The organism is Acidobacterium sp. S8, from assembly GCF_009765985.1.
Lineage (GTDB): Bacteria > Acidobacteriota > Terriglobia > Terriglobales > Acidobacteriaceae > Alloacidobacterium.
The window spans coordinates 1-45262 of record NZ_LMUM01000020.1; the positions used below are offsets into that span (position 1 = coordinate 1).

General features: G+C 54.6%; 29 protein-coding genes. 14 read left to right on the forward strand and 15 right to left on the reverse strand.

Translation table 11 applies throughout. The features are described 5' to 3' along the window. The 4 genes from GSQ86_RS06910 to GSQ86_RS06925 all read right to left on the reverse strand — a co-directional run. Positions 1 to 1405, reverse strand: a 1405-nt coding sequence (locus GSQ86_RS06910) for a VCBS repeat-containing protein (protein WP_216841041.1), incomplete at its 3' end; no start/stop codon positions are given. Between the two features lie 230 nt (positions 1406 to 1635). Continuing rightward, a complete protein-coding gene (locus GSQ86_RS06915) occupies positions 1636 to 2499 on the reverse strand; it encodes an RnfABCDGE type electron transport complex subunit D (RefSeq protein ID WP_158749232.1) in 864 nt (287 codons plus the stop codon). Beyond that, the gene (locus tag GSQ86_RS06920) at positions 2496 to 4295 is read right to left on the reverse strand and encodes a CRTAC1 family protein (protein WP_158749233.1); all 1800 of its coding nucleotides are present in this window, start codon (positions 4293 to 4295) and stop codon (positions 2496 to 2498) included. The genes GSQ86_RS06915 and GSQ86_RS06920 overlap by 4 nt, the downstream gene beginning before the upstream one ends. Further along, positions 4292 to 7795, reverse strand: coding sequence for an FG-GAP-like repeat-containing protein (locus GSQ86_RS06925; RefSeq protein WP_158749234.1), 3504 nt, complete (start codon positions 7793 to 7795; stop codon positions 4292 to 4294). The genes GSQ86_RS06920 and GSQ86_RS06925 overlap by 4 nt, the downstream gene beginning before the upstream one ends. 331 nt (positions 7796 to 8126) lie before the next feature. On the opposite strand from GSQ86_RS06925, the gene GSQ86_RS06930 reads away from it, so the two are divergent. From GSQ86_RS06930 to GSQ86_RS06960, 7 genes are all read left to right on the forward strand, one after another. Further along, entirely contained in the window at positions 8127 to 9596 is a 1470-nt protein-coding gene (locus GSQ86_RS06930; protein ID WP_254062207.1) for an alginate export family protein, read from the forward strand. A gap of 278 nt (positions 9597 to 9874) precedes the next feature. Further along, positions 9875 to 10486, forward strand: coding sequence for an ABC transporter permease (locus GSQ86_RS06935; protein WP_216841042.1), 612 nt, complete (start codon positions 9875 to 9877; stop codon positions 10484 to 10486). 2 nt (positions 10487 to 10488) lie between these two features. Then, on the forward strand, positions 10489 to 11277 hold the full coding sequence (locus tag GSQ86_RS06940) for an ABC transporter ATP-binding protein (RefSeq protein WP_216841043.1): 789 nt from the start codon (positions 10489 to 10491) through the stop codon (positions 11275 to 11277). 44 nt (positions 11278 to 11321) lie between these two features. Beyond that, the gene (locus tag GSQ86_RS06945; RefSeq protein WP_216841044.1) at positions 11322 to 12056 is read left to right on the forward strand and encodes an ABC transporter permease; all 735 of its coding nucleotides are present in this window, start codon (positions 11322 to 11324) and stop codon (positions 12054 to 12056) included. Continuing rightward, on the forward strand, positions 12046 to 13104 hold the full coding sequence (locus tag GSQ86_RS06950) for an ABC transporter substrate-binding protein (RefSeq protein ID WP_158749237.1): 1059 nt from the start codon (positions 12046 to 12048) through the stop codon (positions 13102 to 13104). The genes GSQ86_RS06945 and GSQ86_RS06950 overlap by 11 nt, the downstream gene beginning before the upstream one ends. 26 nt (positions 13105 to 13130) lie before the next feature. Further along, positions 13131 to 13436, forward strand: coding sequence for a heavy-metal-associated domain-containing protein (locus GSQ86_RS06955; protein WP_158749238.1), 306 nt, complete (start codon positions 13131 to 13133; stop codon positions 13434 to 13436). A 44-nt stretch (positions 13437 to 13480) separates the two neighbouring features. After that, positions 13481 to 14245, forward strand: coding sequence for a DUF169 domain-containing protein (locus GSQ86_RS06960; RefSeq protein WP_158749239.1), 765 nt, complete (start codon positions 13481 to 13483; stop codon positions 14243 to 14245). A 22-nt stretch (positions 14246 to 14267) separates the two neighbouring features. Here GSQ86_RS06960 and GSQ86_RS06965 read toward each other — a convergent pair whose 3' ends face one another. Next, the gene (locus GSQ86_RS06965; protein WP_158749240.1) at positions 14268 to 16532 is read right to left on the reverse strand and encodes an alpha-galactosidase; all 2265 of its coding nucleotides are present in this window, start codon (positions 16530 to 16532) and stop codon (positions 14268 to 14270) included. Positions 16533 to 16550: 18 nt separating this feature from the next. Then, on the reverse strand, positions 16551 to 18959 hold the full coding sequence (locus GSQ86_RS06970) for a glycoside hydrolase N-terminal domain-containing protein (RefSeq protein ID WP_254062208.1): 2409 nt from the start codon (positions 18957 to 18959) through the stop codon (positions 16551 to 16553). Between the two features lie 90 nt (positions 18960 to 19049). Here GSQ86_RS06970 and GSQ86_RS06975 point away from each other — a divergent pair, with 90 nt between their 5' ends. Then, complete coding sequence (locus GSQ86_RS06975; RefSeq protein ID WP_174239946.1) at positions 19050 to 20144, forward strand: LacI family DNA-binding transcriptional regulator; 1095 nt, start codon at positions 19050 to 19052, stop codon at positions 20142 to 20144. Positions 20145 to 20167: 23 nt separating this feature from the next. Here GSQ86_RS06975 and GSQ86_RS06980 read toward each other — a convergent pair whose 3' ends face one another. The 3 genes from GSQ86_RS06980 to GSQ86_RS06990 all read right to left on the reverse strand — a co-directional run bounded on the left by GSQ86_RS06980 (position 20168) and on the right by GSQ86_RS06990 (position 27130). Beyond that, positions 20168 to 22168 (reverse strand): glycoside hydrolase family 97 protein, encoded by a 2001-nt coding sequence (locus GSQ86_RS06980; protein ID WP_158749241.1) that lies wholly within the window; start codon positions 22166 to 22168, stop codon positions 20168 to 20170. A 129-nt stretch (positions 22169 to 22297) separates the two neighbouring features. Further along, positions 22298 to 23725, reverse strand: a complete 1428-nt coding sequence (locus tag GSQ86_RS06985; RefSeq protein ID WP_158749242.1) for a sugar porter family MFS transporter — start codon at positions 23723 to 23725, stop codon at positions 22298 to 22300. Beyond that, a complete protein-coding gene (locus tag GSQ86_RS06990; RefSeq protein ID WP_158749243.1) occupies positions 23726 to 27130 on the reverse strand; it encodes a DUF5107 domain-containing protein in 3405 nt (1134 codons plus the stop codon). Between the two features lie 426 nt (positions 27131 to 27556). On the opposite strand from GSQ86_RS06990, the gene GSQ86_RS06995 reads away from it, so the two are divergent. Next, positions 27557 to 31147: a TonB-dependent receptor gene (locus GSQ86_RS06995; protein WP_158749244.1), complete on the forward strand. Its 3591-nt coding sequence runs from the start codon at positions 27557 to 27559 to the stop codon at positions 31145 to 31147. Positions 31148 to 31240: 93 nt separating this feature from the next. Here GSQ86_RS06995 and GSQ86_RS07000 read toward each other — a convergent pair whose 3' ends face one another. Then, positions 31241 to 31957 carry an SGNH/GDSL hydrolase family protein gene (locus GSQ86_RS07000; RefSeq protein ID WP_158749245.1) on the reverse strand — a complete coding sequence of 239 codons (717 nt, stop codon included), beginning with the start codon at positions 31955 to 31957 and terminating at the stop codon, positions 31241 to 31243. Between the two features lie 216 nt (positions 31958 to 32173). On the opposite strand from GSQ86_RS07000, the gene GSQ86_RS07005 reads away from it, so the two are divergent. Both GSQ86_RS07005 and GSQ86_RS07010 read left to right on the forward strand, forming a co-directional pair. Continuing rightward, positions 32174 to 32452, forward strand: coding sequence for a hypothetical protein (locus GSQ86_RS07005; RefSeq protein ID WP_158749246.1), 279 nt, complete (start codon positions 32174 to 32176; stop codon positions 32450 to 32452). A gap of 138 nt (positions 32453 to 32590) precedes the next feature. Then, positions 32591 to 34711 carry a hypothetical protein gene (locus tag GSQ86_RS07010; protein WP_158749247.1) on the forward strand — a complete coding sequence of 707 codons (2121 nt, stop codon included), beginning with the start codon at positions 32591 to 32593 and terminating at the stop codon, positions 34709 to 34711. Here GSQ86_RS07010 and GSQ86_RS07015 read toward each other — a convergent pair. Next, positions 34708 to 36603, reverse strand: coding sequence for a PAS domain-containing sensor histidine kinase (locus GSQ86_RS07015; RefSeq protein ID WP_158749248.1), 1896 nt, complete (start codon positions 36601 to 36603; stop codon positions 34708 to 34710). The genes GSQ86_RS07010 and GSQ86_RS07015 overlap by 4 nt on opposite strands. Before the next feature lie 57 nt (positions 36604 to 36660). Next, positions 36661 to 37677, reverse strand: a complete 1017-nt coding sequence (locus tag GSQ86_RS07020) for a YpdA family putative bacillithiol disulfide reductase (RefSeq protein ID WP_158749249.1) — start codon at positions 37675 to 37677, stop codon at positions 36661 to 36663. Between the two features lie 105 nt (positions 37678 to 37782). On the opposite strand from GSQ86_RS07020, the gene GSQ86_RS07025 reads away from it, so the two are divergent. Beyond that, positions 37783 to 39306, forward strand: coding sequence for a fumarate hydratase (locus GSQ86_RS07025; protein WP_158749250.1), 1524 nt, complete (start codon positions 37783 to 37785; stop codon positions 39304 to 39306). 73 nt (positions 39307 to 39379) lie between these two features. Here the strand turns inward: GSQ86_RS07025 and GSQ86_RS07030 are convergent, their stop codons facing one another. After that, the gene (locus GSQ86_RS07030) at positions 39380 to 40126 is read right to left on the reverse strand and encodes a hypothetical protein (RefSeq protein WP_158749251.1); all 747 of its coding nucleotides are present in this window, start codon (positions 40124 to 40126) and stop codon (positions 39380 to 39382) included. Positions 40127 to 40398: 272 nt separating this feature from the next. Here GSQ86_RS07030 and GSQ86_RS07035 point away from each other — a divergent pair, with 272 nt between their 5' ends. Beyond that, positions 40399 to 40968 (forward strand): cytochrome c, encoded by a 570-nt coding sequence (locus GSQ86_RS07035; protein ID WP_158749252.1) that lies wholly within the window; start codon positions 40399 to 40401, stop codon positions 40966 to 40968. Between the two features lie 9 nt (positions 40969 to 40977). Here the strand turns inward: GSQ86_RS07035 and GSQ86_RS07040 are convergent, their stop codons facing one another. Beyond that, a complete protein-coding gene (locus GSQ86_RS07040) occupies positions 40978 to 42207 on the reverse strand; it encodes a DUF481 domain-containing protein (RefSeq protein WP_158749253.1) in 1230 nt (409 codons plus the stop codon). A gap of 155 nt (positions 42208 to 42362) precedes the next feature. Next, on the reverse strand, positions 42363 to 43568 hold the full coding sequence (locus GSQ86_RS07045) for a DUF481 domain-containing protein (RefSeq protein WP_158749254.1): 1206 nt from the start codon (positions 43566 to 43568) through the stop codon (positions 42363 to 42365). 221 nt (positions 43569 to 43789) lie between these two features. Between GSQ86_RS07045 and mqnC the strand changes: the two genes are divergently transcribed. Next, positions 43790 to 44836: a cyclic dehypoxanthinyl futalosine synthase gene (gene mqnC, locus GSQ86_RS07050; RefSeq protein ID WP_158749255.1), complete on the forward strand. Its 1047-nt coding sequence runs from the start codon at positions 43790 to 43792 to the stop codon at positions 44834 to 44836. Positions 44837 to 45262 lie beyond the last annotated feature (426 nt).

Consider the following 45262-nt stretch of genomic DNA (forward strand, 5'->3'; position numbering starts at 1 on the left):
AACCATCTTTCACCATGCCGAACATCTTCACTCCTTTGTTAGTCTTCAAAATAATTCTAGTTCCGATGCCATCGCGATTCGACTTTGTACCGATCACTTTCACGCGCAATACGTCGTTCTGATTTCCATTGTCATTCCGCAGCAATTTGGCGGAACCATTATTAGTGGTAATGACGAGATCAGGATCTCCATCGTTATCGAAATCGAGATAGGCTGCGCCGCGCCCAACAATAGGTTGCCGCAGAGCTGAACCCACATGTTCCGTGGCATCCTCAAATTTTCCATCGCCCTTATTATGGAAGAGCAGCGGGGATTCAGCGTAATGAACAGTCGGCGTGACAACGCTGACGTCGTCGGCAACGTGACCGTTGGCGGCGAATATGTCAGGCAAGCCATCGAGGTCGTAGTCAAAAAAGAACGCGCTGAAGGTCAGCGAATTTGCGGATGGCGCGCCGATACCGGCGGCCATTGCCTTGTCGGTGAACAAACCAGATCCGTCATTGTGGAAAAGTCCCAGGCTCTCCTGGGTAAAGTTGCCGACAACGAGGCTCTGTCTACCCGATGCGTCATAGTCGGCAGCATCGGCACCCATGCCCGCGCGCGCCTTTCCGGCATCGCTAAAGGCGACCCCGGCGGCGAATGCCTGATCAGTAAAGGTGCCATCGTGATTGTTGCGATAAAGCTTATTCGGCTGCGTGTCGTTGGCAACGAAAAGATCAAGCCAACCGTCGTTATCGTAGTCGATCAACGTCACACCGAGAGATTTGCTGGACGCGTCATACAATCCCGCCTTCTTCGTTACATCCTCAAAGGTTCCATTGCCTTTGTTGTGATAAAGCGTTCCGCTCTGACCTTTGTATAACTCTGGAGTGCAGTAGGACTTGTTCTTGCCATCCAGCGTACAGTACTGATCCGAGGCCACTGACCATTCGACATAGTGCGAGACAAACAGGTCGAGCTTGCCATCATTGTCATAGTCGAACCATACTGCGCCAGTGGCAAAGCCCGGTGAGCCTACGCCGGCTTTCGACGTAACGTCGGCAAACTCTCCGTGACCGAGATTACGAAAAAGATGACCTCCATCGAGCGCCGTAATGTAGATATCCTCGAAGCCGTCGTTGTCATAATCTGCAGCGGCACAGCCAAGGCCATACATCTCTGAAGCCAGTCCCGCCTGACGGGTTACATCGGTAAAAGTACCGTCTTTATTGTTGTGATAGAGCGCAGGATATGATTTGCCGGTTTCGTGACCGGGCCAATCCATGGAATTGACGAACAAGATGTCCTGCCAGCCGTCGTTGTCGTAATCGAGAACGCAAACGCCACTGCCCATGGTTTCCGGCAAATACTTCTTGCCAAAAGCGCCGCTATGATGACGAAAATGAATACCTGCCTGTGTTGTCACGTCGGTGAAGCGAATGGGCCCGGAAGGCCGTGGCGGAGTAGCTTCTATTCTGGCCTCTGATGCGGTTTTTCCGCTCGCAACAGAACGACTCTCGGTAGGCTGCTCCTGTTTTGATGGAGCAGGCGATGGCTTCCTGCAACCAGAAACGAGACAAAACACAGACAATGACAACAGGCCGACAATCCGCAGTCGCAACAACATGAATGAATTCCTTTTTTAATCTCTGAGTTCTATGACGCGTTCAGCGGGACGCTCGAGGCAGTTGCGTGACGGGAATTTCGCCAGATGTCGATAAGCATGGCGACGGGCCCGACGATGAACAACGCATACAACGGGGCGTAGATGTTTTGATCGAGGCGTAGGAGGAATTCGACGACAGCAACGAGAAATGCGACGATGCATTGCCCGGTCTTCGAGCGCACCGTGGTCTTGGGATCAGTAATCATGAAGAAGATAAAGAGCTGGTATTCGGGGCCGGTGATCGGCGAAATTTCCGATTGCCAGGGGTCGCCCGTGATCCAGGCGCGTAGAAATGCCAGCACTATGAATGAAGCTATATAGACGGCGCAGATGTGGAAACGGCGAAGACGCCAGATGATCGCCGAGCCAAGCAACCAGATCACTACCATCGTCCCGAGATTATTGCCCCACTGAATGCTGAGGCTCGCAACTGCCTCCGATGCCAGGAAAAGCATGACGCAGATGCCGAAATTCGACGGGTTCCAGATATGGCGGCCTTTCACGCGCAGCACATATTTTGAAGTGATGGCCAGCAGACTGCACAGCGCATATGGCCAGAACGCGGGTGAGCGCAACAGGATGCCAACGCTGATTCCTGTGATGTAGGCGCTGGCGAGATGCGGCCATTTATGCAAGAAGATGCGCCCAAGAATCAATTCCGCAAGCATGCTGGTACCGATGGCCAGCAGCGTTTTCTGATAGCTTTCAAGAATTCCAAATGTGAGATGCCCTATCAATAGAATGAGCGTGATGAAAACTGGCGGAACGAACCGGTTGTCAAGGCTCAAGATACTCTTCCAGCGCGCAGGTTTGTCTGCGGCGGATGCGGGCGTCGTCATAGCTGGCTGGCTCATGCTGGCTCCTCAATCTTATAGAGCTTGCCTGGCATAAGGCCATTCAGTGTCTGTACTTTTCCTGATGGCCAGCGGATGACTACTCTTTCTATCTGTGGATTTTTTCCAAGACCGAAATGAATGCGACGATCGTTTTCGGCTGCAAAACCGCATCCACCGCAAATCTGCTGAACCTGCTCCTGGCCATTCCAGAACAAAGCCACCTGCGCGCCGATAGCACTGCGATTGCTCTTTGTTCCGGTCAGTGCAAACTCAATCCATTTATTATCGGCAGCCACTGTATTTTTGTAGACCAGCAGCGGACCTCGCTGATTTGCCACCACAACATCAAGCACGCCACGGTTCCACAGATCAGCAAAGGCTACGGCGCGCCCGTCATGCGTATCTGTGACTCCGACCGATTGGGCCACATCAACAAACTTGCCGGCACCGTCGTTTAACCAGACGCGTTTTGGCTGATAGCCGGAAAGACTGCGTCCCTCCATTGCCGGCCAATTCTTGGCGTCTCCAATGATGGATGAATTTCCCCCGGCGACTTTTGAGAAGTCGTACCAGTAGCTTTTCCCGCGCTGGAGCGAGACATTCCCGTTTGTTAAAAAAAGATCGAGCGTGCCGTCGTTATTCAGATCGCCAAACTGCGCGCCAAAACTCCAACCACCCAGCTCGACACCCATATCGCGCGCGAGATTTTCAAATTGAATGCCGTTGCCGGATGTTCCTTCTTTAGGAACCCACAGATTGTTCCCCTGAATCAGCACGCCATCTTCAGAAATATTTGAGATGTAAACCGAATACCGGCCCTGATTGAAGATGTCGCCAAAGGCAACGTCCATGCCGCTCTTGGGAGCGAAGCCCACACCGGTCTGTTCTCCCGCTTCGCGAAAACGATGGCCATCGTTGAGATATAACTCCGAGACGCCGTAATCATTAGCGATAAAGAGATCGGGATGACCCGTTCCGCGCAGATCGGCAGCGCCGGAGGCCAAAGCCCAGCGTCTGCTGTTGATGCCAACTTTTGCGCTGACTTCTTCAAACTTCCCGTTGCCTAGATTATGGAAGAGATACTTTCGACCGCCGTTCTTAGCGTATTCGAAGCTCTCAGGCATCATACGTGTCGATTTCAGATGCCATAGATCTACATCCTCGGGGTAATAGCCGCCAACAAAGAGATCGAGCAGACCATCGCCGTCGTAATCGAACCAGAGCGCTGTATTTGCATTGATCCAGGATGGCAAGCCTGCCTGCTCGCTCACCCGTGTAAACCCATGCCCGTGGTCGTTATGAAAAAGTTCCGGACGACCCCACTTCAACAGGAACAGGTCTTCATAGCCGTCGTTGTCGTAGTCACCCCATACTGCCCCCATGGAAACGCCGGTACCGGGCTGATTTACATCGGCAACACCCATTTCTTCGCCAACATCTTTGAAAGTGCCGTCGTGCATGTTGCGATAAAGATGGTTTTTGCTACCCTCCCGGCTGTTTGTTGCGTAGATATCGGGCCAGCCGTCTCTGTCGAAATCGACAATCGATACAGATGCACCCATCGATGCAACTTCTGGCATGATATGTGCGAGTTTGGAATCGAGAGTTGGCCCCTCGTGGACAAAGTTGATCCCGGCAGCATGCGAAACTTCCTCAAGATAGAAGCCGTGGCGGGAAAGTGAAGCCGCTGTATCAGCGGCAGCTGTTGCAGATGATTTGTGAGCAGACGAAAGGCGCTTCACCACGATTGGCGTCAGCAAAAGCCCCGCAAAAAAAACAATTAATATGATCCGTGCTATAGGAACGCGCTTCATTTTCCGGCGTTACTCCTCAATGCGTTGTTGAATATTCCCGGCGTCACATAGCGCGTTTGATATGTCTGCCAGTCTTCCGAATGATGCCTGTACTCCCAGTCGTTGCCGAGCGTGCCAGGCGGCGTGTCGTATTCCGTTCGAGCATGGTAAGGATACGGCAGCACAGTCTGCGAGTAGGTAGAGTTGTAGTCGCCATCCTTGATCCAGCCATCTCCGGCAATCACATAGTCGCGCACCCATCCCGCGGGCGGCGACGGGGACGCGGCAAAGCGCAATGACATTTCATCACCCGCATTCATGATGACGTATCGGTCGTCAATGCCCCTCAATAGCGGACGCACATCACCATAACGCGTGTAGTATCCAGCGAGATCGCGCCATATCTGCGTGGTGCTCATCAGCTGGTTATAGTCAGGAATCTCTGGCGATGAAGCATTTGCCTGATGAATTACCGAATAGCCACGATAATGCAGATCGGCTATTGCGGGATCGAGGCGCGTGATTTTCAGCGGCGCATCCGGCATCCCCTTAGCCCATTCCATCTGATCCCAGTAAATTTCGAGATTCGTGCGTAACCGCAATTTGTGCGGAGCGCCCGGAATGAAAACATTCGTCAGGTCAATGAGACATATTTTATTGCGGCCTGCGGGAAAACCGAGATTCGGCTTCACCGTTTTCCAGCCGCCGTGTCCATCTTCAATTTCGAGACTTAGCGGATGCGGCGCGGGATGGTTGCCCTGACTCATCGCAACATTGATCGACGAATCCGATGGATGCAGCCAGCCACGCGCAATCAACCACAGAGGGCCGTTTGCTGGGAGATCTTTACCAAGGTCGATCTCAACATAATGATCGCGCGTAACACCCTGATACTGCCCGCGGCCAAAATTGTCCAGGTATCTGCCGTCAAGCTTGCGAAGAATATCGGTCACGTCCTGGCCGTTGTCGTCTGAGGCGTGGGCAATCGGTTGCGGCGCTGCGACCGTCGTAATTGCCAGTTTTACCGGGGGCGAGGCGTTGCGTTCATCGGTAAATATCTCAGTACCCGCTGGATGATCGACCGTCATTAATCCGAGATAGTCGTAATAATAAGTTTCCCAAAGCTCCCCGGTGATACGGAGATCATAGAAACCATCGCGCGGTACAAGCTGATCGCGACCGATCTTGTACCACTCCTGCGTTGCGACGATACGCGCTGGGCCAAGCGAATTAATGCGCAGTCCAATCGCCGATCCCCACGGCACTGTATCTTTCACGAATTGCATCTGTTTGCCGTTATAAGCAAAAAGAAACGGGCACGAGCCTTTCAGCCGTTGCTCGGTAATTACTTCCTGATCGGCTTTCAGTGCAAACTCGGCACGAACAGAACCGTTTGGCCAGACAATGCGTGCAACATCGACGCCATTTTGTAAGCCGAGGCCAAAATGCAATTCCGGTCCCGTGATCGGCTGTTTCTGGACCATCAAGCCAGAGCGAATCTCGATGTCCCCGCCTATACCGAAAGAGTTGATACGCTGATCGCCCGTGGTTTGCCGTGCACGAGGACGGATGGTCTGCCAGTGGTAATCCTTCGTTCCTCGATTCACTGCTTCGACCGCCTGACCGTCGGCTGATATCTCGAGCAGATCGAGCCGCCCATTACCTTCCAAGTCAGCAGTGTCAAAGACTAGTGCAGCGTCAGTATTCGTTTTCAGCGTGAATTTTCCTTGCTCGTTCTGCAACCAGATAGACGGGGGTTGCGGAGACGTTACTGAAGCGAGCAAGAGGTCAAAGGCTCCGTTGTTATCAAGATCTGCCACGCGCAATCGGAAATCATCTCCAGAATGCGCCGCCGCGGCGGGCACACTGGTAATCGGCGTGGAACTCCAACTGCTGCCGTTCTCCGATTCGGAGAGCGCAGTAACCGCGCCATCATCATGAACAAGCAGCAACGCCAGAACGCCGTTTCGATTAACATCGGCTACAGCAACAGCCCGTATCTTCGACAATCCAGCAGGCACGGCTTGCTGGTGGAATTTTCCCAAACGATCATTGATAAAAACATGAAGCTGGCCCGAACCGTCTATCAACGCAGCGTCAGGGTTGCCATCACCATTCAGGTCAGCCCATACAAGCTGCTGTAAGCCGGAGATACCAGTAAACACATGAATCGGCTGAAAAGTGCCGTCGCCATTGTTGCGCAGCACTAGCGGTTCGCCACTCCTTGCGCCAACCACGATGTCGAGATCCCCATCAGCTTCAATATCAACCGCCCATGCGCCTGTATATGACCCCTCGATAATCGGACGAGGCAGCTTCGTTTGCGCGATTACATCAGTGAAGGAGTCCGGCCTATCCTGCCTTAAAAACCGCAGCCCGCCTGCCCCTGCCAGCACGAGATCGGTCTTGAAATCGTAATTAAGGTCCACAGGCAAAATTCCTTCTGGCGAAGGTGCGACATTCGCCGCTCCACCTGGAAATGGAAACGAAGCGCCTGTCGAAAGATGTACCTCGTGCGCGTTCGCATCGGCTACTGCGGGAGGACCGTTGCCGTTAAGCGAAAGTGCCCCTACCCAGTTCCACTTCCCTTTTGGAAGATTTGCCAGCGGCTGAGTCGTAAACGTCATAGCATCGTCGGCGGGAGCAGGCTGAAACACTGGTGAAGCTAGCCTTAAAAAGTGCGTGAATGGTACCGCCTCTTCTCCAGGCGATGGCTTAATCTCCGACAGATTTGCGCGAAACTCCGGCACCTGCATCAGCACATTTCGTAAAAATATGGACCGCGTAGCCGCCGCTCTTGGCTCCGTTCCCGTAGCTGCCGCCTGTAATGCGTCCAACTGCTGCTTTACGTCCGACGGCCACGCATTCGATTGCGCCGCGATTTTCTCGACGGCAGAATGCAATACGGCCGCATCGCCACGTTTAGCCGCTACCCTGCTCAGTTCGAGCAGAGCGGCAAGATTGTTCGGCTCCGCGGCAAGAATCTGCTGCATCAAATTTTGGAAATCGGAGTCGCTGTTGGCATCGCCCTGACGTTCCACCTCCGAAGCAAGTTGATAGAGGGCGCGCAGATTTTTCGGATTTAACTGCACGGCCTGTCGCAGATCGGCAATCGCTTTCGCTGAATTTCCGCGGTCGCCCTCCAGCAATCCCAGCAGGTAATAAATGCGGTCGTCGTTTGGAGCGAGCTCACGAGCCTTTTCAAGACGCTGAAAAGCAGCATCAAAGTTGCGCTGCCGCAGTGCAAGGATGCCCCAGTTGCCCCATGCAGCGGGCTCACCGGAAACCGTTTGCGTGGCTTTCCCAAGGTACTCCTCAGCGCGAACGTCATCGCCTACCTGCAAAGCGGCCAATCCCACATAAAAAGTAGAAACAAAATCGGCGTATGTCTTGGATGATGGGTCCGGCAAATGGCTACCGGAGCGGCAGCCTGCGGAAAGCAAAGATAAAAGAGCAAGGCCGCTGACAAACAGGCGAATGCTCGCCTTAGACATATTCCCACGATGTGTGCTGGTTGCCATGCAATCTCTCATTATCGCAATCGAACCAGTCTTCCGGTACTGCAAGATCACTATTGCTCCCTACAACAAGCCTGCGCCATCGCAAGTCGCAGCACCCTCTTCGAGAAAGCCGATGGTACGCTGCCCTGGACCTGGAATCTAATCAACCCGTTATACGCTACTGTCAGACCACATTAATAGATTGAGATATAGCCTGTAATCCTCCGAAAAGTGGGTAGCTACATCAATCTTTCGGTTGAGGGCTTCTTTTGTCGACACTGCTAAGGTTATCGTGCATCGGTCCGGAAGCTAGTGGACGACAGAATGTATATACCCTGTTCGGAGATTCGATTTGCGCTCTTTTGTTTATATTTTAGGGTTGTTATCTCCTATTGCCATATTCGCCCAGACGCAGCAAGCTGTTCCAACGCAGCATTCTGTCAACGCCTTTGTCTATGAAAGGGCTCGTGGCATGGGCTGGCAGTGGTACGAGGCCGAGCCTTATCGAAACACCTATCCATATGGCGAATCTCTGCTGCGTTTCGGACTGTCACAGGCGACTCTTCATTGGGACTGGAGATTGGAGATCACGCAGCCTACAATTGTGGCTGCTCCGAACGATGCTGTAAGCCCCGTGACCGCCCAAGGTCAGCTTGGGTTTGGCGGCACATATTACGCATCGAACGGCAACAATTCCTATCCCGCCGCGGCTTTTCTCAAGCAGGCCTTCGCACGTTACAACTTTACGGGAGATGATAAAAATCTCCGCCTCGGCCGCTTTGAATTTTTCGAGGGCCTGGAAACGAAGCCCAAGAACTCTACCCTTACCTGGCTCCAAACGAATCGGGTCTCGCAACGCCTGATTAGCAATTTCGGATTCACCAACGCGCAACGTAGCTTTGACGGAGTCGACGCGCATTATGGCCAGGGCTCATGGGATATCACTGCAATGGCGGCCCGCTCCGATCAAGGCGTCTTCAACATGAACGGCAATCCTGAATTGAACGTCGATGTTCAGTACCTGGCCTACAGCAAATCCGACTGGAAAGACCATTTCATTTGGCGCGCATTTGCCATTGGGTATCACGATGGCCGCACTGGCATCGCGAAAACGGACAATCGCCCGCTACCGGTTCGACAGGCAGATCATGAGAATATCCGCATCGGAACATATGGCGCGGACTTTCTCACCACGATTCCCGTCCATGGCGGCCAATTCGATTTCATCGGCTGGGGCGTTTTGCAGAACGGCAAATGGGGACCTCAGGATCATCGTGCAGGCGCCGCTATGGTAGAGGGCGGCTACCAGCTTCTCCATACCCCCAGCGCGCCGTGGGTACGCGGTGGATGGTTCCGAAGCAGTGGAGACAATAATCCCAGCGACAATAAGCACGGCACGTTCTTCGAGATTTTGCCTACGCCTCGATCATTCGCACGTTTCCCGATCTACAATCTGATGAATCTCCAGGACAAGTTCGTGCAGGTCATCGACCGTCCGCGACCTTCATGGGAACTGCGCAGCGATCTCCACTGGGTAAGTCTCACCTCCAACAAAGATCTCTGGTATCAGGGAGGCGGCGCATTCGACAACAAGGTTTTTGGATATACAGGCCGCCCGAGCAATGGCGCTTCCTCTTTGACCTCTATTGCAGACATTAGTTCAGACTGGCATGCCACAAAGAATCTGGATATCAATAGTTATTACGGATATAGCTGGGGGAAAACCGTAGTGGGTGCAATTTATCCGGAGAACCGCCGGGCTCAGCTCGGTTATCTCGAGCTCGTGTATCACTGGAATACGCCGCTTTCCTCGCGCCATTGAGGGGTGGCAAGTTCACGCCTCAATCAAACATTCGATTGGGGCATAACCCAACCGGAATAATTAAAGTTTCATCGGAATGAGAGATCGCTTCACACAAAATGAGCTCTGCAGAAAGAAATAATCGGCGAGTAAATTCCTTAGGAATTCGGCTTCGCCCACTCGTGTTTATCGCGGCGTTGCTCGTTATCTGGGAAATTGCAGCAAGACACCAATCTGCTCATCTGCTGCCTGGACCATGGGAAACACTCGGTGGCATTGTTGATTTGGTGCGACATGGATTGCTCATAAAATATGTCGTCGCATCGCTCTTTCGAGTGACGTGGGGCTTCCTTCTGGCTGCGGCTCTGGCCATACCGTTAGGGCTGATGATTGGCTACTATCGGAGAGCAGAGATGGCCTTCAATCCGATCATCCAGATTCTCCGTCCCATCTCGCCCCTGGCCTGGATTCCTATTGCCATATTGTGGTTCGGCGTCGGCGATCTTGCGGCCGTCTTTCTGATTTTTCTCGGATCGTTTCTGCCACTACTCTTAACTGCCATCAGCGCAGCTCAGAGCGTTCCCGCAGTTTACGTCAACGCAGGACGCAATTTTGGCCTGAGGCCGACACGGCTCCTCTCTCGGATCTTTTATCCGGCGGTTCTTCCTCAGTTGATTGTTGGACTTCGTATCACGCTCGGAATTGCTTGGCTTGTAGTTGTTGCAGCGGAGATGATCGCAGTCAATTCCGGGCTTGGTTTCCTCATCGTCGATGCACGCAATGCAGGCAATCGATACGATCTGGTCGCCGCGGGCATGGTCATCATCGGAGTTATTGGTTTACTGCTCGACATGGGCATGCGCTCCATCGAGAAGGTGCGATCGCTGCGCTGGGGCTATTCGGAGGATTAGAAGTGTCGGCAAAAGATATGGTAATTGTGGCTCAAGCACTCAAGACTAAGCTGTCGATCGAGAATCTTGGCGTCACATTTGAACGTGATGGCAAGAACATGCCCGTTTTAGAAAACATTAACCTGGAAGTTAGCGATGGCGAGTTCGTTTGTCTACTCGGCCCATCTGGGTGCGGCAAGACAACTCTGCTGAACGCGATGGCAGGCTTTCTCTCGCCGAGCAGCGGAGAAATTCGTGTTGACGGTGAAGCCGTGCGTGGTCCCGACCCGCGTCGCATTTTTGTCTTCCAGGAACGTGGCGTTTTCCCGTGGCTTACGGTCGAGGGCAACATTGCCTTCGGCTTGTTCAAACTGTCTCGCACAGAGAAAGAGCAGCGCATCGCGCACTACGTAAAACTTGTTGGTCTTGAGGGGTTCGAGAAAACCTATCCGACAGAACTTTCAGGAGGCATGAAACAACGTCTGGAAGTTGCCCGCGCTCTCGCTGTAAATCCGGACATGCTCTTTCTCGACGAACCCTTTGGCGCACTCGATTCGATCACCCGACTGGTAATGCGCAGCGAGCTATTACGCATCTGGGAAGCAGAGCGTAAGACCATTGTCTTCGTAACTCACGATATCGATGAAGCGGTCCAGCTGGCTGATCGCGTCGTAGTCATGAGCACGCGCCCGGCTACGATTCAGCAGATAGTAGAAATAGATATTCCTCATCCGCGAGATATTAGTTCTGCCCGCTACCTGGAGTTGCGTGATGGCATCTTCAAGCAGATCGGTTTGGCACATAGAATATGAATTCCCTCGCACAACCCGCCAAGTGGGAAAAAATCTTCTGGCCTATGCTGGCAACAGGAGCGTTGCTGGCGCTCTGGCATTTTTCTGTCATCTGGACCGCAACGAAAGTATTTCCCTCGCCGCGCGAAGTTGAAAAAGGCATGGAGGAGTTGCTGCGCCATCATGTTCTCTGGAACGATATCTACGATTCTTTGCGTCGCGTGGCAATTGGCTTTGGTCTAGCGGCGATTCTCGGAATTCCGCTTGGCCTCATCCTGGGTTGGTACCCGGCGGCGAATCAGGTAGTTAATCCAGTCATGCAGATCTTGCGTCCCATCAGCCCTATTGCCTGGATTCCTATCGCCATTATTTTTTTTGGCATAGGAAACGCTGCCCCAATTTTTCTTATCTTCCTCGGCGCATTCTTTCCAATTGTGGTTTCCTGCATCAACGGTGTCTCAAACGTACCCTCAGTTTTCCGTCGCGCCGGGCGCAACTTCGGATTAAGTTCCCCGCAGTTTTTGGCAAAGGTTGTCTTCCCGGCAGCGCTCCCGCAAATCCTTGTCGGTCTGCGCATCGCGCTTGGCATAGCGTGGCTGGTGGTTGTGGCTGCCGAAATGATCGCCGTCGATTCCGGTTTAGGCTATCTGGTCATTGATTCGCGCAATTCCGGCAAGCGCTATGATCTTGTCGTTGCGGCGATGCTGCTCATTGGCGTGATCGGGCTTGTGCTGGACATAGGATTTCGCAGGCTTGAACAACTCAGGTCTGTTCGCTGGGGGTTCCGCCATGAGTCCTAAAAGCAGAGTTCTTCTCGGCATCGTTGGCTGGCTGATGCTCATCACCGGCTTGCATGCATATCTGAACGTCAATTGGGGCGCACTGCTCAATGATTTCCGCCCAGTCGAAAAGCGGAAGATTATCGTCGCCTATATTCCTGTCACGTGCCAGTTAACGTGCCCGGTTACGGATTACATTTCGAAATTCTCAGAAAATGGAGAATTATTTTTACCGCGCATGTTCCAAGGCTTTCCAGAAATCAAGGAAGCGCTGATCTCAAATAAAATACAGGCAGCATTCGTCGTTGCCCCGCTAGCCATCGCACTGGTATCACAAGGTGTTCCCATCAAAGTGGTCTATCTCGGCCATCGGTATGGCAGCGCCTTGGTAGTACGTAAAAACGGGCCCGTAAAAAACTTTACCGACCTGAAGGGTCGGACGGTAGCCATCCCCAGCCGATTCTCTGACGAGCGCCTTATCTTATTTCGCGCTATGAAAGTGTGGGGAATGAAGCCAGGAGACATCAAGATGGTGGAGATGGCGCCTCCGGATGTATCAGGCGCTTTAGCTGCCGGCGCCATCGATGGTTTCGTCATGGGCGAGCCGTTCCCCTCCCAGGCGGAAATGAAAGGCTTTGGACGCGTGCTCTTTCAGGCGCGTGACTACTGGCCGGATTATATGTCGTGCATTCTCGTCGTGCGACAGGACCTGATCGATAAGCGTCCGGATACCGTGCAAGTTCTCGTAGACGGGATCGCGCGTTCTGGTCTGTGGCTCGACAAAGGCAAACCATACCGCGAAGACGCCGCCGACTTCGTAGGCCGTTTCTATTACAACCAGAAGCCGGCATTATTACGTTGGGCGCTTACCAAGCCAATGGACCGCGTGATGTACAGTCCGCTTGCTCCGCGAAAGGCCGACTTCGATTTGGTTCGCGATCTGATGATCGAAACGGGCGTGCTGAATAAGAAGATTGATTTTTCTGCATACACTGATACGCGCTTCTCCGATAAAGCAAGTATCCAGACAGCATGGAAGTATGAGCCTGGTATCGCAACTGCAAAATAGCAACCTAGCATCAGGAGAAATAAACAATGTTACGTAGACGATTTATCCAGATAGCTGCTCTCGCCGGAATCGGCGGCGTAGCCACTGTTGAAAGAATGGAAGCCGGAGAAATAAAGACCGTCACCTATAAAGTGAAAGGTTTTACCTGTATTACTTGTGCCGTCGGACTGGAAACACTCCTCAAGCAGCAGAAAGGCGTCACATGGGTGAAGGCAAGTTATCCGGAAGCCTCCGCAATCATCAAATACAACCCAGCCCAAGTTACAGAAAATGCGCTGAAGAGCTACATCGCCGAGACGGGCTTTTCAGTCGAATCCGAAAATAAGGGCTGACAGCTCAGTCAAACCGCTCACTTCACAACTATCTGATGGATGCAATGAACGAGACATCAAAAAATTACGCAAAGATCGCCAGCTTACTGACCAACTGTCTCAACCTCAGCCAATCACCAGTGGCTATCAGTTTCACGGATGCAATTCCGAATGGCGTGGGCCGGCATGTCGGTGATGTGTCCGCAGGTTGCCGCTTCTGGCAGGACGGCGCAATGACAGTGTTCGCGACTTCATCTTCCGACCATCAAAGATGCGCAATCGGCGTCTACACCCATCATCTGCAACCCACTCCCGCACAGCAAACGGATCTCATGGGTGCCCTCAAGATCTTTGGAGAACTAAGTTACGTGCGTGAAGAGGATCTTCCTCTCATCCCGGTTTTGCAGCAGCAATCCGCACACGTCATCTATGCGCCGCTTGCTGAAACTCCGCTTCCTCCGCAGATCGTGCTGCTCTTCGTGAACGCCAGCCAAATGCTCATTCTTTCGGAGGCCGCACAACAGGTTGAGCACGGGAATACCGCCGCAATGGGTCGTCCCGCATGCGCTGTCGTTCCGCAAGTCATAAATACTGGGCGCGCTGCTTTAAGCCTCGGATGCTGCGGGGCACGGGCCTATCTCGATACGCTCACCGATGACACGGCCATCTTCGCCATTCCTGGAGCGAAGTTGGATTTTTATGCAGAGCGCATCGAAGCCTTAGCCCAGGCAAACTCGATTCTCACCAGATTTCACCACATCCGGCGCGAGGAGATTGCAGCAGGAAAATCCCCCAGCATTCAGGACTCACTGAAAGCAATGGGCGCTTGAAATTAATCAAGCGCCCCGGTAACTACTGGCGTTCCAGCGTAAATGCCGCTGCCTGAAAGTCTCCCCGCAGCTGTACGTCTAAGCCGTGTTCCATCCAGTAAGCTCCGCTCGCTTCCGCCGGCGTGCCGTTGGCTGGCTTACCGTCCATCGCAGTGATCCGATATCTGGCATGAGCGTCCAACCCGCGCAGGTAAAGACGCGGATAGGGATAACCCTCCATACTTGAATGAAGAAACGCGAAGACTACCGCCTGATGACCGTCGCGTGCTACTGATTCAGTAACAGACTGCTCGCTGTCATGTTCCGGCGTAATCAGGCGATAGAGCGAGCCTCGCTGCACAGTTTCGCGAATGGCCTTATACTGCGCGATCATCTGCTTCGCTGTGGCGAAGTCCTCCGTTGTCCATTTGTTCAAATTGGCTCCGATGCCAAGCGAACCCTGCATGGAAGAAAGAAAACGATATGGCAGGGAAAGCGTACGATTATTTACCCATGTCGGCGAGTCCGTCACCCAGGCCATCATCACTCCCGGCGAATAGGCATAGGTAAAGCCGTTCTGAATCAGTAGGCGATCGAAGGCATCGGTGTTATCTGATGTCCAGAATTCATCCACGTAACGCAGCACACCCAGATCCACGCGGCTGCCGCCTCCAGAACAGCTTTCAATTTCTACCTTCGGGTGCTTCTCACGCAGTTCTTCAAGAATGCTGTAATAGTTACGGGTGAAATCGACGTAGACTTTTTTCTCATCTTCAGACGCAACGGCCGGCCAGCCCGGTTCAGACCAGTTGCGGTTGTAGTCCCATTTGAAAAATGCGATATCGTTTTCGTTCAGCAACTTATCGAGAAATTGAAAGACATAAGCTCTCACATCCGGGCGCGCAAGATTGAGCACAAGCTGATGGCGCCCTTCCGTACGTGGGCGGTCGGGGAAATTCAGCACCCAGTCCGGATGCTTCCGATAAAGATCGCTGTCTGGATTCACCATCTCAGGCTCTACCCAGAGGCCAAAATCCATTCCAAGCGAATGTACTTTGTCGATCAGTGGCTTCAGTCCGTGCGGAAACTTCTGCGGATTCACATACCAGTCGCCAAGCCCGGCGCGGTCGTCCTTCCGCTGGCCGAACCATCCATCATCCATCACGAAGCGCTCCACTCCAATGCTCGCCGCCTTCTCGGCAAGAGCCAGCTGGCCGGCTTCATTTACGTCAAAGCCCGTCGCCTCCCATGAGTTGTAAAGCACCGGGCGCAATGCCGGATGCGGAGCATGTGGCACCAGAGAATCAATCTCGAAGCGATGCAGCAGTCGGGATGCTCCCCCGATGCCATCGCTCGAATACCCGCCATAGAAATAAGGTGTCTGGAAGTGCTCGCCTTTCTGCAAACGATAGTCGAAATCGAAACTGTTTGGGCCGCCGCTCACGCGCACCTGCTGCAGTTGGTCCTGTTCCACAGTAATTTTCCAGGATCCGCTCCATCCCAGCGCGCCAAACCACACGTTGCCATCTTCCGCGTCGTTATTTCCTATGCGATCGATGGCGAACCATGGATTATTCTGCGCACCCGTAGTGCCACGACGGCTTTCGAGTACTGTCTTGCCGGGGTGCACAGGCTGCTCCTGCACCGTGTTCTCCCCTGCCCAGCGCCCCGTCAGATAGCGCAGCCGGTAGTCTGTGCCGCGCGGCAGATTCCACGTGCCGGCGAAGACCTGCTCGATAGTGAAGGGCGCATCAGTACGGTTCTCAATCTCCGCCGAACGGCGCAGAATGCCGGTTTCCCCGTCAGCCTTATACTGCAACGTCACATAGACATCGAGTGAGATGTCCTTCATCGTGATACTGAGTTGATCGCCTTCGATCTTGTGCGATAGATATTTCAATACCAGGTCGCGGTTGCCATTCGGGAATGTAATCTTGAGATCGGGTTCAACATACAGGCCGCCGCCCCAGCCAACAAATTCCTGCGGCGTAGTATTCACCGATAAGTCAAAGGAAGCAGCTTCAGGCATTGCTTTCGCAGCAGAAAAGTGGTCACCCTCCGCCAGTTGCCTGCCCCAGTAGAGCGTCTGCACCTGTTGATTTTCATTGATGCCAAGCACATACGTGGTGTTCGCAGCATCAATGCGAAAGACACGCGAATCGGCGTCAAATCGAATGTGAACGGGGGAGCTCTGGGCTCCGGCAATCTGAAGGCTGCACACTGCAAACAGCCCCAGGACAATAGCGCAGCCAACTACGTTTTGCAGGCATCTAAAAAAGCCCGGCCTTGGTGTCTTTCCTTGATCCATGAAGCATCCCCTCAAACTTTATGCGTGATCTGAATTTATGAAGCTGGCAGTTCGCAGATGTGCAACTTCTCCCGCCCGCAGACTCAACTCCCGGATTTTACCCTGATAGCGAACCTGGATACTTCCGCTACGCCTGCTCATAACACTCGCTGACAATAGCGCTCCATTATGCCATGCAATATCGATGACATACCCTCCGCGCGCGCAAAGCCCTTTCACGGTCCCATCCTGCCACGCCGCCGGAAGAGCAGGAAGCAACCGGATTTCTCCGCCTTGCGACTGCAACAGCATTTCCGCCATACCTGCTGTACCTGCGGTATTGCCGTCGATGGCAAAGATGTTCTGCTCTGCTCCGGCAACCCCGCCACTTGAAAATGTCAGCAGGTTCACATCCGCTGCTTTGGCCACCAGGCTTTCCAGATATTTATGCGCCAGATCGCCCTTCAGCAATCTTGCATAGTAAACAACAAGATTGGCGCGTCCCCACTCGCTTTGTTCCCAGTGCGGAGTATTCATCCGACGCTCGATCGTTACTTCCGCAGCCCGGGCTAATTCCGGTGTCTTCCGCGGCGAAATCTGATTCTCGGGATACAGCGCAACAAGATGAGACGTGTGGCGATGATTGGGCTCGGCATCTTCAAAGTCTTCCAGCCACTCCTGCAGTTGTCCGTGTTTGCCGATCTGAAATGGCGGCAGTTTAGCGCGTGCGGCTTCCAGTCTTTCGCGCAGTTCGCCATCGACCGATAAAACTCTCTGCGCCTCTATGCACACGCTGTAGAGGGCGTAAACAAATACTCGATCACAGGTGTTACCCATCGACTCCGCGCAATGCTCTCCATCAGCGGTCAGGTACCAGTTCTCTGGCGAATCAGAAGGCCCCGTGACCAGCCATCCATGTTTCGGCTCAGGAACCATATACGCAAGAAAGAACTCAGCCGCTTCGCGCAGCGCCGGATAAGCCTGCGCACGAAGGAACTCGGTGTCGGCATTGAATGTGTAGTGATCCCACATCTGCAGCGCAATCCAGATGCCAGCGGTCACATATAGACCCCAACCAATCCCCCAACCCGGCGCGGTATAGCCCCATGCGTTTGTCACTGTGTGGCACACCCAGCCGGGAGCCCCATACATCTCCTTCGCCGTTCGGCGACCTGCCTCGCGCAGGCCTTCAATCAGGCCGAAGAGCGGCGTCTGGCATTCGGAAAGATTGCAGAGCTCCGCTGCCCAGTAGTTCTGCTGCGTGTTGATGTCGAGGTGGAAGTCATTCGTCCATCCCATCGTGCTGGCGAGGCCATCGTTCCAGATACCCTGCAAAGCCAGCGGCAGAGGCGAGTCCGCACGCGATCCGGTTATCGTGAGATAGCGCCCGTACTGAAAAAACAGCGCAAGTAATTCCGGATCGCTTCCACCGTCTTCAAGCCCTTTTCGCCGCACATCCGTCGGCTTTGTTCTCATCGATGGGCCGCTGGCGCCGAGATCAAGCGATACGCGCCGATAAAGCGACTGATGGTCAGCCACGTGCTCTGCGCGCAGTGTTGCATATGTCTTGCGTGACGCGCTCGCAATTTCTCGCGTGCATGCAGCTTCCGGATCATTGTCACGGAAGCTTGTAGCCGCAGCAATCAGCACGGTGACAGAATTGGCATTCTTCACATGCACATTTTGCGCCTCTGCTTGCAAGCTGCCGCCTTCTGCGATGATCTTTGCGTGGATCTGAAGAGCAACCCCATCCTGACCGTTGCTGTGCATATGCTCATAAGCGTGGCCCCGCAGGATCAGCGTATCTCGACCATTGGTGGTGATGTCGGCAGGGAGCGTCACTGCGCCGAAAGCCGCAGTGAAAGTGATCTGCCCCGGCTTGCTGCAACTCAGCCGCACGGCAATAACGCCATCCGGATGCGAGGCAATCACCTCGCGCGAAAACCGTGCCCCGCCGAGGACAAAACTCATACGGGCTGCGGCCTCATCCAGGTTCAGCGAGCGCCGATAGCCAATTACACCCGCTGTCTCGCCAAAGTCGAACCGCAGCTCCGGCAAAGGCATATTCGTGCCGAAAGATTTCGCATTGCCCAGAAGATGCTTCTCGCATAGACCCCGCGCTTCGACATATTTCCCCGCAAAAAGCAGCTGGCGAATCTCATCGAGGTGTTTCAACGCTTCAGGATTCACATCGGTCGCGCTCGGAGCTCCCGACCATGCCGTTGATTCCGACAGCGCAATGCGTTCCTTTGCCAGGCCGCCAAAAACCATACCGCCCAACCGTCCGTTTCCTACGGGCAGAGCCTCCAGCCAGCGCTCCGCCGGCTGCCTGTACCACAGCTCATCCACGGATCGCTGTCGAGTGGCGGACCACAACTGCATCGCGCCTTTCGGTATTGCTGCCAATGCAAGTCCGCCCTGCAGAAATCTACGCCTTGTTGTCTGCAACCGTATTTCTCCTCTGTCTGCCCACTCATCGAAAACATTGACCCTGACGCAATCAATCGGTACGCTCGGACAATCACACTTCAGTCACACATGGCCATTTCAGGAAAATCCTCCGGCATCAAAGATATTGCGCGCGCTCTTAAGGTTTCCATCGGAACCGTCGACCGCGCCCTGCATGGACGCGCAGGCGTAAGCGAGAAAACAAAGGCGCGAGTGTTGAAGATGGCCGAACAGATTGGTTATCGTCCCAACCTCGCGGCCCAGTCCCTCAAACTCAATCGGCATCTTTCCATCGCAGCGATCCTTCCAAGGCACATCTCGCATTTTTTTGATCCCGTGCGCGCAGGCATTCGCGCGGCGGCGGAAGCTACCGTCGGTTTGACCGTCTCGCTTGAATTTCACGAATATCCCCGGCTTGGCGTGGGGGATGTCGAAGCCTTCGAATCCGCGATATCGCGGCATTACGACGGCATCATTTTCCTTCCCGGCAATACCCGTCGTTTCGAGCCTTTGATTCGCAAGCTCTCCCGCGCGGGAACAGCCATGATGTGTGTGGGCAGCGATGCTCCGAATACCGAGCGGGTCGGTTCTGTGGCGGTGCATGCCGCGGTAAGCGGCGCGATGGTAGCGGAGTTGCTTTCCTTCAAACTCAGCCATAAGGCCACAGTTGCCGTCTTCTCCGGAGAGCTTTCCACTCTCGATCACGCGGAAAAGCTGCGAGGCTTCGCCGCGGCGCTTGCGGTGCAGGCGCCACAACTCACCCTGCTTCCTGCGCTTGAGAGTCACGAGCGTCCCGGAGAAGCCTACCGCCAGACCCTCGCGCTGATGCAAAGCAAACCGCAGCCTGAGGGTCTCTACCTGAGCACCGCCAACAGTATGCCTGTGCTGAGAGCTCTGGAAGAGCTCGGACTCATGGGCAAAGTGCAGATCGTTACCACCGACCTCTTCCAGGAAATCGTTCCGCTCATTGAAGATGGCAAAGTCCTCGCCACTATCTATCAACGGCCTTTCACGCAGGGCAAGCTTGCCTTCGAGACCCTGCTGAAATGTCTTCTCGAAGGCGGAAAACCGCAGCCTCTTATTCGGCTCGTGCCACATGTGATCTTCCGCAGCAATCTCTCCCTGTTCAGCAGTCAAATTGCCGGCAATGACGACGAGCTCGAAACCGAATTGCAGCCGGCATAAGTACACATGCGGCATACACACGCCTATCGCCCCTTCTGCGGAATAAAGCGTATAGCGCAGCCGCCACCCGCGGCCAGGTGCAAAGTCAGCGTTCCAGTGCCACGCACAGATTGCTTGCGAATCGTAACGTCTTTCGGATTTTTATCCGCGTCGGCAGCGTCCTCATAGATCTGAGCAGTGTAAGAGCCTTTCCCGAGAAAGTTCAACGGTATCTCAAGAGTACGCGGCGTCCAGTTTGTCATGCTGCCCAGGTACCACTCATCGCCACTTTGGCGCGCAATCGTCGCGAACTCCCCCGGCCTGCCATTCAGCACATGCGTCGCATCCCAGGAGGCCGGGACATCTTTGATGAACTGAAAAGCTGGCTGATCCGCATATGCCTGCGGGCTATCGGAAACCATCTGGAATGGGGTTTGGTAGATCACAAATAAAGCGAGCTGCTGGGCGCGCGTTCCCATCACCATCGGATTCACATTCCGCGCCTGAAATCCATCTTCCGTCGCATTGTTAAAGCCGCCAGCCGTATAGTCCATAGGCCCTGCGATCAGGCGAGTGAAGGGAAAGACCGTGCGATCCACGGGACTGTCGCGTCGGCCCACTTTATTGTTCTCCATGCCCAGAACGCCCTCGTAACTCATCACGTTCGGATAGGTCCGCTCAAGACCCCAGGGAGTGTGTGTACCGTGGAAGTCAACCATCAGATGATGCTCCGCGGCCTCCCGCGCCACATCGTAATAAAACTGGATGCCTCGCTGATCGTCGCGGTTAATAAAGTCGATCTTGATTCCGGCTACGCCCCACTTTTCATAGAGCGGGAACGCTTCTTTCATTTGATCCATCACCGATTCCGAGTAGAGCCATATCCAGACCTTCACGTGCTTGGTTGCTGCGTACCGCACCAGCTCCGGCACGTCGATCTTTCCATTCATCTTGGTAATGTCGCGCCCCGCCGCCCAGCCGGCATCGAGCATCATGTAAGGAAACCCGGAGTCGGCAGAAAAATCGACGTAATATTTCATGTTGTCCGTAGTAAATGCGGGCTTGCCATCTTTGCCCACATCGCCCACCCACCAGTTCCATGAAGCCTTACCGGGATGAATCCAGCTCGTGTCCGCAACTCTGCTCGCCGGGCTTAAATCATAGACAAGCGTCGACTCCACCAGTCGCCCCGGGTCATCTGCAACCATGAACACGCGCCATGCCGAGTGATGCGGCAAAGTTCCCTGCACCGCAAGATCGGCGTTGTCGAAGCGCGGCGACAGCTTGGAAACAAACCAGTGACCGGCCCAGTTGCCGGAAGGATTCGTCACATACATGGCGCTGCTGCCTTCAAGATCGGCCTCCATCAGGCTCATCCACGCCACACCGGGTTCGTGCATCAGCAAAGGCATGCCGATCAGGAAGTGGCTTGACACGCCTCCCTGGTTGCTGAAGGCGGTCGTAGGCAGCTGCACATACTCACTCTCGTAGCTGCTGCGATAGCTCGGCAGCGCCAGCGCCCAGTCTGTGGCATCCATACTGAGGCGAAATTCCGTGTCTTCCTGTTTCAGCTGCAATTCTTTCATCGCATCTTGCGCTGGAAGTAAGTAGCGGAAGGCGACTCCGCCGTCGTAGGCACGCGCCTCGACCGTCATGGCGCGATGTCCTCCGCCGTTCTCCTGCACATGCACGGCAAGGCTGCGATACGCATCGTGCACCTTGCTGACCTTGGCGTTCATCAGCGTGTAGTCGTCGATCCCCTGGCCTGCATCACTGCCGACGATACTCACATCGGATCCAAGAGGAGCCTGATCCCCCAGTTCCAGCGCCAATCCTGAATCGTCGAGCACCTGCTTGCCATGAAATGTCAGCGAGTAGACCAGCTTTCCGCCGCCGCTCTTCGCATCTTTGGATGGTTGAATAGCGAAGTGCATCACCAGCTGCTGATCTGGCGAGGTCAAAGTCAGCGGCGCATTCTGGGCCAGAGCGCTGCCGCCTGCGGCGCAAACCGCCACACCGGCAAGTACGAATAGATAGGACTTCATCACAGGCAATCACCTCAAAGCAGAGAGAATAAAAAGTGGAAATATTGCGCTCGATTTCAGCGCAAGAGCCATATTGTGTACGTTAACGAGGATGAAGTTATTCCTCCAATGTAACCGTTGTCAATACGCTCAATGTGTCACTGAAGCTTCGATCTGCTCCAATGTCTGCCCCTTCGTCTCCGGAACCATCCCGGCAACAAACACGCAGCCAGCCACGCAAATCAAGCCGTAAAGAATGAAAATGCCGCCAGTCCCCAGGCGGTCGTTCATCAGCGGGAAGGTGTAAGTCAGCAGGAACGACGCCGCCCATAGCGCGCTCACCGCTACTGACACTCCATGCGAACGGACGCGGTTAGGAAATATCTCGGCAATCAGCACCCACGTAACAGGCGCCAGCGTCAGCGCATAACAGGCAATCGCACACAAAGTCAGCGTAAGAACAGCACCGGCCTGCCATCCTGCGCGGTAGGCAAAACCACATAATAAATGGGACACGGCAATCCCTATGCAGCCGGCAATCATCATCCATCGTCTGCCAAGCTTATCTACAAGCAGCATCGAGAGCACAGTAAACACCAGGTTGATCGCGCCGGTAATGACAATGTTCAGAAAAATATCGTTCGCCCCGTAGCCCGCGCGTCGATATACTTCGGCTGCGTAATTGAAGAGAATATTGATTCCCGTCCACTGCTGCAGCACGGCAAGAGCAACACCGATCAACACGACACGCCGAATCCCGGGACGAAGAAGATCCCGCCAGGAAGATTTCTGCTGAGACTCGGCAACCAGCGAACGCTCGATACCTTCAATTTCCGTGCTGGCATAGTTTGCTCCGCCAATATTCACCAACACCGCGCGTGCTTCGTCCTGTCGCTTACGAACCAGCAGCCAACGCGGACTCTCCGGAAGAAACACTGAGCACACGATAAAAACAATGGAAGGCACTACGACCGCGCTGAACATCCAACGCCAGCCGTACTGTACATTCCACGAACGGTAAATTTCATCCGCCGTGAGGCTCGCAACCAGTGGTTGCGCAATCCGCCAGTTCACGACCTGCGCCATCAGGATTCCAACGACAATCGCAAATTGATTGAGGCTGACGAGTCTACCGCGAATGGCCGCAGGACTGATCTCTGCGATATACAGCGGAGAAACATTCGAACTCAGGCCGATGGCGATGCCGCCAAGGATGCGCCACACAATGAAGGCGGTGAAAGAATAAGACCACCCGGTAAGTGCCGAGGAAATGGCGAACAATATACCCGCGCAAAGCAGCACACGGCGACGGCCATAGCTGTCGGCTAAATATCCCGCAGCCAGCGAACCAATCAAACATCCCACGAGAGCGCAGCTATTGGCCCAGCCCACAAGCGTGGCTGAAGTGAGATGAAAATAGACTTCGTAAAATTGCCGCGCGCCGCCAATCACTACCCAGTCGTAGCCGAAGAGCAACCCACCAAGCGCGGCCACCATGGCAATGCCCCACGCATAAACCGTACGCTCAGCCGGAATGGAAGCCGATCCGGCTGCGTTGGAAATCGTAGGGCCATGCATCTATTCCTCTCCCGCGGCGGCCAGGCTTTGAAGAAGATCCACCGTGCCCGAGTGGTTTCGATCGAGCGATTGAACACGTTTCAATAGCTTTATCGCTTCCGGCTCTTTTCCTGATCCAAGCATTGCTTGCGCACGCAAAAAGAGAGCGGTGATAGTTTGGCGCTGTTCGAGATCTTCTTCAAAAAGCAGCATGGCGGGTAGGGACGTAGCAAAGTAATCGATCTTCGGCGTCTGCTCCTCCAATGCGACTGAGTAATCGTAGATCTTTCTGAAAATTCTCTGCGCCTCCTCATCACAACCCAGGGAGCGCAATGCCATCGCGCTCCAGTAAGTCATTTCAGATACTGTCTGCACCTGCATCTGCTGAAAGTCGCCCTGATAGTTGGCAGCTCGCTGCCAATGGGCCTCCGCTTTCTGCGCTTCCCCATTTTCGGAATAGGCCACACCCAGCCAGTAATCCACCATGCTCAGGTTCATCAAGAGGTGCTTGGCCTCGCTCAGGCTCTGTGGCGGATTCCCTGCCTGCTCGAAAAATCGTAATGCTTCAGCTTTTTCTCCTGCATGCAGCGCACGCTGACCAAGCAAAAGGTTAGAGCGAACATGCTGTCCCAGGACCAGCCCCTCGCCGCCTTCCCACGGCTGAAAATGCCGTGACAGAAGCACCTTCAAAGCGAGATCGGATTTTCCGGAATTGTTATAGAGAGCGGCCAACTCAACCGAAAGATCATCGCGCCTCTCCACGAGCGCAGCGTTCGCTTCCAGTTCCGCCAGCCGTTCTACCAGCGCAATTCCAATGCGCTTTGCGAGCTGATCCTGCTCGTACAGAATGCGTGCGTCCGTCGGTGCAAGCTCTCTGGCTCGGGCGAAGGCATCCCTCGCGCATGTGGCATCATGCCTCACGTTAAAGTAGCCGAAACCGAGGTTCCTCCACGCCGTCGGAAAATCCGGATCGAGCGCAACCGCCATCTCCCATAGTGCAATCGCTTCCTCGTGGCGCCTGCGGTCGTAAAGCAGATTCCCCAGGTAGTAATGCGCACGCGCATCCTTCGGGTTTGCTTGGATCGCCGCTTCCAGCACAAGCATCTCGTCCAACCGGCTGGGAAAGACATACTCCGAATCCGCGGTCGCTGCCTTTTGATATGCATCGGAACTGCCCTGCTCATCGCCCAGTAGCCGCATCAGATGCGCCCGAGCATACAGCAGCATCGTGGCCGCTCCATCTTTCTCGCCGGGATGAGCTGTGGAGGCGATCTTCAGGGCCTCGGTTAATAAACCCGCCCGTTGTAAATCAAAAATCAGATCAAGTCGTTGCGAGCCATTCAGAGGAGCCTCGCCAGTGGCGAGATATGCGCTGAAAATATCCAGCGGATCCAAAGCCCGGGTTTGATCGAGCAATTCTCCGGCTTCTTTTTCACGGCCCACTTTGCCGAGGGCGATTATTTTCAAATTGCGCGCCAGCAGATCATCTGCATCTGCACGCAGCGAGCGCTCAAGATGGTCGAGCGCAGTTGACCATTCCTTCCTCGCGCAGTCAATTTCCGCGAGCCTCAGATAACCAGGTCCGCGCCACGCTGCATTCCAGGTAGCCTTATAAAACGCGGCGTACGCCTCCGCAGGCCGTTTCAGATACGCGAGCACAAGCCCCAGATTGTAGTGTGGCTCTCCGTCATACGGATTAGGATTTCGCTCCGTCAACCTCGCAATCGCAGTGCGAAGATATTGTTCAGCGGTCGAGAACTCGCCGCGCCGCATGTGCCAGCGACCCAGCGCATGATTCGCGCGGCTATCGCCTGCATCCCGACGAATTGCTTCTTGCCAATACGGTTCCGGGTCGCGTGTTGGATGACGATACTGTTCCAGATGAAGACCTATCAGGAACAGCTCATCGCTCGTCGCCACATCCGCAGGCAACGGCGGCTCAGTCGCAACCACAGGCGCGTCTGCAGGCACTATTTCATCCGGAGCGTAGCGCAGCAGCGTGATACCGGCCTGTTCAACTATGATTTCCAGCGAACCATCATCCGGCGCAGAAAAAGTGTGATGCAGTGGATTCCGTGGCAAAAGATCGCCCTGCCAGACATCACACTCTTTTCCATCGATACGCACGCGTACGGTGCTCTGAGACCATGCACTTGTCACCAGTAAATGCAGGTAAATTTCCGTGCTGTTCCGTTCTACACGAAGAGCGGCATGCAGATTGGCATAATCAGGTACGCCAATCTCGCGAATGGGATACCAGAACTGGCTGAAAGTCTTCGTTTCGCCCGGTGCGAGGAACGAAAAATCCGGCTGATTGTCCGTATAAACGCCAGCCATCAGCTCTACATAAGGCCCGTCGGCATCCGTCAGGCTGCGATCCCACGCGTAACCGAATTCGTGATTGCCCCATGTCCACTGCTTTTTCCCGGGAGCAACATGATGGTTCGCAACATGTACCGTGCCAGCCTGATGCTTGTGATCGTACCCACCGAAAAAGTCTCCGCGTGAGCCCGCAATCATATAGCTCGTCGGAACAGGAATATTCGCATACCAGCTGAGGTCATTCGCTGGGTAAGAGCCATCGGGGACAAAGCAGCTCGGCATCTCTTCAGCCGGTACTCCTTCTACAGCGCGTTTGCCGTAGTCAACACCGTAGTACTTCCCCTGGCTCAGAGGAAATTCCGTGATCGCACGCTTCGCGTGGTCGGCAACAAAATGCACATCGCGTGGGAAAAACGACTGATACTTTTCGTCTACACGCGTAGCTACATTTGCCCACCACAGAAATGTCTGCGTGTCCGTCGTACGGTTGTACAGCCGGGCGCGCAGTTCCAGATATGCCTTGCCTGGACTGAGCCGCAGCCCGTGCATACCTTTCATGTGCGACATGGGATCGTGATCGCTGCACCATATCGTCACTGCCCCGTCTGCTTCGCGTTCGATGGCAACATCCACTGGCATAAAGGTGGCCGGACGATGATGCTGTGGCCAGTTGAATTCCACACCGCCCGAAATCCACGGCCCGGCAAGCCCAACCAGCGCAGGCTTGATCACATTCTGGCGATAGAAAAAATCGTAGCCGTTGAGTTTATCGACACCGACATGAATACGTCCGCCGATCTCCGGAAGTACCATGATCCGGATGAACTCATTTTCCAGATGAACGGCATTCCATTCCCGGTCGTGAGGTTCAGTATCGATACGGTCAATAACCGGAAGCGGATAAATCCGCCCGCTGCTTCCCTGATACACGCGCTTTTCCAGAAATAGTGGATTGCGATCCGGAGCACCCGGCAGATAGGTCCGCATCAGCACCGGCTCTTCCCAGGCTTTTACCCTCCCGGATTCAGAAGCGGGAGCGTCGGGCAAACGGAGAGTTGCGGCCTCCACTGTAGCCGTCCGATCAGTCTCGTCGCTTATTTTCATAGATTTACGTGTCCCGCCGGGCTGGATATTGTTTTCTTAGAATGATACATAATGAGACAAGGCAGCGTGTACGTTACCGTCGACTAACCTATGGATTTTGTTTATGTTTTGTCAAGCAAAAATAAACGGCAAACGGTTTCTTCGCTCCCAAATGGAAGCACATCCCCGCCTCAGTATGGAACCTCGCAGCCCACCTTGCCAGGATTCTCTCGCTTATACCTCCTCTTTCTAACCTGTGGGTTTTCCCCACTCGAATTCGTCTCTCCACCCTTTGGGGCTTGACAATCCTCATTTTCGAGGAATACGGTCAATTCTCGGTAACGTACACACAAGCGTATGAAACCGATTTCATGGAATGGCTGACTCAGGATGAAATGAATGTACCGAAGGCTTCCTTCCATTAAGCCACACGCCAGGAGATGGACCATGTCCACTAATAATTTGAGGTCGAGGACGCAAAAGCTCGCTTTTTATGCGGGTTTCATCGTTGTTGCTTTGATGGCGCTGATACAGGGCAGAGCCGGCCTTGCACAGGTCGATCAGGGATCAATCGCCGGTGTCATACAAGATGCCAGTGGAGCTGTTGTGCCAAATGCCGCAGTTACGGTAACGAACGTCGATACTGGTCTGAGCTTTCAAACCAAGTCGAATGGAAGCGGTACATATGTAGTGACCCCGCTTAAGATCGGCAACTACACAATCACCGCGACTGCCGAAGGTTTTCAAACCACCGCGCGCGAAAACGTTCACGTAGACGCGCAGCAAAAACTGGGGGTGAACCTCACTCTCCAGCTGGGCTCGGTTTCCCAAACGATAACCGTTTCCACCGCGCCGCCCATGCTGCAAACGCAGGACGGAGCCGTCTCGCAGGTAATCAGCACGGAAACCATCAACAACACTCCATTAAATGGACGTAACTGGGTCTATATCGCCCAGCTCACCGCCGGCGTCGCTCCTCCGTTCGGCAACACGCGCGGAAGCGGCAGCGGAGATTTTGTAGCCAATGGCCAGCGCGCGGAACAGAATAACTTCATCCTCGATGGCGTCGATAACAATACCAATCTCGTCGACTTCCTGAACGGTGCGAGCTATATCATGCGGCCTCCGCCGGATGCGCTCTCCGAATTCAGCTTGCAGACCAGCAACTTCAGCGCAGAGTTCGGCCACTCGGCTGGCGGCGTGATGAACGCCAGCATCAAGTCGGGCACGAACCAGATACACGGCGATATGTGGGAGTACTTTCGCAATACCAATCTGGATGCAATCAACTGGAATGCGGGTCCGAACGCAGCAACACCGCCGTATCACCAGAACCAGTTCGGCGCTACTCTCGGTTTCCCCATCTGGAAGAACAAGCTCTTCTACTTCGGAGATATCGAGGCCAACCGCATCTCGATCAGCAATCCGACGCCAATCAACGTACCCACGGCGCTGGAAAAGCAAGGCAACTTCTCTGAATTACTGAATGGCGACCTGACCGGTGTAGGCGCGCCCACCAGGCTCTACCAGCCAAACTCGGCCGACCCAGCTCAGCCGCTGTCCTGCAATGGGCAGCAGAACGTATTCTGCCCCAATCAGATCAATTCGGTCGCCTCAAACATCCTCAATCTCTATCCTGCGCCGAATGCCAACAACGGCAAGCTCTACAACAACTACCTTGTCAACCTCGGCAACACAGACAACATCATTCAGTGGGACCAGCGCCTTGACTGGAACATCAACTCCAGCGATCAGGCCTATGCCCGCTATAGCTACCTGCATGAGATCAAGACGAACGGCCTCCCTCTGGGACCGCTTCTTGACGGCAGCGGCTACGGCGGTGAATATGACACTAACCTGGCCATGAACTTCATGGGCAGTGAGACGCACATCTTCAACCCCACTCTGACGAACGAATTCCGCTTCGGCTACAACTGGGGCGTCTTCAACTTTCAACAACCAAATGCCTACAATCCTTCCGCCGCGTCCTCGCTGGGACTGGGTCCCCAACCGCCCAATCTCAAACCCGGCCAGTACGGTCTGCCGTCGGGCTATGTCAACGGTACGATCCAGCAATGGGGCTCGGTAGGCATCAGCCGCGAATCGCAGAATGTCTACCAGATCCTCGATAACGTGACGAAGATCTGGGGCAATCATTCGTTGAAGTTCGGCGTCTCGTTTCAGGCAGTCCGCTTCTATTACATCTATGCTCCCGCAGATCTCGGCCAATATCACTGGAACGGGCAGTTCACCGGCTTACCCGGCGTAAGCAATACCGGCTCCGCAGTAGCCGACATGCTGGCTGACCAGGAAAATTATGCGACCATCTCGCAGTCGCCCAATGTCAACGATGCCCAGTGGTATAACTCGGCCTATGCGCAGGACGACTGGAAGGTAACGCCCCGCCTCACTCTGAACCTGGGCGTCCGCTACGACTACTTCCAGCCTTATAAAGAGAACTCCGGCGCGCAAGCTAACTTCGTTGTCACCGGTCCCCTCGGTATTGGTACCGGCTCCGGTGTCTACCAGTTGCCAAAGAGCCAGCAGAATGTCGACCTGGGAGCTCCGTTCCTGAGCATCCTGGCGAAAGATAATGTCTCCGTCCAGTATGTCGACAATGACCGCCTGGTAACGTCGCAGAAGACAAACTTCGCGCCTCGCATCGGCTTCGCCTACCAAGCTCAGCCAAACACAGTCTTCCGCGGTGGTTTCGGCCTCTTCTATGGCGGCCTGCAATCGAACGGCAATGGCAATCTGGGAGCGAACTTTCCTTATTCCAACCAGGCGCAGTTTTTTGCTCCTACCTGCTCCACGGGTAACTGCCCATCGTTGGCCTCACAGAACATCACACTGCAAGCCGGATTGCTTCCATCCATCGGCGCGGGGCTTCAAACCTTCGTTTCCCAACCCGGTTTCCACGCCACTGATACGGAGATCAAAACGCCATATACGATGAACTACAGCTTTGGAATGCAGCAGGCCCTTTCTCCAAGCCTCGTCGCCTCCATCAGCTATGTTGGCAACGTCACACGCCATATGGAACTGTACAGCGCGCCGAATACCGCACCAGGACTTTGGCGTCCGGGCACCAACACAAATCCATTCAATCCCTTTCCAGACCTCGGTGGCGTCGGCCAGGAACATTTCGCCGGCGTTAGCACTTACAACTCTCTGCAGACAAAACTCGAGAAGCGTTACTCACACGGCTTGTCATTCCTGGCGACATATACGTGGTCCCATGCTCTTGACGATGCCAGCGATGCGGGCGGTCTCTTCACGGCAATCGGCACCCGCAATCAGATGTTGATCCCCTTCATCGATGAGCTGACAAACTCAGTCTTCGATATCCGCAGCCGCTTCACCATCAATGGCAACTATGAGCTGCCTTTTGGTAAAGGCAGAGCCTTCTTCAACAATTCGCGCCTTGCTGACGAAACAGTCGGTGGCTGGTCGACAAGCCTCACCTGGGCCGCTCAAACCGGCACGCCGTTCACTGTCTCGCCGAACAATAGCACTGCAGCAAACGGTGGTGCGCGTGCCTATCCCGTCAAAGATCCGTTCAGCGGTGGCGGTACACCCGATCCAACCAATCCGAGCCTCAGCTCTTGCCCAACGCAGGTCAAGAACAAGCAGAACTACTTTAACCCATGTGCCTTCCGTAACCCGCTGCCCGGCGAAACAATCTCGGATGACACTCATCCGGTCGGCTCGGTCAATCCGGACGGCGTACCTGTCCTCTATCAGGCGCCAGTCACCGACCAGGCTACGGCCATTGTCCTTCTTGGCGGAAAACAGAACAACATCTATGGCCCTGGCTATTACCAAGTGAACATGTCGTTGTTCAAGAGCTTCCCGACATGGCGTGAGCAGAATCTGCAGTTCCGCGCCGATGCCTTCAACCTTCTGAATCATCCAACCCTGGGGCAGCCGAATGGATCAATGAACAGCAACGGCGGATTAATCTCTGGCCCGAAGTTCTTCCAGAACAACACTCCGGACGCCAGATTCTTTCAGCTCTCTTTGAAGTACATCTTCTAAGAGAGCCTTCCTCCCGCAGGGCAGGATGAGTTGTTTTCATCCTCCCTGCTTTTCTTCTTCTAAAAACTCCCAGTTCACCCCGCTATTTGCGCGCTATTTCAGGCGTGTGAGCGCTGTCTTGATGGACGCTGCTGCCTGATCTCCCTGCAGTGCCGCCCCTGCTGGCTGAAAATGCACCGAATCCTGATGCAGGTCCTGGTGTTGCATCATCAGCGCGTACTGGTCATCGATCACAATTCCTGCAGCCTTTACCAGCGAATCTGCAATGTCATTACGTGCATCAACCCGCGCGTTACTGGCGCCCCCTGTGGCATCATTTCGAACCGGGGTGGTCGTCGCCCAGATCATCGCCTGCGTTGAGCCTGCAAGCTTCTTCACCGCTCGTAGGAATGACGGAAACGAAGCCTTGTACTGATCCTCGGTGTATGCCCATCCGTGCATGCCGTTATTGAAATGCACTATGCGGAAAGATAAGCCCTCCATCTTTGCGAACTCCGCGATCTGATTAGGCAACCGCGGGTCGCCGACCGACGTGGACGATGCCATCAGATAAACATTCGCCGTTCCATCGAGATCTTTTGTCACTTGGGGAAAATACGCCCGCGTAATCGAATCTCCAAGCAGAAGCACATTCGGCAGCTTTGAATCCGGATGCGGTGGCCGCACTTCCCAGGTCCATTCGATCTCCTCAGGAATCGATTTGGCCTTCTGAGCGTGCAGAGATAGAAGCCCCGGCGAACAAAGCAGAATGGCTGCCAGCGCAGAAGTGGTCCCGATACCGCGAGCAAAAGAAACGTGACGAATCATCATCAAAACTGTTCTCCAAGGCAGAGTGTAGCGAATCGTGTTCGTACACGTATATCCGCCAAATAAACAATGTCTCATCTTCAGACAGAGCGGCCATCTTCCGTCTCTAAGGCCGCATCTATCTCGGAGCACACATCCTCTGATGGTTGAACATCAGGGCCCGGTAGAACGCTCTTTCGAGTGATTCCGCCAGGTACGGAATAGCAGGAAAGGTTAGCGATGCGCGTTTTGCTAGCGATTTATTACTTCTTTTATGAAATTTTCCTCGGCTGCCGCCACGATCATCTGACACGTCCTTTCACCATCAAACAGCAGAGCTATATGGTCTGCCTGGATTGCGGCAGGCATGTGTTCTACTCCATGGACACCATGCGCCCGCTGAGAGGGCGAAATTTGCGACGGGCGCAGGCCCTGCTCGCAAGTCAAATAAAGGTAATGCCGGGTGTAGAGACCGTCCAACCGCTGGCGTCCAGAGGTAACTCCCGGGCCGCTGCCTAACTCCTGTTATTCCTTCAACCGCCGTGACAAAGCGGACATGAACTTGTCTAATACTGTTTAGACCTGCTGGGCAAGCCTGTTCGCCAAATGTTCACCTCCCGCACATCCCGGCTTTACTGTGCGTGCGCGATGCTTCTTATGCTCGCAGCCGGATGCGGAACCTCGCCCGTAGGTGCCGGCAATTTCGAAAACGGCTTTGCGGTCTCCACGTCTGCAACATCCGTATCCACCACCGGCCAACTTCAATTTAAGGCGACCTTGCCCGATGGCTCTCCAGTAGCAGCAAATTGGTCAATCACCAGCACCCAAAATGACTCCTCGCTTGGAACTGGATCGATCGACGCTACCGGCCTCTATACCCCGCCAAACGCCGTTTCGAGCGACAGCGTCTCCGTCCAGGTAACGGCCCACCTGCAAAGCGATCCCACGCGCATCGCGACCGAAACCGTTACAGTCACTCCGGGCTTTCTTCAGCCGCTTATGCCCGAGAACGCAACCCTCGCTGCCGGCTCGACTCTCGAAATTTCCGCCCAGATTGCAGAAGTAAACGGCGGAACTGTGCATTGGAGCCTGGGCGACGGCGCTACCGGAACGTTAAGCCAGGCCGGTTGCGAACATGGGAGCCGGCAATACACGATTTGCAAGGTAAGTTACACCGCTCCGGGAACACTTTCAGGGTCGCAATCGGCGCACATTGTCGCAACTGTCAATGACACACAGACGCAGTCGCGACTGCATCTGCTTCTGAATACCGATGGTGTGAATTCCAGCGCCGTGACCAATCAGGCAGTGCAAACCGGACCAGTCATCCTCGGAGCGTCGGGCAGCAACGATGGCGACTACGATGTCTACAAAGATGCATCCGGCAACAGCTATATCGCCGACTGTTGCGGAGGAACGCTCGGAGCGCTGGTCGAAGACACAGAACACAACCAATACATTCTCAGTAATAACCACGTGCTTGCCGAATCGGATCAGGGCAAGACTGGCGATACCATCGACCAGCCCGGCCTCATCGACGACGCCTGTCGTCCCCTGAGTCAGCAAGGATCCACAGTCCGGTCCGTCGGCTCTTTACGCTATTACGTGCCGCTTGCTACCAACCAATCCAACGTCGACGCTGCTCTTGCCGCCGTTACGCCGGGGGCCGTGAACTCCGATGGCAGCATTCTGCAGTTTGGGCGGCCGAGTGCAGGCATGAACGCGCCTCTTGGCGCCGCTCCGCCAGTAGCAGGCACTGGGGAGACACTGAATGCTGACAACCTGGCCGGATTGCGTGTAGCCAAAAGCGGACGAACCACTGGGCTTACCTGTTCGACCGTTGAGAGCATCAATCTCTCTGTCAAAGTCGACTACTACAAAGACTGCGCCGAAACCCAGCCCTACTACACCAAGACATTTACCGGTCAGATCGGGATCGGCGGCGACAGTTTCTCTGACAGCGGCGATTCCGGTTCGCTCCTGGTTGACGCGGGCAATGCCCAGCCAATTGGGCTCTTCTACGCCGGAGGAACCGACGGAAACGGCAATGGATTGAGTGTCGCCAACCCGATCGCAGACGTGCTCAACGAACTGAATGCGCAAGCCGGTTCAAGACTGAGCATCGTCGGCACCAGGACGCCGCACCCCGTCAGCTGCCTGAATTACGACAGTAATACCGCAGTGGCCGCATCCTTGCCCGATCTCTCTGACAAGGCTGAGGCTCGGGCCAGAAGCGCGAGTCAGAACGCAGCTACAGAACTGGTGAACCATGAAACAGGAGTTCTTGCTGTGGCTGCAGGAAAAAGCGCAGACAGCCCCGGTGAAGCCGGCGTCATCGTGTACGTCGATAAGAACAGCTCCTCGCCTCTGCCGCAGACCGTCGCCGGCGTTCGCACAGTTGTTGTCCCCACCGATGCAGCGAGCGTGGCTCGCGGCAATGCGCCAAAACTGCCGGCATTTCTGAGCGGTATTCAATTACCTGCGGATGCGCTTAGCCACGCCGAAGCTGTCGAACGTGAATACGCCTCAAAGATGCTTGGCGATCCGGCGATTTTTGGTGTGGGAGTTTCTCAAAGCCGAGATAATCCTCGCGAAGCGGCTCTGCTGGTCTTGATCGATATCAATCGGTCCCCGGCAAGCATGCCTGCAACGCTCGGCGGCCTGCGTGTACGGTACATGCGCCTGCACCGCTTCCATGTAACTAAGTCGAAATTTGCACCTGCGCGAATGACGTCAAGCTGCGCGCTTCAATCGATGAAGGCTGCGCCACGTCGCTAGAGTACCTGGGAGTCAGCCTGCAGGCTTGCCTTATCCTCTGCATGGTCGCGCGCTAACGGGAAGAAAATCATGAAGACTGATCCTGAACGATGAGCGCCGTCATCCTGTTGATGATCAGCCACGCGACTGCGGATGCGAACCGTGCCACCATGCTTGCTGATAATTTCCGCACTCACCCATAGCCCTAGTCCCGTGCCGGTTGCTTCCTTTGTCGTGAAGAATGGCTCGAAAATTCGTTGAGATACCTCAAGCGGCATCCCGCAGCCGGTATCCATCACAGAAAAGCGTATGCCCTCCACTTCAGAGTCATCCCACGAACGGGAGCGCCGGATGCGCAGAACAAGCTTACCCGGGCCAGGAGCCATCGCGTCCAGCGCGTTGCCGATCAGGTTTGCAAACAGCTGGCGCAACTCCCCCGCGAAGCAGAAGAGTTCTGCATCGGTCTCGTATTGCCGTTGCACATCTACCTGCAGCGTATTTACGCGCCCCTGGTGCAGCGTCAGCACAGAATCCAGCAGCTCCGGGATATTTGCCGTTATCGGCAACGTAGATTGACGATAAAAGCGCAATGTTTGCTGGGTGATCTCAGAGACGCGCGCCAGTTCATGCTGCGCCAGTTCGACATATTTTTTCGTCTCCGATGTGAGTGCTTCCTGCAGCTTGATGAGGTAGAGCAGATTCGTCACCGCTTCCAGCGGATTGTTAATCTCGTGTGCGATGGACGCAGCCAGACGTCCCACCGCAGCCAGCTTTTCCGTCTTACGGAGAGCCACCTCAGAACTGCGCCGCTGCGTAGTATCAACAATGACAGCGCCAACCCATCGCACCACGTTCGAACTGGTCCGCACCGGGTAAATATTCACCAGCCAGCTGCGCGGCTGCCCCAGGTGCTGCTCCAACTCTCCCGTTAATTCAAGATCCTGTACCGCTCTACCGGTCTCGAACACGGAATCGATGGCGCGTTGCATTGGAATCGCAGCCGGTTCAGGAAATACCTCATACACTGTTCGACCAAGGTGACGACTGATCGAGGTGTTATTCATGTCCGCCAGAAACTGATTGACGCGGACAAAACGGAACCTGCGGTCAAAGAACGCAAAACCTATCGGAGCATTTGCCAGCATCGAATCGAGCAGCGCCAATGTGTCGTTCAAGCCGGAACGTTGCTCGCCGATCGAAGCCACCATCATATTGAAGGCCATTGTCAGATCGGCAGCCTCGTTCGTCGCCGAAACCTGCAACGGAAACGCCGAGGTGTCTTCCGGATCGCGTACGATTCGACCAGTTGCCAGGATCAATATCTGGAGAGGGTTGGTGATGGTTCGAGCCATCAGCGTTGCGAGGAGAGTGCAACCCAACACGGCAACGATTGCGGAGATCAGCGTGATGCGCAGCAGAGTGTGCATCTGTAGCCGATCCGCATTTTCATCGGGATAAATCCAGACCAGCGCCTGCACTGCGCCATGAATCCTTATCGGCGCCACAATTTCGCGCAGGTTGTCCTTCAGAGTAAAGAGAGTAGGAGCATCCAGGTTGCGAAGGTAATTTCGCTCCACCTGGGTAAGATTCAGCCGGCCATTCATGGAAGCATCCGTGCCGACAATCGTTAAACCTTGAAGGTCCGTAATCTGTATGCTGCCAATGCTGGGATAGGCTAGCATGGCGCTGACCAGTTTCTGCAGCGCGCCCCTCTTGCCCTCTTCAAGAAGTACCCCTGCCTGGAGGGCAAATTGCGACCCCTGGTATTCCAGCCGCCGGTCCACACGGAGCTGCAGCTCGTTGTGCTGCTCCCGCAACAGGAATACCGCGAAGATAGCCAACACCAGTAGCTCGAAGAGCGCCAGCCCCGCAATCAACTGCCCGCGAATTGTTCGAGGCCTAAGAAAAGCCATTGTCCTCAAAAGCGCTACGTCTCCCTTCTATGGCAACCGGGAGATTCACTCAATAACTTATGCTTTTATCGCCGCCGACAACTTCTCTTTTAAATCGGATGCAATTTGCTTGCCGTGAAAGCGCCCGTTTTCTATAAAGATTTCGTTCGTTCTCTCGCCTGCGATAATCACGCCTGCAAGATAAATTCCATCTACATTGCTCTCTAAACTCTGCGGATTGCATGCCGGGCAGCGGTCTTCGCTTTCGAGCTGCACACCAAGCCCTGTCAGGAAATCGAAGTCCGGATGATAGCCAGTCATCGCAAATACATAATCGTTCCGGATCGTCAGCTTTCCCTCTGGTGTTTGTATCGTCACCGTATCTTCCTCAATATTCTCCACCTGGCTCTCAAAATAAGCCATGATCTCACCATTCTTGATTCGATTTTCAATGTCTGGAAGAATCCAGTACTTCACATGCTTGTGCATCTTCGCTCCGCGATGCACGATCGTCACACGCGCTCCATGCCGCCACAGATCAAGCGCCGCAATTGCGGCCGAATTCTTCCCTCCGATGACCAGCACATCGAGATCGAAGTAAGGGTGCGGATCGTCGTAATAATGGTGTACCTTCTGCAGATCCTCACCGGCAATGCCTAGATAATTCGGCAGATCATAATAACCGGTCGCCACCACCAGCTTTCGCGCACGATGCGCAATCTTTCGTCCGAAGCGATCCGTGACATGAACGCGGAAATCGCCGTCAAAGCCGGAGATCGAATCTACGTTTTGATACTGGCGTAGGTCCAGTTCATAGTGCTCCGCGACTTTCCGGTAATATTCGAGCGCCTCGTTGCGTGTCGGCTTCTGATTCACGCTAGGAAACGGGATGTCGCCAATTTCAAGCAGTTCCGGCGTTGTGAAAAATGTCATGTGCGAGGGATAGTGAAATAGCGAATTGCAAAGGCAGCCCTTGTCCACCAACGCACTGCGTAGTCCGGCACGTTGCGCTTCGATAGCACAGGCCATGCCTGTGGGGCCCGCGCCAATCACGAGGACATCAAGAATCTCTGAAGGATCTGTCTTCCCGTCCATCCCTCTAGCTTAGACGATGGAGCAGCGCAGATGCTTACTCTATGTACTCACAATGGCAAATCCAAATTCATTTATTCTAGGAAAGCAAAGGATTTCTCAATTTCCATGGCGACGATCAAGCAGGAAGACCTGATTCAGAGCGTGGCAGACGCGCTGCAATACATCAGCTATTACCATCCAGTCGATTACATCACCAACCTGGCCAGGGCCTACGAGCGTGAAGAATCTCCCGCCGCAAAAGACGCAATGGCGCAGATCCTTATCAATTCGCGCATGTGCGCCGAAGGCCATCGGCCCATCTGCCAGGACACCGGCATCGTCACCGTCTTTCTCAAAATTGGTATGGATATCCGCTGGAACGCGGAACTCACCGTCGAAGAGATGGTGAACGAGGGCGTGCGCCGCGCCTATCTCAATCCGGATAACGTGCTTCGCGCTTCTGTGCTCGCAGATCCCGCTGGCGCGCGCAGGAACACCCGCGACAATACCCCCGCTGTCGTAAACGTCCAGCTTGTGAAAGGTGGCGAGGTTGAAGTGATCGTCGCGGCCAAGGGCGGCGGCTCCGAGGCAAAGTCAAAGTTCGCCATGTTGAATCCCTCCGATTCCATCATCGACTGGGTTCTCAAGACCGTCCCCACGATGGGCGCAGGCTGGTGTCCGCCGGGAATGCTCGGCATCGGCATTGGCGGCACAGCAGAAAAGGCAATGCTGCTGGCCAAAGAAGCGTTAATGGAGCCGATCGACATTCAGGATGTCATCGAGCGCGGTCCGCAGAACAAAATTGAAGAGCTCCGACTCGAGCTATACCGGAAGGTCAACGAGCTCGGCATCGGCGCCCAGGGTCTCGGCGGCCTTACTACCGTGCTCGACGTGAAAATTCTCGACTACCCCACCCACGCTGCCAACCTGCCCGTCGCAATGATTCCCAACTGCGCGGCAACGCGGCATGCGCATTTCGTTCTCGATGGCTCCGGTCCGGTAGCGCTCGAACCGCCGTCGCTCGAAGACTGGCCGCAGCTCACGTATGACACTTCCTCCGCACGCCGCGTAAATCTCGATACCGTCACGCGCGAAGAAGTAGCGACCTGGAAGCCCGGCGAAGTACTGTTGCTCAACGGCAAATTGCTCACCGGACGCGATGCCGCTCACAAGCGCATGACTGACATGCTGAACCGCGGCGAAAAGCTGCCCGTCGATTTCACCAATCGATTTATCTACTATGTTGGTCCCGTCGATCCCGTTCGCGAAGAGGTCGTCGGCCCTGCCGGCCCCACCACTGCCACGCGCATGGATAAATTCACCCGCCAGATGCTCGAAACTACCGGCCTGCTCGGCATGGTTGGCAAAGCTGAGCGCGGTCCGGCTGCAATCGAAGCCATCCGCGACAACAAGGCGGTGTACCTGATGGCGGTAGGTGGCGCAGCCTACCTCGTTTCCAAAGCGATCAAGGCATCCCGTGTGCTGGCTTTTGAAGACCTCGGCATGGAAGCGATCTATGAATTTGAAGTCGCCGATATGCCCGTGACAGTCGCCGTTGATTCCCAGGGAACCTCAGTGCACCAGACCGGCCCAAAGGAATGGCAGGCCCGCATCCAGGCCCATCTCGGCGGCGTGCCCATTCTCGCTTGAGAGCTGAGTCCTCATTCCAGGCCAAACAAAGCCGCGCTTATAAGCGCGGCTTTTGTTCATACCCGAGTAGAAATTATTGCCTTCCCCACCGGTAAACAACGCTGCCTTCCCAACCCAGGTTATTTTGGGTTGAGCTGCCGTACCGTGTCATCAGGTAGCTTGGGGTAAGCCGCACTGCAAGCGTCGGGCTCAGGTTGTAATCTACCGAGGCGCTCGCGCCAAGGTTAAAAGCATTGCCATCGCTGTAGAGTCCGACATACTCAGGGGGAAGACCGCCCGTTCCTGTGCCGAAGTTTCCATGCCCCACACCCGCAAGGACCCGACCTGTCCATCCCCAATGCAGTCCTTCAAAGAAGCGCACCGTCGGTCCCGCCATAAATGTGTACTGGCTAATGCTCGGCTGATAGACGCCATAAGGATTCCGGCCTGTATAAGTCGTGCCATAATAGCCACGCGCATCGGCAGTAATGCCGATCTTGCCGAAAGCGTAGTCCGTAATACCCGCGTGCCAGCCCGCCTCATTCATGCGCTGCAGGTCGCTACCCGGACGGAAGCGCAGGTAATTGCCGCCAAAATACGCTTCGTATTTATGCGTGTAGGTATCCTGGATGATCTGCTGCTCGCGCAGCTTGCGGCGGGCCTTCACGCGCTCCTGCGCCTGCCGTAGTACCTGTGCGCGATCTTGCGGTGAAGTCTGAACCGCTGGCGCCTGTGGAGCCGCCTGGGTGGTTGTATCCGTAGACTGTGCCCGCGCCTGAAGCGCCGCAAAAGAAAAAATGGTGAATGCCAGAACCGGGTAAAAACGGTTTCTAAAAAACATGAATCTTACTGCCTCCACTGCCGGCGAAAACAAAAATTGAGACGATCGGTCTTCCTTCAAAAGCCGGAAACGACGCTCCAAGGCCAAAGCTCTCTTTATTTTAGAGCACAGATTGCCTCTCAGCCCCGCTTGTTCCGCTTTTTGGCGTTCACGCGTCCACCCACGTCTAAATAGACTCCCTTCCTCGTAAAAAGCACTTGCGCCCTCACCGACGCCCTGCTCTTCTTAGGAAGATCAAAAATTCGCATCTCATGTTGGGAGACACGAGACTGATGAAATTCTTACTGGGCCTGATTATTGGCTTGATTGCCTTGCCAATTGCCGCATTCTTCTATCTTCGCTCAGGGAATCCGCCCGTTGCCGTCCTTGACAGGCCATTTCCGCTCGAAAACGAGATCGTTCATGCGCCGCTGGGTGCACGCATCCACCGCGAAATGCCAACCACAGCCGCCATCTCGGCCAGCGAAGCAAATATGCTCATCGGCGCCCGCATTTATCGCGAACAGTGCGCCGCCTGCCATGGTCTCTACGGCCGCCCCTCGCCCTTCGCCAAAGACATGTATCCCGATGCGCCGCAACTCTGGGAACCACACGGAAACGGAGTAGTCGGCGTCAGCGATGATCCGCCGGGAGAAACCTTCTGGAAGGTAAAAAACGGAATCCGCCTCACCGGTATGCCCTCCTTCGTCCACGTTCTCAACGACACCCAGATGTGGCAGGTCACCGTACTTCTCGCCAACGCCGATAAGCCGCTGCCCGGCAACGTGCTCGACCAGCTGAAGCAGCCGCTGAACTTGGCCCTGCCAGAGCCGCAACAATCAGCCATCCCTAAACTACCCTGAACATCGGAGTTAATACTTTGAGTGGATCGCGTAAGTTACGCCTGTCGTGAACTGAAATGAATTGCGCTTCGTAGGCGGTTCAGCTGGTGGCGGATCATTCAGATAGCTGTCGTTCGTGCCGATGGTGAAACTCAAAGACTTATAAAAAGGAAGCAGCAGCGTATTCGATTCGCTCGCCGAATAAGCGCGCACATAATTGTAGGCAGGGATATACGACACTTGCTGGTTGAATACGATGCTGCGCGGCAGCCTCAGCGCATATGTCGCGGCAAAAGTTGAGCCAATCAGGTTCTGATTCGTGCCATCCGTCGCTGCGTAGAATTGCTGCTTTTCATACTGCAGAGTCGCTTTGAAATCGAGCGACTGATTTTGCTTCTTAATCGCCGTCAAACCAATGCCTGCGCCATAAATCTGCTGCAGCGAAAGCCCCTGGCTGAAGTTGTGATCGAAGGCAGTCTGCGCCAGCGCATAAAATCGTGTCGAGAAATACTGATCACGCTCCGCATCTACGTGATAAATCGAGCTCTTCGTATAAGAAGAGGGCACATAAGTGCCGTCCGACTCAATATAAGCCGGATCCGTAATCTTTCCGTATGTCTGGGAATAGTTCATGGTTGTACGGTTTCTTGTGTCCAGCCACAGCACTGTGGGAACAATCCGCGCCAGTCCCGCTTCAGCCGTAAAGGTGTACTGATTCTGAGTTGCCTGAATGATCGTCGTTCCAGCTGTCACGCTCCCATTCCAGCCGGCAAAAAATCCTGGTGCTCCCCGCAGTTGCCGGTCAAATGTCGCCTGGTCGACTATATATTGCGCGCTCTTCACCGGAATCGGCTCAATCATCACCTTCTCGTCTGAAGGCTGCACATGAATATTCCCATCAGTCATACCAATGGTTCCCACCGCAATGCCCTTAGCGCGCTCTACTGTATGCACTCCCACCTCATGCTGCAAAACCGCGAACTTCGATGAAGAACGCAATTCCTTTACCTTGTCCCACGGTGCGCTCAAGTCGCCCACAATGTCGCTATGAAAAAATACTGTGCCGCCCACTTCTCGCAGAAATTTTCCCGAAAGCTGATCGCCATTCGTAAACACGATAACGTCCGGAGGACCGGCATCTTTCTTCTTGCTACCGGCTCCATCCGCGCCCGAGGCATATGCTGCCTGGAATAAACCAATCAATACGACGAAGAACAACAAGGCGGAAGGCAGGGAAAACAGCTTTCGCGCAAAAGCCATGAGTAAACTTCACTCCTTTTACTGATTTTTTAAAGGTCTTGGGGCGCACGCCCGTCGGAGCCTTCCTCGCGGAAAAAGGCAGTTACTTCTATGCTAACGCGTGGAAACAGAAAAGGCCGGGCAGCTTATGGCATGCCCGGCCCTTCGCGCCGCAATTAGTATGCGGATTTAATGGCGTAAGTTACGCCGGCAGTGAATTGAAACGAATTGCGTTTTGTCGGCGGAAAGGTAGACGGCACATTATTCAGATAGCTGTCCAGCGTTCCCACCGTAAAGCCGAAATTCTTATATGCGGGGAAGGTGAGCGCATCCGTCTCGGAGAAAGAATATGCGCGGGTATTGTTCCAGGCCGGAATATAAAGAAGCTCCTGGTTAAACACAATTCCCTTCGGCAGCTTCACGGTGTAGTAGCCTCCAAAGGTTGAACCTATGAGGTTCTGATTCTCGTCTGTCGTCGTGTTGAAAAACGCCTGCCGCTCATATTGCACCGTAGCCTTCACATCAAGTTCATGCTTCGGCGTCTTGAGCACCGTGTAACCAATTCCGCCGCCATAAATCTGCTGCAGATCCAGGCTCTGGCTGTAGTTATGATCAAACGAAACCTGACCCAGGAAATAGAACCGCGGGGATACATATTGGTCGCGCTCTGCATCAGCATGGAAGATCGAGCTCTTCGTATATGTTGATGGCACAAAGACACCATTCGCATCAGTATACGCGGGATCCGTGATCTTACCGTAAGACTGCGAGTAGTCGACCGTCGTCCGGTTTCGGGGATCAAGCCAGCTCACCGTCGGCACCACACGCGCGAGGGCAAGATTGCCGTTAAACGAATACTGATTCTGCGTCGCCTGCACAAGCGTCACGCCTGCGGTCGCCGCTCCGTTCCATGCCTGGAAAAATCCGGGTTTCCCGCGAATCTGCTTATTCAAAGTTGTCTCATCAACAACAAACTGCGCATTTTTAATCGGAATCGGAGGAATCGTAGCATTCGTCGTCGACTCGACTGTGATCTGATCATTCGCTACCGAAATCTTTCCGATCGGCACACTGGAAGGAATCTGACCATGCTTAATCTGCACGTTTTTATCGAGCACAGCCAGTTTCTCCGCCGTGTGCAGTTCCTTGATCTTGCTCCAGTCGACATTGATATCGCCCACTATGTCACTGTGAAAGGTCACGGTATTGCCAATGGCCTGCACAAATTTTCCGGAGAGCTGATCGCCATTGGTAAAGACAATCGTGTCAGGCTGCGTTTTCGGCTTATCCTGAGCAGCGACTGATCGCACGGCGACGGTGATGAGCACAGCAATGAAAGGAAAGATGGCCAGCCGCAGGGCGCGGCGTGTAGGAATCAACATACGGAAACCTTTGCTCCTGAAAAATATTTACACCAATGAAACGTAAATCTGGACTTTCTGGCCGAACTTACAATCTCTCAGATGCAACAACAGGACAAAGGCAGCATGTACCCAACCTCAGTACTCATAAGCATGATAACCCGATATGCTGTGCCCGTCTCGCCGGGGGCTGCATAAAATGCGATGTGGCAGCCTGCGCGGAGAACACATAAAATAGGGATATGTCGATCACACGCCAGCAAGCCCTCGATTACTTCCACTCTGACGACCTCATCGGTCTCGGCATGGAAGCCGATGCCATGCGCAGAAAGTTGCATCCCGAAGGCGTAGTGACCTACATCATCGATCGCAACATCAACTACACCAACTTCTGCACCGAGTACTGCACCTTCTGCGCCTTCTATCGCCCACTCAAAGGCAAGCAGGCTTCCGAAGGCTACATCCTCGACTTCGAAACCATCTACGATAAAGTCGCAGAAACAGTCGCCATGGGTGGCACCGGGGTTCTGATGCAGGGCGGCCTGCATCCTGACCTCAAGATCGAATGGTTCGAACGCTTGCTGCAAGGCATCAAGCAGCGTTTTCCCCAGGTCTGGATGCACTGTTTCTCCGCCTCGGAAATTCTCGCCATCGCCGAATACAGCAATCTAAGCGTGCGAGACACCATCATCCGCCTGCGCGATGCCGGCCTCGATTCCATCCCCGGCGGCGGCGCTGAAATTCTCGACGATGAAGTGCGGCACCGCATTGCCCGCCTCAAATGCGGAACCGAAGATTGGCTTCTTGTTCACCGCACCGCCCACCAGCTCGGGATGCGCACCACGGCCACCATGATGTTCGGCGTGGGCGAAACCTTCGAGCACCGCGTCAATCACTTCGAGCAAGTACGCCGCCTGCAGGAGGAAACCGGAGGCTTCACCTCCTTCATCCCGTGGAGCTTTCAGCCCAACAACACCGCTCTCGGCGGTCGCGGATGGGACGAGGCTACAGCAGTCGAATATCTGAAAGTACTGGCTATCTCCCGCCTGTATCTATCGAACATTGAAAACGTACAGTCCAGCTGGGTCACACAGGGATTAAAGGTCCTGCAGCTCGGCCTCCGCTTCGGTGGCAACGATGTAGGCTCCGTCATGTTGGAAGAAAATGTAGTGAAAGCAGCGGGCACCTCCAACTGCACTACGGAAGAAGAACTGCGCCGGATCATCCGTGACGCAGGCTTCAGGCCGGTGCAGCGCGACACCCTCTATCGCACCATGTTCCTCAACTAAACGCCGTCATTCTGACCCTGAGGTACGAAGGGGAAGAATCCAGAATTTGTCCCAACCATTGAGTTTGCCAAGTTTCTCGCGAGAAATCCGTGAAGCGTCTGGCACGTTGAGCATCCTTTAGATTCTTCACTGGGCTCAGAAGGGCGTTCTCTGCTCCATCAACATCAATATCCGCAACAAATCGCATACAATTAGCCTTTTAGGTGCGTGGAGGCAAGGCTCTGCTGTCGATAGCTCTGATAAAGAATATGTTCATCTCTGCGCCTGCATTGCTGGCGCAGGCGAACCAGCACAGCCTGTCCCACTATCTCCGCTCCCATTATCAGGACCGCACCTTCGAGCACCTCTACCGCTGGAACTGGTTCGACACGGCGCTGCTCGTCCCTTATTTTCTGGTCATGGTCATCCTCGCGTTTTACGGATTGC

Bases quoted from the DNA above. Each gene is read 5' to 3' on its own strand.
- GSQ86_RS06915 (WP_158749232.1), bottom strand. From the start codon at position 2,499: ATGAGCCAGCCAGCTATGACGACGCCCGCATCCGCCGCAGACAAACCT.
- GSQ86_RS06920 (WP_158749233.1), bottom strand. From the start codon at position 4,295: ATGAAGCGCGTTCCTATAGCACGGATCATATTAATTGTTTTTTTTGCG.
- GSQ86_RS06925 (WP_158749234.1), bottom strand. From the start codon at position 7,795: ATGGCAACCAGCACACATCGTGGGAATATGTCTAAGGCGAGCATTCGC.
- GSQ86_RS06945 (WP_216841044.1), top strand. From the start codon at position 11,322: ATGCTGGCAACAGGAGCGTTGCTGGCGCTCTGGCATTTTTCTGTCATC.
- GSQ86_RS06950 (WP_158749237.1), top strand. From the start codon at position 12,046: ATGAGTCCTAAAAGCAGAGTTCTTCTCGGCATCGTTGGCTGGCTGATG.
- GSQ86_RS06955 (WP_158749238.1), top strand. From the start codon at position 13,131: ATGTTACGTAGACGATTTATCCAGATAGCTGCTCTCGCCGGAATCGGC.
- GSQ86_RS06960 (WP_158749239.1), top strand. From the start codon at position 13,481: ATGAACGAGACATCAAAAAATTACGCAAAGATCGCCAGCTTACTGACC.
- GSQ86_RS06965 (WP_158749240.1), bottom strand. From the start codon at position 16,532: ATGGATCAAGGAAAGACACCAAGGCCGGGCTTTTTTAGATGCCTGCAA.
- GSQ86_RS06975 (WP_174239946.1), top strand. From the start codon at position 19,050: ATGGCCATTTCAGGAAAATCCTCCGGCATCAAAGATATTGCGCGCGCT.
- GSQ86_RS06980 (WP_158749241.1), bottom strand. From the start codon at position 22,168: ATGAAGTCCTATCTATTCGTACTTGCCGGTGTGGCGGTTTGCGCCGCA.
- GSQ86_RS06985 (WP_158749242.1), bottom strand. From the start codon at position 23,725: ATGCATGGCCCTACGATTTCCAACGCAGCCGGATCGGCTTCCATTCCG.
- GSQ86_RS06990 (WP_158749243.1), bottom strand. From the start codon at position 27,130: ATGAAAATAAGCGACGAGACTGATCGGACGGCTACAGTGGAGGCCGCA.
- GSQ86_RS06995 (WP_158749244.1), top strand. From the start codon at position 27,557: ATGTCCACTAATAATTTGAGGTCGAGGACGCAAAAGCTCGCTTTTTAT.
- GSQ86_RS07000 (WP_158749245.1), bottom strand. From the start codon at position 31,957: ATGATGATTCGTCACGTTTCTTTTGCTCGCGGTATCGGGACCACTTCT.
- GSQ86_RS07005 (WP_158749246.1), top strand. From the start codon at position 32,174: ATGCGCGTTTTGCTAGCGATTTATTACTTCTTTTATGAAATTTTCCTC.
- GSQ86_RS07010 (WP_158749247.1), top strand. From the start codon at position 32,591: ATGCTCGCAGCCGGATGCGGAACCTCGCCCGTAGGTGCCGGCAATTTC.
- GSQ86_RS07015 (WP_158749248.1), bottom strand. From the start codon at position 36,603: ATGGCTTTTCTTAGGCCTCGAACAATTCGCGGGCAGTTGATTGCGGGG.
- GSQ86_RS07020 (WP_158749249.1), bottom strand. From the start codon at position 37,677: ATGGACGGGAAGACAGATCCTTCAGAGATTCTTGATGTCCTCGTGATT.
- GSQ86_RS07025 (WP_158749250.1), top strand. From the start codon at position 37,783: ATGGCGACGATCAAGCAGGAAGACCTGATTCAGAGCGTGGCAGACGCG.
- GSQ86_RS07030 (WP_158749251.1), bottom strand. From the start codon at position 40,126: ATGTTTTTTAGAAACCGTTTTTACCCGGTTCTGGCATTCACCATTTTT.
- GSQ86_RS07035 (WP_158749252.1), top strand. From the start codon at position 40,399: ATGAAATTCTTACTGGGCCTGATTATTGGCTTGATTGCCTTGCCAATT.
- GSQ86_RS07040 (WP_158749253.1), bottom strand. From the start codon at position 42,207: ATGGCTTTTGCGCGAAAGCTGTTTTCCCTGCCTTCCGCCTTGTTGTTC.
- GSQ86_RS07045 (WP_158749254.1), bottom strand. From the start codon at position 43,568: ATGTTGATTCCTACACGCCGCGCCCTGCGGCTGGCCATCTTTCCTTTC.
- mqnC (WP_158749255.1), top strand. From the start codon at position 43,790: ATGTCGATCACACGCCAGCAAGCCCTCGATTACTTCCACTCTGACGAC.